Annotated in this window: 55 protein-coding genes (2 of these 55 only partly in view); 37 read left to right on the forward strand and 18 right to left on the reverse strand. The window is 60.8% G+C overall.

Translation table 11 applies throughout. From position 1 onward, the window contains the following. Positions 1-226: the 5' end (the start) of a LysR family transcriptional regulator gene (locus AACY45_RS13070; protein WP_339545863.1), read on the reverse strand. 692 nt of this gene lie to the left of the window's left edge; only the first 226 of its 918 coding nucleotides appear in the window; the start codon lies at positions 224-226; its stop codon lies beyond the left edge, outside the window. Positions 227-306: 80 nt separating this feature from the next. Between AACY45_RS13070 and AACY45_RS13075 the strand changes: the two genes are divergently transcribed. Genes AACY45_RS13075 through AACY45_RS13085 form a run of 3 tightly spaced genes read left to right on the forward strand, consistent with a single transcriptional unit; the run spans position 307 to position 4,516 of the window. Then, positions 307-1,545 carry a 3-hydroxyacyl-CoA dehydrogenase gene (locus AACY45_RS13075; RefSeq protein WP_339545864.1) on the forward strand — a complete coding sequence of 413 codons (1,239 nt, stop codon included), beginning with the start codon at positions 307-309 and terminating at the stop codon, positions 1,543-1,545. After that, the gene (locus tag AACY45_RS13080) at positions 1,542-3,317 is read left to right on the forward strand and encodes an acyl-CoA dehydrogenase C-terminal domain-containing protein (RefSeq protein ID WP_339545866.1); all 1,776 of its coding nucleotides are present in this window, start codon (positions 1,542-1,544) and stop codon (positions 3,315-3,317) included. The genes AACY45_RS13075 and AACY45_RS13080 overlap by 4 nt, the downstream gene beginning before the upstream one ends. A 35-nt stretch (positions 3,318-3,352) precedes the next feature. Beyond that, positions 3,353-4,516, forward strand: coding sequence for an iron-containing alcohol dehydrogenase (locus AACY45_RS13085; RefSeq protein WP_339545867.1), 1,164 nt, complete (start codon positions 3,353-3,355; stop codon positions 4,514-4,516). A gap of 154 nt (positions 4,517-4,670) precedes the next feature. On the opposite strand, the gene AACY45_RS13090 is transcribed toward AACY45_RS13085, so the two are convergent. Next, positions 4,671-5,549, reverse strand: a complete 879-nt coding sequence (locus AACY45_RS13090; RefSeq protein ID WP_339545868.1) for a LysR family transcriptional regulator — start codon at positions 5,547-5,549, stop codon at positions 4,671-4,673. A gap of 130 nt (positions 5,550-5,679) precedes the next feature. Between AACY45_RS13090 and AACY45_RS13095 the strand changes: the two genes are divergently transcribed. The 11 genes from AACY45_RS13095 (at position 5,680) to AACY45_RS13145 (ending at position 19,075) form a co-directional block, all read left to right on the forward strand. Next, positions 5,680-6,546 carry an alpha/beta hydrolase gene (locus AACY45_RS13095; protein WP_339545869.1) on the forward strand — a complete coding sequence of 289 codons (867 nt, stop codon included), beginning with the start codon at positions 5,680-5,682 and terminating at the stop codon, positions 6,544-6,546. 126 nt (positions 6,547-6,672) lie between these two features. Beyond that, the gene (locus tag AACY45_RS13100) at positions 6,673-8,241 is read left to right on the forward strand and encodes an ABC transporter substrate-binding protein (protein ID WP_339545870.1); all 1,569 of its coding nucleotides are present in this window, start codon (positions 6,673-6,675) and stop codon (positions 8,239-8,241) included. Between the two features lie 11 nt (positions 8,242-8,252). Continuing rightward, positions 8,253-9,194 carry an ABC transporter permease gene (locus AACY45_RS13105; protein ID WP_339545871.1) on the forward strand — a complete coding sequence of 314 codons (942 nt, stop codon included), beginning with the start codon at positions 8,253-8,255 and terminating at the stop codon, positions 9,192-9,194. Further along, positions 9,191-10,060, forward strand: coding sequence for an ABC transporter permease (locus tag AACY45_RS13110; protein WP_339545872.1), 870 nt, complete (start codon positions 9,191-9,193; stop codon positions 10,058-10,060). The genes AACY45_RS13105 and AACY45_RS13110 overlap by 4 nt, the downstream gene beginning before the upstream one ends. A 2-nt stretch (positions 10,061-10,062) precedes the next feature. Beyond that, entirely contained in the window at positions 10,063-11,694 is a 1,632-nt protein-coding gene (locus tag AACY45_RS13115) for an ABC transporter ATP-binding protein (protein WP_339545873.1), read from the forward strand. 131 nt (positions 11,695-11,825) lie between these two features. Further along, complete coding sequence (locus AACY45_RS13120) at positions 11,826-13,106, forward strand: OprD family porin (RefSeq protein ID WP_339545874.1); 1,281 nt, start codon at positions 11,826-11,828, stop codon at positions 13,104-13,106. 67 nt (positions 13,107-13,173) lie between these two features. Then, positions 13,174-14,691 (forward strand): serine hydrolase domain-containing protein, encoded by a 1,518-nt coding sequence (locus tag AACY45_RS13125; RefSeq protein ID WP_339545875.1) that lies wholly within the window; start codon positions 13,174-13,176, stop codon positions 14,689-14,691. Then, positions 14,688-16,013, forward strand: a complete 1,326-nt coding sequence (locus AACY45_RS13130; RefSeq protein WP_339545876.1) for an aminotransferase class III-fold pyridoxal phosphate-dependent enzyme — start codon at positions 14,688-14,690, stop codon at positions 16,011-16,013. The genes AACY45_RS13125 and AACY45_RS13130 overlap by 4 nt, the downstream gene beginning before the upstream one ends. Before the next feature lie 14 nt (positions 16,014-16,027). Continuing rightward, positions 16,028-17,446, forward strand: a complete 1,419-nt coding sequence (locus AACY45_RS13135; RefSeq protein WP_339545877.1) for an aldehyde dehydrogenase family protein — start codon at positions 16,028-16,030, stop codon at positions 17,444-17,446. Between the two features lie 156 nt (positions 17,447-17,602). After that, on the forward strand, positions 17,603-17,983 hold the full coding sequence (locus AACY45_RS13140; protein ID WP_339545878.1) for a hypothetical protein: 381 nt from the start codon (positions 17,603-17,605) through the stop codon (positions 17,981-17,983). 339 nt (positions 17,984-18,322) lie between these two features. Beyond that, the gene (locus AACY45_RS13145) at positions 18,323-19,075 is read left to right on the forward strand and encodes a TonB-dependent siderophore receptor (RefSeq protein WP_339545879.1); all 753 of its coding nucleotides are present in this window, start codon (positions 18,323-18,325) and stop codon (positions 19,073-19,075) included. A gap of 352 nt (positions 19,076-19,427) precedes the next feature. On the opposite strand, the gene AACY45_RS13155 is transcribed toward AACY45_RS13145, so the two are convergent. Further along, positions 19,428-19,817 carry a MerR family transcriptional regulator gene (locus AACY45_RS13155; RefSeq protein WP_339545880.1) on the reverse strand — a complete coding sequence of 130 codons (390 nt, stop codon included), beginning with the start codon at positions 19,815-19,817 and terminating at the stop codon, positions 19,428-19,430. A 74-nt stretch (positions 19,818-19,891) separates the two neighbouring features. Between AACY45_RS13155 and AACY45_RS13160 the strand changes: the two genes are divergently transcribed. Beyond that, positions 19,892-20,962 carry an SDR family oxidoreductase gene (locus tag AACY45_RS13160; protein ID WP_339545881.1) on the forward strand — a complete coding sequence of 357 codons (1,071 nt, stop codon included), beginning with the start codon at positions 19,892-19,894 and terminating at the stop codon, positions 20,960-20,962. A 163-nt stretch (positions 20,963-21,125) separates the two neighbouring features. Then, positions 21,126-22,025, forward strand: coding sequence for a DMT family transporter (locus AACY45_RS13165; protein WP_339545882.1), 900 nt, complete (start codon positions 21,126-21,128; stop codon positions 22,023-22,025). A 133-nt stretch (positions 22,026-22,158) separates the two neighbouring features. Here AACY45_RS13165 and AACY45_RS13170 read toward each other — a convergent pair whose 3' ends face one another. Beyond that, positions 22,159-22,596, reverse strand: a complete 438-nt coding sequence (locus AACY45_RS13170; protein ID WP_339545883.1) for a GNAT family N-acetyltransferase — start codon at positions 22,594-22,596, stop codon at positions 22,159-22,161. 368 nt (positions 22,597-22,964) lie between these two features. Between AACY45_RS13170 and AACY45_RS13175 the strand changes: the two genes are divergently transcribed. Next, the gene (locus AACY45_RS13175) at positions 22,965-23,681 is read left to right on the forward strand and encodes a class I SAM-dependent methyltransferase (RefSeq protein ID WP_339545884.1); all 717 of its coding nucleotides are present in this window, start codon (positions 22,965-22,967) and stop codon (positions 23,679-23,681) included. Between the two features lie 37 nt (positions 23,682-23,718). On the opposite strand, the gene pdxR is transcribed toward AACY45_RS13175, so the two are convergent. Then, positions 23,719-25,119: a MocR-like pyridoxine biosynthesis transcription factor PdxR gene (pdxR, locus tag AACY45_RS13180; protein ID WP_339545885.1), complete on the reverse strand. Its 1,401-nt coding sequence runs from the start codon at positions 25,117-25,119 to the stop codon at positions 23,719-23,721. A gap of 87 nt (positions 25,120-25,206) precedes the next feature. Here pdxR and AACY45_RS13185 point away from each other — a divergent pair, with 87 nt between their 5' ends. From AACY45_RS13185 to AACY45_RS13200, 4 genes are all read left to right on the forward strand, one after another. Then, the gene (locus AACY45_RS13185; protein ID WP_339545886.1) at positions 25,207-25,653 is read left to right on the forward strand and encodes a GNAT family N-acetyltransferase; all 447 of its coding nucleotides are present in this window, start codon (positions 25,207-25,209) and stop codon (positions 25,651-25,653) included. Then, positions 25,650-26,246, forward strand: a complete 597-nt coding sequence (locus AACY45_RS13190) for an FMN-dependent NADH-azoreductase (protein ID WP_339545887.1) — start codon at positions 25,650-25,652, stop codon at positions 26,244-26,246. The genes AACY45_RS13185 and AACY45_RS13190 overlap by 4 nt, the downstream gene beginning before the upstream one ends. A gap of 28 nt (positions 26,247-26,274) precedes the next feature. After that, the gene (locus tag AACY45_RS13195) at positions 26,275-26,706 is read left to right on the forward strand and encodes a carboxymuconolactone decarboxylase family protein (RefSeq protein ID WP_339545888.1); all 432 of its coding nucleotides are present in this window, start codon (positions 26,275-26,277) and stop codon (positions 26,704-26,706) included. Between the two features lie 237 nt (positions 26,707-26,943). Further along, on the forward strand, positions 26,944-27,447 hold the full coding sequence (locus AACY45_RS13200) for a DUF2867 domain-containing protein (protein WP_339545889.1): 504 nt from the start codon (positions 26,944-26,946) through the stop codon (positions 27,445-27,447). Between the two features lie 4 nt (positions 27,448-27,451). Here the strand turns inward: AACY45_RS13200 and AACY45_RS13205 are convergent, their stop codons facing one another. Beyond that, the gene (locus AACY45_RS13205; RefSeq protein ID WP_339545890.1) at positions 27,452-27,886 is read right to left on the reverse strand and encodes an Lrp/AsnC family transcriptional regulator; all 435 of its coding nucleotides are present in this window, start codon (positions 27,884-27,886) and stop codon (positions 27,452-27,454) included. Between the two features lie 139 nt (positions 27,887-28,025). On the opposite strand from AACY45_RS13205, the gene AACY45_RS13210 reads away from it, so the two are divergent. After that, positions 28,026-31,073 (forward strand): aminotransferase class III-fold pyridoxal phosphate-dependent enzyme, encoded by a 3,048-nt coding sequence (locus AACY45_RS13210; protein WP_339545891.1) that lies wholly within the window; start codon positions 28,026-28,028, stop codon positions 31,071-31,073. 248 nt (positions 31,074-31,321) lie between these two features. Further along, positions 31,322-31,852, forward strand: coding sequence for a glyoxalase superfamily protein (locus tag AACY45_RS13215; protein WP_339545892.1), 531 nt, complete (start codon positions 31,322-31,324; stop codon positions 31,850-31,852). 929 nt (positions 31,853-32,781) lie between these two features. On the opposite strand, the gene AACY45_RS13220 is transcribed toward AACY45_RS13215, so the two are convergent. Then, complete coding sequence (locus AACY45_RS13220) at positions 32,782-34,032, reverse strand: 2-aminoadipate transaminase (RefSeq protein WP_339545893.1); 1,251 nt, start codon at positions 34,030-34,032, stop codon at positions 32,782-32,784. Between the two features lie 370 nt (positions 34,033-34,402). Here AACY45_RS13220 and AACY45_RS13225 point away from each other — a divergent pair, with 370 nt between their 5' ends. The 4 genes from AACY45_RS13225 to AACY45_RS13240 all read left to right on the forward strand — a co-directional run bounded on the left by AACY45_RS13225 (position 34,403) and on the right by AACY45_RS13240 (position 37,336). Then, on the forward strand, positions 34,403-35,191 hold the full coding sequence (locus AACY45_RS13225) for an ABC transporter substrate-binding protein (protein WP_339545894.1): 789 nt from the start codon (positions 34,403-34,405) through the stop codon (positions 35,189-35,191). Positions 35,192-35,254: 63 nt separating this feature from the next. Further along, a complete protein-coding gene (locus tag AACY45_RS13230) occupies positions 35,255-35,902 on the forward strand; it encodes an amino acid ABC transporter permease (RefSeq protein WP_339545895.1) in 648 nt (215 codons plus the stop codon). 10 nt (positions 35,903-35,912) lie between these two features. Beyond that, entirely contained in the window at positions 35,913-36,572 is a 660-nt protein-coding gene (locus tag AACY45_RS13235) for an amino acid ABC transporter permease (protein ID WP_339545896.1), read from the forward strand. Next, positions 36,569-37,336 carry an amino acid ABC transporter ATP-binding protein gene (locus tag AACY45_RS13240; RefSeq protein WP_339545897.1) on the forward strand — a complete coding sequence of 256 codons (768 nt, stop codon included), beginning with the start codon at positions 36,569-36,571 and terminating at the stop codon, positions 37,334-37,336. The genes AACY45_RS13235 and AACY45_RS13240 overlap by 4 nt, the downstream gene beginning before the upstream one ends. A 3-nt stretch (positions 37,337-37,339) precedes the next feature. Here the strand turns inward: AACY45_RS13240 and AACY45_RS13245 are convergent, their stop codons facing one another. Together AACY45_RS13245 and AACY45_RS13250 are read right to left on the reverse strand one after the other, a co-directional pair. Then, positions 37,340-37,963: a histidine phosphatase family protein gene (locus AACY45_RS13245; protein ID WP_339545898.1), complete on the reverse strand. Its 624-nt coding sequence runs from the start codon at positions 37,961-37,963 to the stop codon at positions 37,340-37,342. Positions 37,964-38,243: 280 nt separating this feature from the next. Further along, a complete protein-coding gene (locus tag AACY45_RS13250) occupies positions 38,244-38,453 on the reverse strand; it encodes a hypothetical protein (protein WP_339545899.1) in 210 nt (69 codons plus the stop codon). 399 nt (positions 38,454-38,852) lie between these two features. Here AACY45_RS13250 and AACY45_RS13255 point away from each other — a divergent pair, with 399 nt between their 5' ends. Continuing rightward, a complete protein-coding gene (locus AACY45_RS13255; RefSeq protein WP_339545900.1) occupies positions 38,853-39,080 on the forward strand; it encodes a hypothetical protein in 228 nt (75 codons plus the stop codon). A 32-nt stretch (positions 39,081-39,112) separates the two neighbouring features. Here AACY45_RS13255 and AACY45_RS13260 read toward each other — a convergent pair whose 3' ends face one another. Both AACY45_RS13260 and AACY45_RS13265 read right to left on the reverse strand, forming a co-directional pair. Further along, complete coding sequence (locus AACY45_RS13260; RefSeq protein ID WP_339545902.1) at positions 39,113-39,313, reverse strand: hypothetical protein; 201 nt, start codon at positions 39,311-39,313, stop codon at positions 39,113-39,115. Between the two features lie 325 nt (positions 39,314-39,638). Next, on the reverse strand, positions 39,639-40,076 hold the full coding sequence (locus tag AACY45_RS13265; protein ID WP_339545903.1) for a hemerythrin domain-containing protein: 438 nt from the start codon (positions 40,074-40,076) through the stop codon (positions 39,639-39,641). 498 nt (positions 40,077-40,574) lie between these two features. Between AACY45_RS13265 and AACY45_RS13270 the strand changes: the two genes are divergently transcribed. From AACY45_RS13270 to AACY45_RS13305, 8 genes are all read left to right on the forward strand, one after another. After that, positions 40,575-40,880, forward strand: coding sequence for a hypothetical protein (locus tag AACY45_RS13270; RefSeq protein WP_339545904.1), 306 nt, complete (start codon positions 40,575-40,577; stop codon positions 40,878-40,880). Between the two features lie 180 nt (positions 40,881-41,060). After that, positions 41,061-41,240: a ribbon-helix-helix protein, CopG family gene (locus AACY45_RS13275; protein ID WP_339545905.1), complete on the forward strand. Its 180-nt coding sequence runs from the start codon at positions 41,061-41,063 to the stop codon at positions 41,238-41,240. A gap of 639 nt (positions 41,241-41,879) precedes the next feature. Beyond that, positions 41,880-42,104: a hypothetical protein gene (locus tag AACY45_RS13280; protein ID WP_339545906.1), complete on the forward strand. Its 225-nt coding sequence runs from the start codon at positions 41,880-41,882 to the stop codon at positions 42,102-42,104. Between the two features lie 104 nt (positions 42,105-42,208). Beyond that, the gene (locus tag AACY45_RS13285; protein ID WP_339545907.1) at positions 42,209-42,442 is read left to right on the forward strand and encodes a hypothetical protein; all 234 of its coding nucleotides are present in this window, start codon (positions 42,209-42,211) and stop codon (positions 42,440-42,442) included. A gap of 308 nt (positions 42,443-42,750) precedes the next feature. Further along, the gene (locus tag AACY45_RS13290; RefSeq protein ID WP_339545908.1) at positions 42,751-45,582 is read left to right on the forward strand and encodes a xanthine dehydrogenase family protein molybdopterin-binding subunit; all 2,832 of its coding nucleotides are present in this window, start codon (positions 42,751-42,753) and stop codon (positions 45,580-45,582) included. Next, entirely contained in the window at positions 45,575-46,114 is a 540-nt protein-coding gene (locus AACY45_RS13295) for a (2Fe-2S)-binding protein (protein WP_339545909.1), read from the forward strand. Before AACY45_RS13290 ends, AACY45_RS13295 begins: the two co-directional genes overlap by 8 nt. A 2-nt stretch (positions 46,115-46,116) precedes the next feature. Continuing rightward, positions 46,117-47,364 carry a c-type cytochrome gene (locus AACY45_RS13300; RefSeq protein WP_339545910.1) on the forward strand — a complete coding sequence of 416 codons (1,248 nt, stop codon included), beginning with the start codon at positions 46,117-46,119 and terminating at the stop codon, positions 47,362-47,364. 1 nt (position 47,365) lies between these two features. Further along, on the forward strand, positions 47,366-48,337 hold the full coding sequence (locus AACY45_RS13305) for an XdhC family protein (RefSeq protein WP_166591179.1): 972 nt from the start codon (positions 47,366-47,368) through the stop codon (positions 48,335-48,337). A gap of 36 nt (positions 48,338-48,373) precedes the next feature. On the opposite strand, the gene AACY45_RS13310 is transcribed toward AACY45_RS13305, so the two are convergent. The 7 genes from AACY45_RS13310 to AACY45_RS13340 form a co-directional block, all read right to left on the reverse strand. Next, entirely contained in the window at positions 48,374-48,604 is a 231-nt protein-coding gene (locus tag AACY45_RS13310; RefSeq protein WP_095168489.1) for a hypothetical protein, read from the reverse strand. Between the two features lie 235 nt (positions 48,605-48,839). Further along, the gene (locus AACY45_RS13315; RefSeq protein WP_339545911.1) at positions 48,840-50,492 is read right to left on the reverse strand and encodes an ABC-F family ATP-binding cassette domain-containing protein; all 1,653 of its coding nucleotides are present in this window, start codon (positions 50,490-50,492) and stop codon (positions 48,840-48,842) included. Positions 50,493-50,636: 144 nt separating this feature from the next. Beyond that, positions 50,637-51,674, reverse strand: a complete 1,038-nt coding sequence (locus tag AACY45_RS13320) for a DNA topoisomerase IB (protein WP_339545912.1) — start codon at positions 51,672-51,674, stop codon at positions 50,637-50,639. A 66-nt stretch (positions 51,675-51,740) separates the two neighbouring features. After that, positions 51,741-52,829: a molybdenum ABC transporter ATP-binding protein gene (gene modC, locus AACY45_RS13325; RefSeq protein WP_339545913.1), complete on the reverse strand. Its 1,089-nt coding sequence runs from the start codon at positions 52,827-52,829 to the stop codon at positions 51,741-51,743. A 3-nt stretch (positions 52,830-52,832) separates the two neighbouring features. Next, positions 52,833-53,513, reverse strand: coding sequence for a molybdate ABC transporter permease subunit (gene modB, locus AACY45_RS13330; RefSeq protein ID WP_339545914.1), 681 nt, complete (start codon positions 53,511-53,513; stop codon positions 52,833-52,835). Next, the gene (modA, locus tag AACY45_RS13335) at positions 53,514-54,281 is read right to left on the reverse strand and encodes a molybdate ABC transporter substrate-binding protein (protein WP_339545915.1); all 768 of its coding nucleotides are present in this window, start codon (positions 54,279-54,281) and stop codon (positions 53,514-53,516) included. 240 nt (positions 54,282-54,521) lie between these two features. Then, positions 54,522-55,586, reverse strand: coding sequence for an NAD(P)H-dependent flavin oxidoreductase (locus AACY45_RS13340; RefSeq protein WP_339545916.1), 1,065 nt, complete (start codon positions 55,584-55,586; stop codon positions 54,522-54,524). Between the two features lie 165 nt (positions 55,587-55,751). Here AACY45_RS13340 and AACY45_RS13345 point away from each other — a divergent pair, with 165 nt between their 5' ends. After that, positions 55,752-55,839: the 5' end (the start) of a GyrI-like domain-containing protein gene (locus tag AACY45_RS13345; protein ID WP_339545917.1), read on the forward strand. 371 nt of this gene lie beyond the right edge of the window; 88 of the gene's 459 nt are visible here — the first part of the coding sequence; the start codon lies at positions 55,752-55,754; its stop codon lies beyond the right edge, outside the window.

The raw sequence follows: 55,839 nt of genomic DNA on the forward strand, positions 1-55,839 counted from the left end.
CCAGCGCGAGCGCTCGAGGGGTCGGACACATGCGCCGACCGACGCGCACAAGCAGGGGGTCGTCCAACGTATCGCGCAAGCGCGCCAAGGCGTTGCTCACCGTGGGTTGGGTCAACGCCAGGCGTTGCGCCGCGCGTGAGACATTCTGCTCACGCAGCAACATGTCGAACACGCGCAGCAGGTTCAGATCAAAGTTTGAAATATTCATGATCAGAATATATGGCATATGAAAATGAAATTTCAAAAATACTTGAAGCCTGCTTAGGGTGACGGCTGTTCATTTTTGCCAATGAAGGAGTACCGCGCGTGAGCACCCCTTTCGATATCCAGCAGGTCGCCGTGATCGGCGCAGGTACCATGGGCCGGGGCATCGTCATCAGTCTGGCCAGCGCCGGGTTGCCAGTGCTGTGGCTGGAGAGCAATACCCAGACACAAAACTTGGGCCTGACCATGATTGAGCAAACCTGGTCGCAGCAGGTGGGTAAACACCGCATCACTCAGATGGAGGCCGACGCCAATCTCCAGCGAGTACGCCCGGTGCAAAGTTACGCGGCACTGGCCGAGGCGGACCTGGTGATCGAAGCGGTGTACGAAAGCCTGGAGCTCAAGCAGGAAATCTTCCGCGCGCTGGACGTGCACCTCAAGCCAACGGCGATTCTGGCCAGCAACACCTCGGCGCTGGACATCGACGCGATTGCGGCGGTCACTGGGCGTTCACGACAGGTGTTGGGGCTGCATTACTTCAGTCCTGCCCACGTCATGAAACTGTTGGAGATCGTTCGTGGCAAGGACACCGATAGCCAAGTGCTCGAAGTGGCTCTCAGGCTCGCCGAGCGAACCGGCAAGGTAGCGGTGGTGGCGGGCAATTGCCCCGGGTTCATCGGCAATCGCATGCTGCGCAGCTATGTGGCCGAGGCGCGAAAATTACTCCTGGAAGGCGCGTTGCCTCAACAAGTGGACTCGGTGCTGCAGCAGTTTGGTTTCGCCATGGGCCCGTTTCGCATGTATGACGTGGTCGGCATCGACCTAGAGTGGCGCGCGCGTCAACTGGCCGGGCAGGGCATGGACGCGTCCTTGGTGCAAGTCGACAACGCCTTGTGCGAACTTGGGCGCCTGGGTCAGAAAACCGGTGCGGGATACTACCGCTATGCTCCCGGCAGTCGCCAGGCCGAGCATGACCCACTGGTGGACGAATGTGTACTCAAGGTGTCTCAGGGACTGGGCTACCGCCGCCGCGAGATCGATGCGCGGGAAATTCTGGATCGCTGCCTTTTGGCACTGGTCAATGAAGGCGCGAAAATCCTCGAAGAAGGCATTGCGGCCAGCAGCCATGACATTGATGAGGTTTGGCTCAACGGTTATGGCTTTCCGGTTGAAACCGGTGGACCGATGCGCTGGGCGGATGAGCAGGGCATGAATTCCCTGCTGACTCGACTGGAACGTCTGCAAGGTCTTTTCGGCGAGCATTGGCATCCCGCCCGACTGATTCCCCGATTGATGGCCAGCGGCAAACGTTTTGCCGATGTCGTGGAGGGCCGCGTATGAACTACCAGGCACCGCTGCGCGATATGCGCTTCGTGTTGCATGAAATGTTTGATGTCACTGGGCACTGCTACCGCCTGGGGCTGGACCTGGACCGAGACACCCTTGACGGCATCCTGGAAGAGGCGGGGCGCTTCACCGCAGAGGTGATAGCCCCGCTCAACCGCAACAGCGACGAGCAAGGCTGCCAGTTGTTCGGTACTGAAGTCAGCACGCCGGATGGCTTTCGCGAGGCCTATCGTCAATACGTCGACAACGGTTGGGCGAGTATGAGCGGGCCGATAGCCTACGGGGGACAAGGCTTGCCGCAAATGGCGTCGGCCTGTGTCCACGAGATGTTAATGGCGGCGTCATTGTCGTTTCGGATCTATTCAGGGTTGACCGAAGGTGCGGTCCTGGCCGTGCGCCGACATGGCAGCGAAGCGCTCAGGCAAACCTGGCTTGGCAAGATGGTCAGTGGCGAATGGACCGGCACCATGTGCCTCACCGAACCTCAGGCCGGCACCGACCTGGCGTTGCTGCGCACCCGCGCGCAGCCTCACTCCGACGGCAGCTATCTGATCACCGGCAGCAAGATTTTCATCAGCGGCGGTGAGCACGACCTGACGGACAACATCATTCATCTGGTGCTGGCACGCTTGCCCGATGCCCCAGCTGGCGTGAAAGGCATCAGCTTGTTTCTGGTACCCAAAATCCTTACCGATGGCCGGCGCAATGCGCTGAGCTGTGGCGCGCTGGAACACAAGATGGGTATCAAGGGGGCTTCGACCTGCGTTATGAATTTCGACGGTGCCCAGGGCTGGCTGGTTGGTGAGCCGAATCAGGGCCTGTCCTGCATGTTCACCATGATGAACGATGCACGATTCCAGGTCGGGTTGCAGGGGCTGGGGATCGCTGAAGCCGCTTTCCAGGGAGGCCTGGCCTACGCCCGTGAACGCCTGCAGTCGCGCTCGCTGACCGGTGCCGTGGCGCCGGATAAAGTCGCCGACCCCATCATTGTGCATCCGGATGTGCGACGCATGCTGCTGACTCAGAAGTCCCTCACCGAAGGTTGCAGGATGCTGGGTGCATACACCGCACGACAACTGGATCTGGAGCACGGTGCGCCAGAGCCCGAGGATCGTCGCGCAGCCATTCGCCGCGCTGCGCTACTGATCCCGATGGTCAAAGGGTTCTTCACCGATGTCGGCCAGGAGGTCGCCAGCCTGGGCGTGCAAATCTATGGCGGCCATGGCTACATCCGCGAATGGGGTATGGAGCAGTTGATGCGTGACAGTCGCATCACCCAGCTCTATGAAGGCACCAATGGCATCCAGGCGCTGGACTTGGTCCGGCGCAAACTGATGGGCGATGGTGGTGCCGAATTGCACGCGCTGATTGATGAGCTCGCTCTGCACGTCGATGCTGCTGGCCTGCAAACCCCGTTGCAGGACATGGCGGGCGCAGTCAGTCAGCGCCTCGAGGAATGGCGCGCATTGGGTAAGACCATCATCGAGGCCTGCCAGCGGGACCCGCAGGAAATCGGCGCGGTCTCTGTGGAGTTCCTCGCGTATTCGGCTTACGTCCTGCTGGCCGGGCTCTGGCTGCAGGCAGCGGTTCGAGCGGGTGAAACCCTGACTAACGGCACCGGTGAAAGCGCCTTTTATCAAGCCAAGCTGCAGACCGCTGACTTCTACTGGCGGCGCGTATTACCCCGTGCAAGCGCACACCGGGAAGCATTGTTGGGTGGCGCGAACTGTTTGATGGCGATGCCCGCGAGCGACTTCAGTTGCTGATTGCAGACGTATTACAAAAAACAGGAGTCGCTGACATGCAGTCTTTCAGCTTTGCCACTACCGCGCAGATTCTCTGCGAAACCGGCGCCGCGTCGCGCCTTGCCAATCTGTGCAGTGAACGCGGTGCGCGCCGTGTATTGATAGTCACCGACCCGGGTATTGCCCGCCTGGGCATGCTTGACGATGTGTTGCCTGGTTTCACCCTCGCAAAAGTTGCCGTGGCGATCTTCAGTGACGTGACGGCGGATCCGAGCGAGGCCTGCGTGCTCGCCGCCGTGGAACGGGCACGGCATATCGGTGCCGACCTGATCGTCGGCTTCGGTGGTGGCAGTTCGATGGACGTGGCCAAACTGGTCGCGCTGCTGGCGCATCCGCAGTGCGACCAACCGATCACCGAGTTGTATGGCGTCGACAAAGCAAAGGGCCAGCGCTTGCTGCTGATTCAGGTGCCGACGACTGCCGGGACCGGCTCGGAGGTGACACCGATCGCGATCGTCACCACCGGTGACACCACCAAGATGGGCATTGTCTCGCCGTTGTTGCTGCCGGATCTCGCCGTACTCGACGCCGTCTGTACGTTAGGCCTGCCGCCAGCCGTGACGGCGGCGACGGGTATTGATGCCATGGTGCACGCGATCGAGGCCTACACCAGCAAGCTCAAGCGCAATCCGCTGTCCAGCCTCTTGGCGCGAGAGGCGTTACGGCTTTTGGCCGCCAACCTCGACCAGGCCGTGTACAACGGCAGTAACCTGGCCGCGCGCCAGGCGATGTTGCTGGGTGCCTGCCTGGCCGGCCAGGCATTTGCCAACGCACCGGTGGCGGCGGTGCATGCGCTGGCGTACCCGCTGGGCGGGCATTTTCACATTCCTCATGGGCTGGCGAATTCGCTGGTGCTGCCTCATGTGCTGCGCTTCAACCTGCCAGCCGCCGTGGCGGATTACGCCGAACTGGCGCAGCCCCTGCTGGGAGAAAGGCTACAGGCCGGTGATCACCACAGCCGCGCCGAACAATTTGTCTGTGAATTAGCGCAATTGGGATCTCGTTGCGACTTACCGACGGCGCTGCGTGATGCCGGCGTTCCCGGAGAAAGCCTCTGCCAACTGGCCAAAGATGCGATGCAACAGCAGCGCCTGCTCGTGAACAACCCGCGCGAAATCAGCGAAGCCGACGCGTTGGCCATCTATGAGGCGGCCTACTGATGACCAACGCCACATCGCGTGACAACGACAAACACTTCACATTTATCAAGTAAATACGGCAGTTTTTAGGCCAAATTAGATTCCGGCTTCCGGCACCATCTTTCGTTCCACGAACGGTCAGTAACGTCGCCTTTGGCGGGTTTTTCTTTTGGGGTCATTTCGCCACAGCCGACATCAGCAACTTGCGAATCTCCCCGGTAATCGCGCTTTTGGTGCCTTGCTCCAATATCCCTACCCGGCGTACCGCCAGGTCGCCGGGCAGCGGCAGCACCCGCAGGCTGGGGTCTTTGTGCCAGTCAAAGTTCTTCAGCAAGGGCACGATAGCCACACCGACTTGTTGGCGAACCAGGTCGGCGATGCCGATGATGGAGTTCAGTTCGAGAATTTCCAAAGGCTCGACGGATTCACTCTTGATGATCGCCTGCACCTTGCGGCCGACTGCCGTGGACCGGTCATAGCGAATAAACGGTTGGGTCCTCAACAGTTCCACCGCGTCGTCAATGCCGGCGGTTTGTGTGGCATTGGCAAGCATGACGATCGGTTCGTTGTAGAGCAGGGTCCAACTCAATCCATCGAAGTTTTGCCGTGCGGTCTCGATCAATAACGCGGCGTCGAGTTTCGCCGCATGCACCAGGTTGACCACTTCGTCGGAGCGGGCAGTCATTAAGTTGACCGATATCCTCGGGTGCAGTTTTTTCAGTTGCACCAGGCAATTGGCGAGCAGGCCCATGCCGGAGGTAATACCGCCGATGGACACTTCACCTTCCATCGCCACGCCGTCGGGGGCTTCGGCGATCATTTGCTCGTAGTCCGCCAGTAGGCGCTTGGCTTTGGGCAGCAACAACACGCCGTCGCGGCTCAGCTTGATCTGCCGCTGGCTGCGGTCGAACAGCGGTCGGCGCATCTCTTCTTCGAGTGCACGCATTTGCTGGCCGACCGCGGCATTGGTCAGTGCGACGCGGTCGGCCGCGGCGGCAAAGCTACCGTACTCGGCGACGGCGATAAAAGTCTTGAAAAAACGAATACTGCTCATGGGGGGGCCGTAGTCATGGGTATCGCTTTATCGTAAAGGTTTTGTTTACTCAGATTAAAGTTTAATTAGTTTTTCTTTTTATAGCCTGCGACCAATAATCATGGCCGAACTGACTCGGCGAACTTTCCAAATGAGCAATGTAGATAACAGCCCCGAACAAGTAGCCCTGCGTGCTGCCAAGAGCGTGTACCACCTCGGTGCTACCACCGTGTATTCACACACCGAAGACAGCCGTTTTGCCTACACCCTCTACGTGCCTGAGGCGATTGAAGACAGCACCCGGCCAGTGGACCTGGTGGTCTCGCTGCACGGCTCTACCCGGGCGATGGAGATCTATCGCAATGGTTTCGCGGAATTTGGCCGTTGGAACGATTGCGTGATTTTGTCCCCGCTGTTCCCGGTCGGTGTTCTGGGAGATAGCAATGGGGACGGATACAAGCAGTTGGTCGAGGGCGATATCCGCTACGACCAGGTCCTGCTCGACATGATTGCCGGCGTCGGTAAACGTTATGGTCGTCGCTTCGATACCTTCGCGCTGTTTGGCTATTCCGGTGGCGGTCAATTCACTCATCGATTCTGCTACTTGCACCCAGAGAAACTCTGGGCGGCGTCCATCGGTGCGCCCGGATCGGTGACCTTGCTGGATGCCGAGCAGGACTGGTGGGTAGGGGTGCGGGACTTCGCGGCGCGCTTCGGCAAACCACTGAACCTGCAAGCCTTGCAGCAACTACCGGTGCACATGGTGGTGGGAGATTCCGACCTCGAAACCTGGGAGATCACCCACCGCGAAGGCGGAAAACACTACATGGTCGGCGCCAACGCCGCCGGGCGTACACGTCCGGAACGGCTGGCTAGCTTGAAGGCCAGTTTCGAAGCCGCGGGCGTACAGGTGCACTTTGACCTGTTGCCCAACGTGGCCCACCAGGGCATCAAGGCCATGCCGGCTGCCCAGGACTTTTTCGCCAAGGTGCTGCGCCACAAGCGCAGCCTTGGCTGATACACCGCTGCTAGATGCACTCAGAACAGGCCGTACAACAATAACTAAGGATTCACTCATTCTGATGCCGGTCCTGCCTTGGCCTTCGCCACTGACCGGAATACTTCTTCAAGGAGTCGTTCTCCCGTGAATAATTACGTAAAGACCGCGCTGGTCGTCGCGATGGCGACATGCACTGTGCCCATGGCCGTAGCGCAAGACCAGGTCATCCATGTGGGTCTCAATGGCGATATCCGCAGTACCGACCCCGGCGTCAACCGCGACGACAATACCGATGCGGTCATGATGCATATCGTCGAAGGGCTGGTGGCGTATCGTGAAGACACCAGCATCGCACCGATGCTTGCCAGCGCGGTGGATGTCTCGCCGGACGGCCTGCGCTACACCTTTACCCTGCGCGATGGCGTGCACTTTCAAAATGGCCAGCTGTTAACGGCCAAGGACGTGCAATGGACCTGGCAGCGCTACCTTAATCCCAAGACCCAGTGGCGCTGCCTGGCGGAGTTCGATGGCCGTGGCGCGGCCAAGATCGTCGACGTCTCCACCCCCGACGCGAAAACCGTAGTGTTCCAGCTGGACCAGGCCAACGGCTTGTTCCTGGCCGCGATGGCCCGCCCGGATTGCACGGGCAGCGGCATTCTGCATCCGGACTCCCTGGCCGCCGATGGCAGCTGGCGCGCACCGATTGGTACCGGGCCGTTCACCTTGGGCAAATGGCAAAAGGGCCAGTACGTCGAGCTGGACCGCTTCAAGCAATACACCCCGCGGGCCGAGGCCGAGGCGGACGGGTACACCGGCAACAAGCAGGCGTTTGTCGACAAGGTGCGTTTCGAGGTGATCCCCGATTCGGCTTCGGCCAAGGCTGCGCTGCTGTCGGGGGGTGTGGACCTGCTGCCAGATGTGACGGCGATGGATGCCGCCGAGCTCAAGCAGGTCAAGAATCTGCAGATCCAGGTCAGTCCGATCATGACCATCAGTGGCCTGTTGTTCCAGACCCGTGACCCGCTGCTCAAGGACGTGCGCATTCGTCGTGCGGTGGCGCTGTCCCTGGATTACGCGCAGATGGTTGCGGCGTTGTCCGATGGTTTGTCGGTGGTCAACAACTCGGTCATCCCTACCGCCAGCCCGTACTACGACGCCACCGCGCACCAGGGTTACAGCTACAACCTCGACGAGGCCCGGCGCTTGTTGAAAGAGGCGGGTTACGGCGGCGAAAAGATCCGCATGCTGGTCAACAAGCGTTACCCGCAGATGTTCGATATGGGCTTGCTCAGCCAGGCCATGACCCAGGCGGCGGGGCTGAATATCGAGATGGAGACCCTGGAGTGGGGCACGCAGTTGGAGCGCTACCAGACCGGTAGCTACCAGATGATGTCGTTCTCTTATTCGGGGCGTTTCGACGCGGCGCAAAGCTACGAATCGGTGATCGGCGACAAGCACAAGGAACCGCGCAAAGTCTGGGACAACCCCGAGGCCCTGGCGATATTGCGTGAGGTCCAGCGCGAGGTCGATCCCGCCAAGCGCCAGCCGCTGTTCGACAAGCTGCATACCTTGATGCTCAAGGATGTGCCAATGGTGGCCATCTACAACGGTACAGCCATCGGCGCGATGGGCAAGCGCGTTGAAGGGTACCGCTCCTGGCCCGTTGCCAAGCCGCGCCTGTGGGGCGTGAAGCTGGCCGACATTTCCAAGTAAGGCGTACCACTATGTTTCGATTCATATTGCACAGGCTCGGCATGGCGGTGCCGACCCTGCTGCTGATCTCGGTGATTGTTTTTGCCTTGATCCGCCTGATTCCCGGCGACCCAGCGTTGCTGATGCTGGGCGACATGGCCGACCCACAAAGCCTCGCCGACATGCGCAGCAGCCTGGGGCTGGACCACTCGGTGCTGACCCAGTACCTGATCTGGATCAAGTCGGTGCTCAGTGGCGACCTTGGGGTGTCCATCAGCAGCCGCCAGCCGGTCTTGGAGTTGCTGGTCGAGCGTTTCAGCGTCAGCGCCACGGTGGTGCTCGTCGCGGTGTTGCTGGCGACCCTGCTCGCGGTACCGGTGGGCTTGCTCGCGGCCTGGAAGCAAAACAGCGCGATGGACCTGGGCCTGGTGGCGACGGCGACCTTGCTGTTGTCGGTGCCAAGCTTCTGGCTGGGCTTGTTGCTGCTGTATGTGTTCGGCATTCAGTTGGGCTGGTTGCCGGTGATCGGTTACGTTGGCTTCGCCAGCGACCCCATGAAGGCGGTGACCTATGTGGTGCTACCGATCATTACCCTGACCCTGGTGGAGTTCGGCGCCATTGCGCGGATGGCACGGGCCAGCACCATTGAAGTGTTGCGCCTGGAGTACATCGCCCATGCGCGGGCCAAGGGATTGTCAGAGGGCGCGGTGCTGTGGAATCACGCCCTGCGCAATGCATTTGCGCCGACCTGGACCCTGATAGGCCTGATCCTGGGCAATTTACTCGGTGGCATTGCAGTGCTGGAAACCGTGTTCACCTTGCCCGGCATCGGTCGGTTGATGGTCGATGCGATCTTCTCCCGCGACTATCCGGTGCTGCAGGGTTGCCTGCTGCTGATCACCTGCATCTACGTGTTGGTCAACCTGTTGGTGGATCTGCTGTATCCGCTGTTCGATCCAAGGGTGAAGCTATGAACCTCAAGACTCCTGCCTTGCCGAGCGGGCTGGATACCCAGCCTCGACGGAGCTGGCGTTACCCGCCGTTGAATGCCTTGATCGGCGGCAGCTTACTCGCGGTACTGGTATTGCTGGCGTTGCTGGGCGTGGTGTGGACACCTTATGACCCGCTCAAGCTGGACCTGTTGGCGCGTCTGCATGCGCCGAGCGCTGCGCACTGGCTGGGCACCGACGAGTTCGGCCGGGATGTGTTCAGCCGCTTGATCATCGGTGCTCGCACCAGCCTGTGGATCAGCCTGCTCTCGGTGAGCGTGGCGGTTATCTGCGGCACGGTGATCGGCATGCTCGCCGGTTACCTGCGCGGCTGGACCGACCGCGTGCTGATGATGCTCAACGATGCGCTGCTGGCGTTTCCCGGCATCCTCATGGCCCTGGGCATCATGGCGATCGTGGGTGCCAGCCAATACGGAATCGTGCTCGCGCTGGGCATCGCCTACACCCCCTCGGTGGTTCGGGTGGTGCGTGGCAGCGTGCTGTCGTTGCGTGAGCTGGAGTTCATCGAGGCCTCACGGGTGATCGGCAACTCCGAGTTGTACACCATGTTCCGCCACATCACCCCCAACTGCCTGGCGCCGTTGTGTGTGTTGGCCACCAGCATGTTCGGCTGGGCCTTGCTCTCGGAGAGCGCACTGAGCTTCCTTGGCCTGGGCGTGCCACCGCCGGCTGCCACCTGGGGCAGCATGCTCTCGGCAAGCCGCACTTACATCTCGACGGCACCGTGGCTGGGGATCTTCCCGGGCATCTTTATCAGCCTGACGTTGCTGGCGATCAATCTGTTCGGCGATGCCTTGCGCGATCGTCTCGACCCGCGCATGAGGAAATGAGCATGAGCGTTTCAGTGCCACTACTGGCCGTTGAAAATCTACAGATTCGTGTCGGTTCAGAGGGTCCGCTGGCCGTCGACGACTTCAGCTTCACCATGGCTCCCGGGGAAATCGTTGCACTGGTGGGCGAGTCCGGCAGTGGCAAGACCATGGCTGCACGCGCGGCCATTGGCTTGCTGCCAGCCCCGATGAACGTGTGCGGGGGGCGAATCACCTTCCAGGGCGAACCGTTGGACACCGGCAATGCCAGGGCGATGCGTGAGGTACGCGGTGCGCGGATTGGCATGGTGTTCCAGGAACCGATGGTCTCGCTCAACCCTGCGCTGACCATTGGCCGGCAGATGAGCGAGGCGCTCAAGCTGCATACCGAACTGGACGCCGCGACGATCCGCCAGCGTTGCAGCGATATGCTGCAGCGCATCGGCATCCAGGACGCCGACAAATGCCTGGCATCCTACCCGCACCAGTTTTCCGGCGGCATGCGCCAACGCATCATGCTCGCCTCGGTGATGCTGCTGCGCCCGGCGCTGTTGATTGCTGACGAGCCGACCACGGCACTCGATTGCCTGGCACAACTGGACGTGATCGAGTTGATGCTGGAGCTGACTCGCGAGCAGGGCACTGCCATTCTGTTCATCAGCCATGACCTGTCCCTGGTGGCCCGTTATGCCCACAAGGTGGTGGTGATGCGTGCGGGCAAGGCGGTGGAGCAGGGCCGTATCGAAGACATCCTGTTCGCGCCGAAGGCCGACTACACCCGGCAGTTGCTTGAAGCTCTGCCACGGCGCGGCGTGCTGGTGCCATTGCCAACTGCCGATAGCGCGTTGTTGCAGGTTCAGGATGTGTGCATCGAACATCCAGGGCCGCGCAGCTTCTGGGGGCGCAGCGTGCCCAAGCGGGTGGTGCATTCGGTGAACCTGAGCATCGCACCGGGCGAGACCCTGGCCTTGGTCGGTGGCAGTGGTTCGGGCAAGACCACCCTCGGCCGTGCCGTGGTCGGGTTGGTCACGCCATGCGCCGGGGCGATCCTGTTCCAGGGCGTGGATATCCTCAAGGCCGCCAACCGTGCGCATCGCCTGCAATGCCAGATGATTTTCCAGGACCCGTATTCATCCCTCGATCCGCGCATGACCGTGGGCCAGATCATCGCCGAACCGCTGCGCCATGAAACGGGGCTGACGGCTGCGCAAAAACGCCAACGGGTCACCGACACTCTGCTCGATGTGGGCCTGCCCGAGCAGTTCCGTGAGCGCTTTGCCCATCAACTCTCGGGTGGTCAGCGTCAGCGCGTGGCGATTGGCCGAGCGCTGGTCAGAAGGCCCAAACTGGTGATTGCCGACGAGCCGATATCGGCATTGGACATGACCATTCAAAAGCAGATTCTTGAGTTGTTCGAGCGCCTGCAACGCCAATACGGGTTCGCCTGCCTGTTCATCTCCCACGACCTGTCGGCAGTGGAGCGCATCGCCCATCGCGTGGCAGTGATGAGCCAGGGCGAGGTGGTTGAAATGGGCCCCCGTGACAGGATTTTCGACACCCCACAACACCCTTACACCCGCCGGCTGCTCGCGGCGGCCAGTCCCTTGGAGAAACGTGCGGATGGCAGTTATCGCCTTCGTGCCAGCGTGATTTAGGAACTGCAACACCCCCAGGCCTTTGCTTTGCCAACCCACCCTTCGCCAATCGCTGATTGGCGAAGCAGGCGAAGCCATGGCCGAAGAAAACAAAAACAAACCCACTCAACCTGTCTGCCAGGAACCTACACATGAATATCCGCTTCAACAAAGTTGTCGCCAGTGCCAGTGTCATGGGCGCCGGTTTCATGCCCTTGTTTGCCCAGGCTGACTTCATCGCCGACAGCAAGGCTGCGCTTGAACTGAAGAACTATTACTTCAACCGCGACTATCGCGAGTCCAGCGGCCAGAGCAAGCGCGCCGAGTGGGCACAGGGGTTCACCCTCAACGTCCAATCGGGTTTTACCGAAGGCACCGTCGGTTTTGGCCTCGACGCAGTCGGCATGTTCGGGATGAAGCTCGATTCGAGCCCGGACAACTCGGGCACCGGGCTGTTGTCCCGCTCAAGCGTCGCCGAGCCGGGCGCCCCCAGCTATGCCCGTCGTGCCCACGACAACTACTCCAAGCTCGGCGTCACCGGCAAGGCGCGCCTGGCGCAAAGCGAGCTGCGCGTGGGCTATATGGTGCCTGACCTGCCCACCCTGCAACCGAACCTCAGTCGTCTGTTCCCGCAGAGTTTCAGCGGTACCGCGCTGACCTCCAAGGACATCGACCAACTGACCCTGACCGTGGGCCAACTGGATCAGGTCAAGCAGCGCGATTCGACCAATTATGAGGACATGGGCCTCACCAGCCAGTACGGCGCCTACAAAAGCAGCGCTAAAAGCGATGAGTTCCGCTACGCCGGCGGTGAATACAAGCTGACCCCGACCACCGTCGCCACCTACCAGTACGCGCAATTGGAGAGCCTGTACCAACAGCACTACCTGGGCTTGAAAAACAGCTTCAAGTGGGGGCCCGGCACGTTCAAGACCGACATCCGCTACTTCGACGCCAGCGAGGATGCCGCAGGGCTGGCCGGCAAAGTCGATAACCGCGCGTTGAGTACGCGTGTGGGCTATGGCCTCTATGGCCACAACCTCAGTGGCGGTTACCAGGAGCAGTACGGTTCGACGCCGTTCACTTATGTCGACGGCACCAACACGTACCTCTTCACCGAGTACCAATTGGCGAACTTCTCCCAGACCGGCGAGCGCGTCTGGCACGCCCGCTATGACTATGACTTCGCCACGCTGGGCATTCCCGGCCTGCTGTTCTCGACGCGTTATGCCAAAGGCGACAACGCCAAGGTGATCGGCTTCGACGGCGAAGGGCGCGAGTGGGAGCGCGATTTCAGCCTCGGCTATGTCGTGCAGAGCGGCACGTTCAAGGACGTGTCGCTGCGTTGGCAGAACGCTAGCGCCACCAGCAACTTCGCCCGTGACACCAATGAAAACCGAGTGATCGTCGGCTACACCGTGGCGCTCTGGTAGCAGTGACGGCGTGCAGCAGGGGCAGCCTGTTGCACGCCCTGGCAATGGAAATGAGGGGATAGATCAGATGACGAGTTTGCCGTTGCGGCGGGCATCGCCCAGTCAACAACGCGTATCGGCGCGTGGCGTGAGTGATTTCATCGATGCGGTGAACGCTGCGGGCCTGGAGTTGCACAGTTTCATGCTGTACCGCGACGGTGCGGTACTGGCCGAAGCATTTTGGGCGCCGTACCGTGCCGACCGACTCCACGTCCAGCATTCGGCAACCAAGAGCTGGGTGTCCATGGCCATTGGGCTATTGGTCGATGACGGCGTGCTGTCGCTGGACGCCAAGGTGGTGGATTTTTTCGCCGCCGATTGCCCGACACCTGTCAGCGCAAACCTGGCAGCCATGACCGTGGGCGATTTGCTGACCATGCGCACCGGCCATCGCCAGGGTATTTCTGGCGGTGCCTGGCGGGGGCGCAGTGAAAGTTGGGTGAAGTTGTTCCTCAATGAGCCGGTTGAAGACCTGCCAGGGCAGCACTTTATCTACAGCAGCGCGTCGAGCTTCATGCTCTCGGCCATTGTCAGCGTGGTCAGCGGCCAAACGGCGTTCGAATTGTGCAATACACGTTTGTTCCAACCCATGGGCATGGGTCGCATCGAGTGGGACTTGGCCCCGGGCGGCTTCAACACGGGCGGCAATGGCTTGAGTTGCAGCACCGAGGACTTGCTCAAGTTCGGCGTGCTGCACTTGCAGCAAGGTAACTGGGAGGGGCAGCAGTTACTGTCCAAAGAGTGGGTGGCCGAAGCGACGCGCGGGCACGTCGACGATGTGTGGATGGGCGCCTTCGATGGCAAGCGCTACCTGGGTCGTGACGAGTCCAGCAATGGGGCCGTGACGCGTCGCGAGGGTTATGGCTACCAGTGGTGGATGACCCTGCATGGCGGTTATTACGCCTCCGGGGTGTTTGGCCAGCAGTGCATCGTGCTGCCGCAACACAACGCGGTCATTGCGTTTACCGCCGGGCTGCCATTGGGGGAAAGGCGCCTGCATAGCCTGCTGTGGGAGCACCTGTTACCGGCGTTGGGCATGCCTGGCGACAGTACGGCAGATGCCGATCTTGCCGCGCAGTTGGTCAACCAGCGGCGGCCGGCGATGACAGGCGCTTCGGTCTCGCCGCGTCAGGCGCAGTTCAGCGGTACGTTTGTGATGGAGACCAATGAAGATCAGGTCAGCGAAATACGCCTGACGTTCGGCCCCGACCATTGCGACTTTTACCTCTCCGACCCGCGGGGCACTCACTGCATCCGCGCCGGGCTGGCCGACGGTATCGAAAGCCAGACCAGCATGACCGGGCACTATTTACATCACCAATACCAGCCACAAATCACCCCGGTGGTGGCGCAGGCGCGCTGGACCGAGGAGGGCGCATTGAGCATGACCTGGCAATTTGTCGAAACCGCCTTTTGTGACCACGTCACTTGCCGCATCGAGCGCGGCACCTTGACTGTGGACCGCCGCGTCAACGTTAACGCTGGCCCGTTGCAGCGCCCGACGCTGACCGGCCACCCAACCAGCACTTTGCAGGAGTCGCTATGAACGATCTGTCCAATCCATCAGGTTCCCGGTCCGGCGCGTTCTGGGCACCGTTTACCCCGATGCGTCAGTTCCAGCAGCAACCGATGATGTTCGCCAGCGCCGACGGCATGCACTACACCACCACCGATGGGCGGCGGGTACTCGACGCGATGGCAGGGTTGTGGTGCGTCAACGCCGGTCATGGCCAGGCAAAAATCGTCGAAGCCATTCGCGAAGCGGCGGGGCGCCTGGACTTTGTCTCCTCATTCAAGATGAGCCATCCCCACGCCTTGGAGATGGCCGAGCGATTGATCGAGATCAGCCCGGTCGGTATCGAGCACGTGTTCTTCACTAACTCAGGCTCCGAGGCGGTCGACACCTCGCTGAAAATTGCCCGGGCCTATCACCAGGCCCGCGGCGACAGCCGCCGTACCAAGTTCATCGGGCGTGCCAAGGGTTACCACGGCATGGGCTTTGGCGGGCTGTCGGTGTCGGGTATTGGCCGGCAGAAGCGTGAGTTTGGCCCGCTGCTGGGGGAGGTGTCACACCTGCCGCTGCCCTATGATGCACAGATGCGTTTCAGTGCGGGGCAGCCACAGCAGGGTGCCAGTTACGCCGATGCACTGTCACAACTGCTGGATATCCAGGACCCGAGTACCGTGGCCGCCGTGATCGTTGAACCGGTGACAGGCTCCGGCGGTGTCTACCCGCCGCCCCAGGGGTACTTGCAACGCCTGCGCGATATTTGCACTCGGCACGGTGTGCTATTGATTTTTGACGAAGTGATTACCGGCTTTGGCCGTGTCGGGGCCAGCTTCGCCGCTCAAGCCTTCGGCGTGACACCGGATCTGATCACCACGGCTAAAGGCTTGACCAACGGCGCCGTACCTATGGGCGGTGTGCTGGTCAGCGGCGCAGTGTATGAAGCGTTCATGGCCGGGCCAACCAATGTCATCGAACTGATGCACGGCTACACCTATTCGGCGCATCCACTGGCGTGCGCGGCCGGGTTGGCAACCATCGAGTTGCATCGTGAATTGGGCATCAATCGACACGTCAACGCGGTCAGCGGGCTCTGGCAGTCAGCCGCGCTGGCGCTGCGGGGTGTTGGCCCGGTGCTCGACGTACGCACCATCGGTTTGCTGTGCGCCGTCGAACTCGAACCGCGCCCCGGTGCCGCCGGCGCACGCGGCAGCGAAGTGGCGCAGTGGTGCTTCGAGCACGGCGTCCTGGTGCGCGGCTCGGGCGACACCATCGTGATTTCCCCGCCGTTGGTGATCAGCCCGCAGGAGATCGCCCAGGTGTTCGACACCTTGGCGCACGCGTTGAAACTGGTTGCCTGATGGGAGTCGATGGCATGTCCGATTTGGTTGAGTTCTACATCGACGGCGCCTGGGTCAAACCCCATGGCGAAACCGTCGAAACAGTAGTGAACCCGTCCACCGAGCAGGCGGTGGCGCGCATTATCATGGGTGACGCGCAGGATGTAGACCGTGCAGTCAGTGCGGCCCGCCAGGCGTTTCCGGCGTTTGCCGCGAGTTCGCTTGAAGCGCGTATCGGCCTGCTGCAGCGCATTATCGAAGTCTACAAACGCCACAGCGAAGCGTTGATCGAAGCGGTGCACCTGGAGATGGGCGCGCCGCTGTCCCTGGCTCGCAGCGCCCATGTGCCGGCGGGGCTGGGCCATCTGACGCAGGCGCTGCAAGTGTTGCGCGAGTACCGCTTCGAACGGCGCCTGGGCAATACGCTGGTGGTGCGCGAGCCCATCGGCGTATGCGCCCTGATCACGCCCTGGAACTGGCCGCTCAATCAACTCACCTGCAAGCTCGCGCCCGCCCTCGCGGTGGGCTGCACCGTGGTCCTCAAACCGAGTGAGCGCGCGCCGCTGTCGGCGTTTATCCTCGCGCAAATCCTGCATGAGGCCGGGGTGCCGCAAGGCGTGTTCAACCTGGTCAATGGCGACGGCCCTGGCGTGGGTACCGCGCTGACACGCCATGCCGACGTGGATATGGTGTCCTTTACCGGCTCGACCCGCGCGGGCATTGCGGTAGCGAAGGCGGCGGCCGATACGGTCAAGCGTGTGTCCCAGGAACTGGGCGGCAAATCGGCGAATATCCTGCTGGACGATGCCGTCCTGCCCAGCGCGGTGCGGCACGGGGTCTTGGGATGTATCCGCAACAGTGGCCAGTCGTGCAATGCGCCGACGCGCCTGCTGGTGCCCCGCGCCCAGCAACAGGCGGTGATTGATATCGCCAGGGACGTGCTGGCGCAGGTGTGCTTCGACGACAGTAACCCGGCGTCAGCCATCGGCCCGGTGGCGAACGCCCAGCAATTCGAGGGTGTACAGGCCATGATCGCGCAGGCAATTTCCGAGGGTTCGCGGTTGGTTGCCGGAGGGCTGGGCCGGCCGCAAGGGATTGAGCGCGGCTACTACGTGCAACCGACAATATTTGCTGACGTTACCCCGGATATGCGGGTGGCACGTGAAGAAATCTTCGGTCCGGTCCTGGCGATCATGCCGTACGACAGCGAAGCCGAGGCGATAGCCATTGCCAACGACAGCCCTTATGGTTTGTCGGGTTACGTCACCTCGGCAAGTCTTGCGCGCAGCCGCGAGGTGGCCCGCCAACTGCGTACCGGGATGGTCCACATCAACGGCGCTCGTGCTGACCAGGCCGCACCGTTTGGCGGATATAAACAGTCGGGCAATGGACGTGAGTGGGGTGAGCAGGGGTTTGACGAGTACCTGGAGAGCAAGTCGTTGTTCGGGTACTGACGGTTTGGGCGTGTGCAAAGGGGGCGATGTCTTAACCTACTTGCTTGGGTTTTCCATTGTGCTGGACCATGGCTTTGCCGCGCCCGCTGCTTCAAGAGCCGATATGGTTAAATGGCAAGACCAGGCCACCGGTAGAAGGGATAGAGTCTTATGGGAATGGAAAGCAACGTCTTGGCATTCTTGAGACGCTATCGGTACTGGTTGCTGGCGTTGATGGTCACCGCCGCGCTGGTCAACGCCTTTGTGCGTTTTACCGGGGACGGGCCGAATTTCTTTGGCGCGCTGTTGGTGCACGGATGGCTTATCCAGGCAGTCTTTGCGTACTGTCGCGGCGGCTGGGTCGCGCTGGGGCCAGGTGGGCTATCCAAAGATGCGAATTCCATGGGCCGGGCCGCGTTGGCCGCAACCGCATTTGGATTTTACTGGCTGGCGTTCACCTACGATGGCTCTCTGCGTGATGACTCGGCCTATGAAAGAACAACTGCGGACTGGACGATGCCTACCCGGGAGGAATTCAGGCAAGCGCCTGAGCAATAGCAAGCTGGCGCCCAGTCGACGAACGCTGCGACGGTTCGCCCCAGTCTCAGCTTGCTGCGCACCCCCCACCTACATTAAGATGCGATTAGTTCTCAAATGCACTGAGTTATCGTGCGAAGGCTTTCCTTGTCGTCGCCAGCCACTCCTTCTGCCCCTCACGCCGATATCCGCGCGCTGTACATCGATCATCACGCCTGGTTGCTGGACTGGTTGCGCAAGCGCCTGCGCTGCCGACCTGGCCCACGACACGTTCATTCATGTCCTCGGCAAGCCGGAACGGTTGCAGGAGTTGCGTCAACCTCGCGCCTGGCGATCAGTCTTAGCTCGGTGGAGAAGTACATGGCCAGTGCCATTCGCCGTTGCTACCTGGCCACTCGCTGGAACCTCGTCGACCCGCTGAAAGTCATTCTCGGCGCACGCCTGGACTGGTACGACGCCACCTCGATCTATGACCAGACCAACGACCAGTACTACACCTCGGTCTATGCCAGCTACACCGACATCTTCCAGCCCCAGACGGAGAAGAATGGCGACGGTGACGGTGACGGAATCAAGCCGATCACCGGTGAAAACTACGAAGTGGGCATCAAGGGCGAATACTTCGGCGGCGCGCTGAATGCCAGTGCTTCGTTGTTCCAGATCGACCAGCTCAACCGTGCGGCGCAAGTGGCCGACGCCAGCCTGTGCCGGGTCATCCCCGTCGGCAGCTACGGATGTTATGAAGCCGCCGGCAAGGTCCGCAGCCAGGGCCTCGAACTGGAGATCAACGGCGCAGTGACACCCAACTGGCAAGTGGGGGCCGGCTACACCTTCGCCCAGGCCAAGTACGAAAAAGATGCGGACAAGAGCAAGGAGGGCACCCTGTTCGACAGCAACGTGTTCAGCAACTTCCATATCCAACAGGATGCCTACGCCTTGGTCGGGCTGATGACCGGCTACCAAGTCAGCAAACACCTGGACACTCAGTTGAACATCAACAACGTCTTCGACAAGAAGTACTACCAGGGCATTGCCAGCAACTCGACCTGGAGTCCTTACGACGTGTTTGGCGATCCGCGTAACGTTACGGTCACGGCGAAGTACGCGTTCTGACGAGACGCCGGGCCTTAGGGGGTCGAGGCGATGAAATCCGCATCCATGACTGGGTGCGGATTTGTTTTTTCTGCTTTAAAGAATCTTCGCTTGGGGCCGTCTACCATGGGCAGCGTTCGTGACCCGGATTGGCTGGCCAATGCGACTGTTCACGCTGGTTGAGGGGTTGGTCTTCGCTTTCGTCCGCATGCGCTATGGCGTAAGCGCATGGGACGGTGATATTGCTGATTGCCTGCCCATGTAATTGATTGCCGATGGGGAGCGCTGATTCACAGGGCGCTGAGTGTTTTGATTCCCTTACAGCATCGGCCACAAGCGGACGTTCGACACCGTCAGCTTACGGCCCGTATCGTCAAATGGAAGCGGTGTTCAACTGTTGAAGCTCAAGTTGCCTGGCAGCACTGGCTTCGAGGTTTGCACGCTCTTCATCCAGATACCGATAAATGCTTTGGAGGTTGGCGATTTTCTGTTTGATTTCTGCCATCTTCTTTTCAATTAGCTTCGCGCCGTCAGCACAATCGATCAGCTTGTTTCGCTGCGCATCCAGAATCTCGCCTATTTCCCCCAGGGCAAACCCCATGCTTTGCGCGCGCCGGATAAAGTCCAGGTCCTGCAGCGTTTGCGTTGTGTAAACGCGATAGTTGTTAGTTCCCCGCAGCGGTGAGATCAGGCCGATTTGTTCGTAGTAACGCAGCGTATGGCGGCTGGCGCCGCTGCGGGCCTCGAGTTCGCCGATTTTCATGAAAACACCGCTTGACTGTAGAGTTGGGTCGATAGTTTACGCTTGATTTCTCATCTTAAACAAGGAACAGGGAAATGAGCGTGGAGTGCTTTGTCACGGGGGGGACCGGCTTCATCGGTCAACATTTGGTGGCGAACCTGAGTGCAAAAGGTCACACGATTCGGGTGTTGATGCGTCGCCCAGAGCGACTGGCTGCACTGCGCGAGCAAGTCGATAGTTTGGGAGGGTGCGCAACCCGGGTATTTGCCGTCGCTGGCGATCTGGAGCGGGACAACCTCGGGCTGAGTCTTACTGACCGAGAAGTGCTAAGGCACGCCAAAGTCATATTCCACCTAGGCGCCCACTTCGCCTGGGGGCTTTCAGTGGAGCATGCTCGTGCGGTGAATGTGGAAGGGGCAAAGCGCGTGGCGCTGTTGGCGGCTGAGCAACAAAGCCGGTTAGTGATGATCGGCGGCTACATGCTGAAAAATCATGAACATCTGCAACGCATCGGAATTGATCCTCGTTATCCGCAGTTGACGAATTGGTCTGCCGTCTACCGACAAGTCGGTGGTTACGAGGGGAGCAAGCTGGAGGCGCATTTTGCGACCCTGGAGGTCATGTCCGCCAAGGGCGGGGAGATGACGGTTGTCCACCCGGCGACGGTGTGTGGCCACAGCCGCACGGGGCATATCCTTGACGGTCAGCCGCTGGTAGAGCTGATACGCAACCTGGTGCGGGGAAAGCTGACTGCAGTGCCCGGTACCGCCCAGCACTGGCTGCCACTGGTCACCGTGGATTACCTGGTTGAGCTGGTGGCGGTGTGTGCTTTTGACCCTGCCATGGTGGGCCAGGAACTGCTGGCGCTGGATGACCAAACGCCCAACTTGCGAGAACTCCTGGTACAGGTGGCACAACCTTTGGGCTTAAAGTCTCCCAAGCATTACATTTCACTCCGATTGCTGAAGTTGCTGCTGAGTATTCCTCCCGTCGCGCGGTTTTTGAATACAAAACCCGAAGCCTTGGACTTTATCCAGACCACTCGTTTTGATACCGTGGCGGTCGAGCAATTCGCCAACAGGCATGGAGTAGCCAAGCCGGATATACGTCAGTCTTTGCAGCACACGGCAACGTTCGTCAACTCGTATTGCATAGCCAAGGGTTAGGCGCTCTGACTGCTCCCTTGGGGTATGTTTAACTAACACTCAACCGCAGCTTATGCCCCTATAAATACTAGGGTTGGTGGGATCTTCGTATCCTCAAACTTTGCGCCGTCGATGCAGGGCGGCATTCTATCGAACGACCATTCAGCGACAGGGATCGTCATCAATGCAATCTACTTTCAGCAAAGGCGTCATGTTTGCACTCTGCGCTGCGGCACTGAACGCAACGATCGGTGTACTCAGCAAAGTACTCATGAGTAATGGTTTCACTGCGAGCAGTGTCGCTGTCATCAAGACCGTACTGGGTTGCGCGCTTCTCTCGATCTTACTGTTCTTCCTCAAGCGCCCGGCGACGTCGATCAAATGGACTCAGGCGGCTATCTGCGCATTCCTTGGCATCTTTGTGCTGTTCCATTTCGAAACGTCCGCCTATCGACACTATGCTGCGGCAGGTGTGGTGGTGGTGCTGATGGCCAGCGCCTCGATTTCCTCGATCATTCTGGGGCGCATTTTCCTCAAGGATGCCATCACCGCGAACGCTACCGTTGGCGCCGCACTGGCTATCGCCGGGATCTCGGTGATCTTCGGCGGCGACCTGCAGCAGGGCTTTACCCTGCAAGGTGCTGCGCTCGCCTCCATGGCCGGCTGCGGCTATGGGGCCTTTTCGGTTGCCATGAAGCGTATGGGGGTGTCGGGAGGGCTGCACTTCACCCGACAATTGTTGTTCTTTGGCAGCCTGTACCTGCTGATGCCGGCGGCGGCCGATGGTTTCGCGATCGGCGAGCTGTCGCCGCTGGCGATCGCCGCACTGCTGGCGCTGGCCACGCTGCCGACAATCCTGGGTTTCTTCTGCACCACCAAGGCCATCGAGTATCTCAAGCCATCCCAAGTGCAGGCGCTGGAACTGACCGAGCCACTGTTCGCCGCGCTGCTGGCGTTTGTGGTGCTCAATGAAGTACCGCGCGAAAGCCTGTACGCGGGAGCGGCACTGATTATCGTTGGCCTGTGTTTCTCCAATGAACTAATCCGCCTGGGCAGCAAAGCATCCATCCCAGCCGACAATTAACGAGCCCGTTGAAGCCGAAGAAAAAGAAAATATCTCCGGCTTCAGTAACGAAATAAACGCTGCCCGCCGCTACGCAGGCCCCCCTGTCAAGCATTGGGGGCGTTGTGAGCGAAGCGAACGGTTTGAACCCGTGTTATGCATGTTTGACTAGCCGTTTTTTTAAATGATACAGCTTAGTCCCGATGGGTCGATCCTCAAGAACACCATAAGTCTCATACCCATGTCGCTCATAGAACCGTTTAGCATCAACGGTTTTCAAGAAGGCAACCACTGCCCCTTTGTTGGCGCCAATCGTTTCTGCTTTTTCCAATAGCATAGAACCTACTTTTCTACCGCGATGAGACTCCTTAACCCAAAAGGTATCGATTTCCAAGCCGTCCCAGTAATAATGACAGCTTATTGCGCCGATGTAGTCGCCTACGTCATCGTGTGCGACCACCATGAATACTTTATCTTCCGACTCTGGCGGTAGATTTGGATATTGAACTCGAAGGTATTCTGAAAACCTATTATTCAGAACTGCTTGATCCTGTTCTGTTGGAGAATCCAACAGGTCAATCTTGATTTCCATTTTATCGCTCCGATCCTTCAGCTTTAAGGTGCCGTACGGCGATTGGCATAACAACTAATTTTGTCATGTCGCCTAACTTTCCATGTTGATGCGTCATCCCTGGATCAATCAAAAAATCGAGTCTGTAAGCGCGATATCAAGAAGGGGGGGAGGCGGCATTTTTTTTGCACATTACTGACGTATTGGCGGTGTGTCCATGGCTTGCGTTTGGCCGATTGCAGCCTGAAGCAAAAGGCTGCAACGGCCCTACAATTGCCTGTCCCGCAAGTCAATTCAACATTCCCTATAGGAATGCATTTTATAAAATTAATGAATTTTTCTTATTCGATTATCTGGCGTAGCGTGATTCAAGGACATGGAGAACCGCCTTGAAATCATCCCCTCTGAACTCAGCTGAAAAATTCGACACTTCACGGGCTAATGAGTACGCACGCCAGAGCCGTATTGCATTAGCCGGGTATGACGCCTGCCAGGATCTTGCCGCGTGCATGCTGGCGGCAAGCCTGGGCAATCTAGGCTCGGCGAAAATCCTGGTGGTTGGCGCCGGTGGTACGGCTCAGGAGATTATTGCGATGGCCGCGCTGGAGCCAACCTGGTGCTTCACTGCGGTTGACCCATCCGAGCCGATGCTGGCGGCGGCGGCCCAGCAGTTGCAGGCTAACCATCTGCTCGAACGGACCCGCCTGCATCTTGGCCATGTTGAAGACCTGGCGGCGGACGAGTCATACGATGCAGCCACCTTGATCGGGGTGCTCCATCATCTCGAGGGAGATGGGGCGAAGCGACACATCTTGCGATCCATTCGGGCTCATCTAAAGCCGGGGGCGCCGCTGATTGTCGCGGGCAATTACTCTGCGTATGCCAGCCAACCGTTATTGCTTGCCGCTTGGGGGCATCGGTGGCGACAGCATGGCGCCAGCCCGGATGAAGTGAAGGTCAAGTTAGGGAAAATCCTTCAGGGCGCTGACCCGCCTCATTCCGAGGCCGCGGTTCAACAATTGATGTTTGACGCTGGATTTGCAGACGCGACGCGTTTCTTCAGTAGTCTGTTCTGGGGTGCCTGGCTGACGCGCAAGACCCTGTAGACGGCGCGTTCAAAGACGAGGTGCAAGTTCCCATCCCCTAGATGATTTGCGCCAAGCGCTTCGCCACCGCTGTTGCCTGTTCGGCACTGCTGATGTTGGTGAAGCCCAGCACCAGGCCATGCCTGGGCCGGGCTTGCAGGTACCACTGGGACAGTGGTTCGACGGCTATACCCATGGCCCGGGCACGCTGGGCCAACTGGACATCATCACCTTCGCGAAGGCCCACCACCCAGTGCATGCCGCCGGCCTGGGGGTTGATCAGCAGGCGTTCACCCAACTGTTGTTGCAGCGCCTCCACCAGCCATTGGCGGCGGCGGGCGTAGAGGCTGCGCATTTTTTTCAGGTGTCGGGCGAAGTGACCCTCGCTGAGAAACGCGCTGACGGTTGCCTGAAGCAGATGCGGGCAGTGGTTATGCAGGCGATCGGCCTGGCGGGCGAACGCGTCGCTCTGTTCGGCTGGGACCACCAGGTAGGCCAGGCGCAGGCCGGGGAACAGCACTTTGCTGAAGGTCCCGGTGTAGAGCACGCGACCCTGTTGGTCGAGGCTCTTGAGGGCGGGCAGGGGCTTGCCCTGGTAACGGTATTCGCTGTCGTAATCGTCCTCGATGATCCAGCTGCCACGGCGCTTGGCCCAGTCCAGCAGGGCCAGGCGCCGTGGCAGTGACAGCGACACACCCAAGGGGCTCTGGTGGGTCGGCGTGACCACGGCGAAGCGGGCATCGGGGGCGCGGCTGATGCCTTGCGTGACGTCCATCCCCTGGTCATCCACGGGCACCGGCACCAACTGTGCGCCGGCTTCCAGCAGGGCGTTGCGGGCCATGAAGTAGCCGGGCTCTTCCAGCCAGCAGGTATCGCCAGGCAACATCAGGGTGTGGCGGATCAAGTCCAGGCACGCGCGATAGCCAGCGCAGACAAAAATCTGCTCCGGGCGGCAGGTGATGCCGCGGGAAATGCCCAGGTAGGTGGCGATGGCCGCGCGCAATGGGGCATGGCCGCGCGGGTCCGGGTAGACCAGGCCCTCGAGGCCGGCCTGGCGCAACTGACGACCCGCCAGTCGAGTCCAGAGCTTGCGCGGAAAGGCATCCAGCGCGGGCAGGCCCATCTGCAGGGCGAGCGGCGGTGTCCCGCTGTGGGTGGCCTGGAACGTCGGCGTAGCCGGCGGGGTGTGAAGGATGGGGGAGGAAACGGCGGCCAGGTGGGGGGTGACCACCGTGCCGGCGGCGCCACGAGCTGTCAGGTAACCCTCGCCGATCAGTAACTGATAGGCCGCTTCCACGGTGCCGCGCGCCAGGTTCAGTTCCGCCGCCAGTGCGCGGACGGCAGGCACTCGGTCTCCCGGACGCAGGCGCCCGTCGGCGATGGATTCACGAAATCGCTGATACAGCTGGCGATAGATCGGCGCTGACTGGCAGCGGTCCAGTTGGAAGGGCGGAATCATGGCCTAGTCGTTTATGCATTTTTCGGCCCTGTAGCTTAAGCCATTGGCGCCCTACAGTGAGCCCTCTCTTCACGGCGGACGACGGACATGCCTTACACCTTTCAACACCTCGACGACCAGCAGGCCTCGGCGGCCAGCTTTGCGCTGATGGGCGTCTTGCGCCCGCACCTCGTCAACCCGGAGCGCTATGTGGCGCAACTGGTTCGGCAGAGGGAGCAGGGCTACCGTTTGCTGGCCGCGAAGGAGGGTGAGCGCCTGGTCGGCCTGGCCGGTTATCGCGCGCTGGAAAACCTGCTCTACGGGCGTTTCATTTATGTCGATGATCTGGTGGTCAGCCCCGAGCTGCAGCGCGGCGGCGTGGGTGCGCAACTGTTGAGCGCGGTTCGCGAGCAGGCCCTGCAGCGCGATTGTGATTATCTGGTGCTGGACACCGGCCTGCATATGCCGTTGGCCCAACGCTTCTATTTCCGCCAGGGGCTGTTGGCCCGTGGCATGCATTTCACCCAGAGCCTGCGGGCAGGAAGTCCGGCATGAACACTGTTTTGTTGATCAATGCCAGCCCGCAAGGGCCGGTGTCCCATGCCAATCAGTTGGCACTGGAGCTAGTGGCCTCCCTGCGCAAGCGTTATCCGCAGCTCGAACGGGTGGAGCGGGACCTCGGCGCACAGCCATTGCCACCGTTGGGTATGGACTACGCCCGTGCCCTGACCGCGGCCACGCCGTTCGACTCGCCAACCTTCGACGTGTCCGAGGCATTGATCGGCGAGTTGGAACGCTGCGACATGCTGCTGATCGCCACGCCGATGCACAACTTTACCCTGCCGGCCGCGCTCAAGCTGTGGGTCGACTATGTCCTGCGCATTCACCGCACATTCCGCTCAGGCCCCGAGGGCAAGACCGGGCTGCTGGTGGGCTCCGGTGGTTTCCACCAGGGCGAGCGGGCCCGGCAAGCGGACTTTCTGACCTCGTACCTGCGCCATGTGTTGAACACCCTCGGGCTGTTCGACCTGCACTTTTCTTATCTTCAGGGCTTGGTGTTGGGTGAGGAGGCTGTCTGTGCAACGCTCGACGATAGCCGCACCCGCCTGGCACTGGAGCCGCTGTTCAACCACCTCGTTTGTGCCTGATCCGTTTTTTCTACCCAGGAGTTTCACCATGAGCCAACTCAGACTGCCATTTCCCTCCCTGTCGCCTGCGGCCTACCAGGGCCTGCTCGCCACCAACACGGCGCTGGCCGCCAGCTCCCTGGGGTTGCCGCTGCTGGAACTGGTGTACTTGCGCATCTCGCAGATCAACGGCTGCGCGTTCTGCCTGGGCAAACATGCGCAGACATTGCGCGACAGTGAGGTGGCGCAAGAGAAACTGGATTGCCTGGCAGGCTGGCGTATCAGCGAACTGTTCAACGCCCGCGAACGTGCCGCCCTGGCCTGGGCCGAGACGCTCACCTACGTCAGCGAGAAGGGCGCGCCAGACGAATTGTACGCGCCGTTGAAAGCGCACTTCAGCGATGTCGAGATTTCCGATCTGACCTTGGCCGCGGCCTTGATGAATGCCTTCAACCGGCTGGCGGTGGGGATGAAGCTCTAAGGGCAAATTCCTATTCTCAAAACCCTGGGCGAGCCTGATAATCCGCGCAACCGCGCGCATTTGTAGGAGCGGGTGCCCGCTTGTGGCTTGCTCGTGATGGACGTTAACGATGATGCGTATTGTCTGAATAAATGCGTTGTTTTTGAGTTCATCGCGAGCAAGCTCGCTCCTACAAAAACATTAGAAATCCTAATGGCGGATCAATCCGCAGTTTTCACCCAGGTTGAGGGAATATCCTTGGTTGGCACATCAGCTGTTCACACCCTGCGTCCGTTGTCCGAACTGGATTACTACGACTGCCGCTCGACCGCACTGGCGACCGACATCAACGTGCTTGAGGCCTGGAACATCATTACTGCCCAAACGGGGTGGTTCATGCGCCTGGCGTTCCGGGTCAGGGACGGGATTTCCTCGTTATTCGGCGTGAAGCGCATCGGCGGTTTTTCCGGTACCCGGCGCGAGACAGTCAGTGTGGGCGACTACCTGGATTTTTTCCGGGTGGAGCATTGTGCCCCCGACGTGCTGGTGCTGACCGAGCGTGATCGGCACCTGGATGTGATGATTTGCCTGTCGATACAAGACCGTGCGCTGACGATCACCTCATCGGTGGTTACCCATAACGCCTTCGGCCGCGCCTACATGGTGCCGGTCGGCCCAGCGCACAAGGTGATCATCACGCGCAATCTGCGGCAACTGCAGCGCACGCTGGCAGAGCGGGCATCAGCGTTCACGGACCCGTAGCGAATCACTGCCGATCAATGTCGCGCCGCAGGACCACGGCGGTGGTGATGTCTTCAACGGATTCGTGAATCGCCACGGCGTCCCTGATTCGATTGAGGTCATCGATGGTGCGCGATTCAACCTCGATCACCAGGTCGAGCTGGCCACTGACCGAGGACACCCGGCGTACCTGGGAGTTCTGGGCCAGCAGGTCCAGCAGGCCGATGGCGGGGGTGCGTTTAAGGCTGACCAGCAGGATTGCGCGAATCACGTGGGCGTCGATTTCGCCGATGTCGGCACGGTAGCCGCGGATCACGCCATTGCGTTCCAGGTTGATCACGCGCTCGCTGGTGGCACTGCGTGACAGGCCGATTCTCGCGGCCAGGGCCTTCAGGGCGATGCGCGCTTCTTTCGACAGGATCTCCAGGATTTCGCGGTCTTTGGTGTCCAGGTCGCGCATATCAATTCCTCCATTTTGCTGCCGATTTTGTGCCGGTCGATTCCGACAATATGCAGGCCAAAGCCGACCGTATACTTACTGCCTTCCGTGGTTTCGCGTGCCAAGCTATCTGAAAAAAATGGCTTGGAAAACAATTACTATGACGAATCTTTCCCATCCTGCCCCGCAGTTCTCGACAGGCGATGCCGAAAAGCTGGGCGCGCAGCTTTTCAACGTAATCGGTACGGCCACGCCTCTGGACGGTGAGCGAGATCGCAACTACCGGCTGCAGACCCAAAGCGATGCGGGGTGGATCCTGAAAGTTGTCAACGCCACCGAGCCACGGGTCGAAAGCGAGTTCCAGGCGGCCATTCTCAGCCACCTGGCCAGTCACAATCCGGAATTGACCGTGCCGTTTCTGAAGAAGAGCCTGGCCGGCGATTTCCTCGCTACGGCAGTGGCGGCCTCTGGTGAGACCCATGCGGTGCGGCTGGTCAGCTGGCTGCACGGCACGCCGCTGGCCGAGGTCGAGCGCACCTTCGAATTGATGCGCAGCCTTGGCCAATCCTTCGGTGAGATCGATCGTGCGCTGCAGGGCTTTATGCACCCCGGCGCGGTGCGCGATCTGGACTGGGATCTGCGCCACGCCGCCCGTTCGCGCGAACGCCTGCACTTCGTCAAGGACCCGGGCAAAAGGGCGATCCTGCAACGCTTCATCGAGGCCTTCGAACAACAGGTCCAGCCCCGGCTGGCGCGCCTGCGTGCCCAGGTCATTCACAATGACGGCAATGACTGGAACATCCTCGTCGATTCGGATAATCACCAGAAAGTCTCGGGCATCATCGATTTTGGCGATGCGGTCCACACGATTCTGATCGCCGAAGTGGCGATCACCTGCGCCTATTCGATTCTCGACATGCAGGACCCCATCGGCGCGGCCGCCGCCCTGGCTGCCGGGTTCCATGACAAGTACCCGCTGCATCCCGAAGAGTTGGACGTCCTGTTCAACCTGATTGCCATGCGCCTGGTGACCAGTGTGACCTTGTCGGCCTCGCGCCACGACCAGACGCAAGACAATCCCTACCTGGCCATCAGCGAAGCACCGGCCTGGCGCCTGCTGGAGCGCATGGACGCGATGAACCCGCGCCTGGCGACAGCGATCCTGCGCAAGGCCTGTGGGTTTGACGCGGTCGAAGGCGCCGGTGCGATTCGCCGCTGGGTGGCCGAGAACAGCCATTCTTTCGCGGATATCGTGCGGCCATCGGCGGCGAGCATGAACAAGGCCATTGCCCCGTTCGGCGATGCCTCCCATGTAATGACGGTCGCTTCAGCCCAGCAGCGTCCGGCAGAGGCCACCCAGTGGTGGGAGGACTTTGCGGCCGAGCACAAGGTGCCGCTGGGTATCGGACCATGGGGCGAGGAAAGAACCATCTACACCGACGCCGCGTTCGAGTCGCGCTTCATCCAAGGGCAGCGGCGCATCCTGCATGTCGGTGTCGACCTAATCATGCCGGCTGGCACGTCGCTCTATACGCCAGTTGCCGGGGTGGTGCAGAGCGTCGAGGTCGAGTGGGAGCCGCTGGGCTACGGCGGCCTGATCATGCTCAAGCACTCCCCAGAAGGCTGCCCGCCATTCCTGACCTTGTGGGGCCACATGGCCCATGAAGCGCTGACTCGCCTGAAACCCGGTGACCGGCTTGAAGCGGGTGCGCTGGTCGGGTACATGGGGGCGGATCAGGAAAATGGCGGGTGGATTCCCCACGTGCATTTCCAGATGTCCACGGACACCGGGCTCAAGGCGAGCGAGTTCATCGGAGTCGGTGAGCGGGCGTATCGTGAGGTCTGGGCCGATGTGTTCCCCGACACCTCGACGCTGGCCGGGATCCCGCCAGAAACCTACAGCCAGGATGGACGCAGCAAGGCCGAGATTGTCGCCAAGCGCAAGGAGCTGTTGCTGCCCAATCTGTCGATTTCCTATTCGGACCCGATCAAGTTCGTGCGCGGTGATGGGGTCTGGTTGATCGATAACTTCGGCCGGGCCTATCTGGATTGCTTCAACAACGTGTGCCACCTCGGTCATTCCCATCCGGATGTGGTGCAAGCCCTGTCGCGCCAGGCTGGACGCCTGAACACCAACACCCGCTACCTGCACGACAACATTGTCGAATATGCAGAGCGCCTCACCGCGACCTTGCCGGAAGGCTTGGCGGTGGCGTCCTTCGGTTGTTCTGGCAGTGAGGCCAACAGCCTCATGTTGCGCATGGCGCGCAACCACACCGGGCGCAACGATGCCATCGTGCTGGATTGGGCGTACCACGGCACCACCCAGGAGCTGATTGATCTGAGCCCCTACAAGTACAAGCGCAAGGCCGGTAAAGGTCGGGCCGAGCATGTGTTTGAGGCAACCGTGCCAGATGCTTACCGTGCGCCGGACGATTGGGCGTTCGAGGCGTTGGGCAAGCGTTTTGCGCAAAGCGTGGCCGAGCAGATTGACTGCATGCGCAAGCAGGGCAGGGCCCCGGCGTTCTTCTTGGCGGAGTCGATTCCCAGTGTCGCCGGGCAATTGTTCTTCCCGGAAAACTACCTCAAGGAAGTCTATGCCATGGTCCGCGCTGAGGGCGGTCTGTGCCTGGCGGACGAGGTCCAGGTCGGCTTTGGTCGTGTCGGCAGCCACTGGTGGGCGTTTGAAACCCAGGGTGTGGTGCCCGATGCGGTGACCATGGGCAAACCCATTGGCAACGGCCATCCGATGTCGGCGGTGGTGACCACCCGGGAGATCGCCGACAGCTTCAACAACGGCATGGAGTACTTCAATACCTTTGCCGGCAGTCCGGTGTCTTGTGCGGTCGGGCTAGCGGTGCTGGAGGTGATTGAGCGCGATAACCTCAAGCTCAATGCGCTGACCATGGGTAACTATCTGCTCGACGGCTTCCGCAAATTGCAGCAGCGCTACGAGGTGATCGGCGACGTGCGCGGCCAGGGCCTGTTCCTTGGGATAGAACTGGTCACCGACCGCAAGACCAAGGTGCCCGCCACGCACATGGCCAAGCGGGTGGCCGACGGTGCCCGGGAGCGAGGCATTCTGATCGGTACCGAAGGTCCATATGACAACGTGCTGAAAATGCGTCCTTCGATGATTTTCAGCCAGGCCAACGCGGACTTCCTGCTGGACGTGCTGGACGACAGTTTCAGGGCGGCACTTAAGTAATCCCCGCAAGCAGGGCGTGCGACAACCAGGGTGTCGCACGCTGTCTGCGCTTGCCGCAAGGGCCGAGGTGATCAAGCGGTTGGCGCCTTAAGAGTGGTTGTGTACTATCGGCAGCTGGCCGCTGCTGCCCGCCGCTCGCTCCCATCGGGAAAGGTGAAAGCAGGTTTTTTTCAAACTCTCCTGTATCACTCTTGATAGTCGAGGTTTGGCAACGCGAGCACCAGAATGCTTCGACTCCGGGAGTCATAATGCTGTCTATCCTCAAAGCCAAGCTGATGGCCAAGCACCTGCGTGCTTCGCTCGAGCAACGCAACCAAGCAGTGTCCCACTCCACCGCACTTGAACTGGTCGCCCAGCAACTGGGCTACAAAGACTGGAACACTGCGTCGGCAATGCTGCCAGAAGAAAATCCCCAGCCCGCGGTGACCTTCGACAAAGCCATTCCTATCTTGCGGATGTTCGACGAAGCCAAGGCGCGGGAGTTTTATCTGGACTTTCTAGGGTTCAGCGTCGAATTCGAACACCGCTTCGAAGCGGATCTGCCGCTGTACCTGGGCATCAGTCGCAACGGCCTGCACCTGCACCTGTCCGAACACCACGGCGACGCGAGCCCCGGGGCAACGATATTCGTTCCGATGCACAACATCGAAATGCTGCGCGATGAGTTGCAGGGCAAACGCTACGGTTACGGACGTCCGGAGATCGTCGAGCAAGGCTGGGGCAAGGTCCTGGAAGTGTACGACCCGTTCGGCAACCGGATTCGTTTCTGCCAAAGCTGATGGGGTGATGGGGTGATGGGGTGATGGGGTGATGGGGTGATGGGCACGGCGCTGTAGCCAGGGCCCAGTTCTACACAACTTTGTAGTGGCCTGTGGCGAGGAGCTTGCTCCCGTGGCGGCCTCTGGGCCGACCGTGGTGTTGGATTAGACCGAGTACATATCCATTTCTTCGGGAACGGCCACCTAGGGTTCCGCTCTTACGGCGGCTCACTTTTGAAGAGCGCAAAAGTAAGCAAAACGCTCTTGCCCCACCACTTGGTGCCTCGCTAAGGCTCGGCATGCCCGTACTCCGACATTGATTTGGGGGGCCGCCGCACTGGGCCATCCCTGGCCCAGTGCGGCTAAACCGGCGTCCTGCCGGTTTACCCCCCAAATCAATATCGGATTCCGGCCAGCGTGGTTAACGGGGCGCCTAAGATCAAAAACACAGCGAGGCGGCCTTAGAGCCGACCTGATCGTTGGAGCATGCGCGGTGTAGCTTCTACTTCCTAAGACGCTGACGAAGTCAGTGAACTTTTGATCTGGCTCTGGCTCTGGCTTTTGATCCTGGGCGCCCCGTTAACCACGCTGGCCGAACGCAGGCTTGAAGCCGTGGGTAACCCGGCAGGACGCCGGGTTAGCCGCCCCGCGCCATGGATGGCGCGTGGCGGCGGCCCACGGATTCAAGCCGGAGTGAGGGAGCACCGAGCCCAGGCGAGGTGCCGAGTGGTGGGGCAAGAGCGTTTTGCTTACTTTTGCGCTCTTCAAAAGTGAGCCGCTGTAAGAGCGGAACCCTAGGTGGCCGTTACCGACGAAATGGATATGTACTCGGTCTAATCCAACATCCTGGTCGCACCACAGTTGTGTAGATACCTATGCAGGGCCCAGGCACCTACCCGAATCCACGCCCGTGGTCAGGTAGGTGCCTGGGCCTTGCCGGCCAGCGCGTTTCAGCGAATGGCCGCCAGGCAACGCTCGAAAGTATCCAGGCCCGCTTCCAGGACGTGCGGCTCGATCGTCAGGGGTGGCAGCAGGCGGATGATGTGCCGGGATTTTCCACTGGGCATCAACAACAGCCCCTGCTGTCTGGCGCTTTCCAGTAGCTGCGCCAGTACCGCGGTCGCGGGTGCGCCTTCGGGCGTGAGCAGCTCAATGCCGCGCATGGCACCCACACCGGTCAATTTGCCGAGATAAGGTGACAGCTGGTTTTGCTGCCAGGCCTGATAGCGGCTGACGATGGCCTGTTCCTGGGATTCACCCCAGGCTGCAAGGTTGGCATCAGTCATCTCGTCCAGGGTGGCCAGCGCCGCTGCGCACGCAATCGGGTTGCCGGAGTAAGTGCCGCCCAGACCGCCTTTGGGCAAGGTGTCGAGCAGGGCTTTTTTGCCGACCACCGCACCCAGCGGCAGACCACCGGCAATGCTTTTGCCCAGCAGGATCAGATCCGGTTCGATGCCCAGTCGGGTGAAGGCAAAACGTTGCCCGGTACGCCCGAATCCAGACTGGATTTCATCGACGATGAGCACAATGCCGTGGTCATCGCAAAACCTGCGCAGTGCCTGTGCGAATGGTGGGTCGAGCGCCAGGAACCCGCCTTCACCTTGCACCGGTTCGAGAATGAAACAGGCCACTTCATTGACGTCGATTTCGACGCTGAACAACCGATCCAGGGCCTTGAGGGCTTCCTCGGTCGTGACCCCGTTGTCTTTACTGGGGTAGGGCAGGTGATAAACCGGGCCCGGCAAGGTGCCGACCCGCTGCTTGTAGGGCGCGACCTTGCCGTTAAGGTTCAGGGTGGCCAAGGTCCGTCCATGAAAGCCGCCATCAAAGGCAATGACCGCCGTACGACCGGTCGCCGCACGGGCGATTTTCAGGGCGTTTTCTGCCGCTTCCGCGCCGCTGTTGGTCAACATGCCGCTGACCTCATACGACACCGGGATGAACCTGGCCAGGCGCGCCATGAATTGCTTGTAAGGTTCGTGGGGGGCAGCATTAAAGGCGTAGTGGGTCAGCCGGCTGGCTTGCGTACACACTGCTTCGACAATTCGTGGGTGGCAATGACCCAGGTTGAGCACGCCGATGCCACCGACAAAGTCGATGTAGCGCTTGCCGTCCGTGTCCCAGACATGGGCATTGAGACCGTGGCTCAAGGTGACGGGGTGGACAATGGCGATGGACTCGCTGATGGATGACGCGGTCATTGTGTAGTCCCTGGCTTCATGGATTTTTTCCTATGAAAGCGAGGATCGTCGGGTCACCACAAGCGAAAAGAAATGCCCCGGTCATTCCATAAACTCTTGAAGTGTTCCCGCCGCGGTTCTTTCAGTCTGGCGTGATCCCGCGGCTACACCCCATTCAGCCGCCAAGGGGCTGTGCCATGGCGCGCGACGCAGAGGTTTGCAGCGAGCTTTTTGCGGTTCTCCCGGCATAGTGTCGGCCAACTCCGGCAATGTGTCAGGCAGGCTGACACCTTGCTTGGTGCATTCCAAAATTGCCTATGCAAAACTTTTCGTGAAGGCTGGGTGAACAACCCCTGAAAAATAAATAATAACTCTTCGAAGGTGCCAACCGATGCTAACCAGAAAGCTCAAAGGCTTGATTGTCGCTTCCACCGTGGCGGCCGCGGCGCTACTTTCCACCTCCGCTGTTCTGGCTGACGATCTGCAGAAGATCCAGGAGGCCAAAGAGATCCGGATCGCCATGAGCGGTCAGTACTCTCCCTTCAGTTTTGCCAATGAACAGAACCAGATCGTCGGATTCGACGCCTCCATCAGCGAGGCCCTGGCTGAGCGCATGGGGGTCAAGGTGACGATCGTCACGACCCCATTCGACGGGATCATCGCCGGTCTCCTGGCGAAGAAATACGACGCGATCATCGCCTCCATGACCATTACCCCGGAACGCCAGAAGGCCGTGGATTTTGTCGGACCCTACTACCATGCGGGCCGCACGATCGTGGTCAAGGAAGACTCGCCCATCCAGAGCCTGGATGAACTCAAGGATGTGACCGTCGGCGTCACGCTCGGCGATGCCCATGACAAGTGGGCCCGGGCGCGCGGCAACCTCAAGGTCAGGACCTATAAGGGGCTGCCGGAAATGCTGGTCGACCTGGAGGCCGGGCGAATCAACGCGCTGGTGATGGACAGCGTTCCAGTGCTGGTCGCCGTCAAGGAAACCGGGCAGAAGGTGCGCATCATTACCCCGCCCGAGAGCGACGGTAGCATTGAAGGCATGGGCATTGCGCTGCGCAAGAACAACCCTGAGCTCAAGGCGACGATGCAGAAGGCCCTGCAAGACATGCTCGCCGACGGTACCTACGAAAAGATCTCGATGAAGTGGATTGGCAACGATATCCGCTGATTCATCGCACGTCTGGCTCGACCTGGGGTCGGGCCAGTCAATCCGACTGTTCTGAGGGTTCCCATGGATCTGACACTCATACAGCGCACATTCCCGTTTTTCCTCGAAGCGGCGTGGATTACCGTGCAAATCTCGGTACTGGCTTTGCTCCTGGGTCTGTTGGTGGCGTTCGTGCTGGTGGCTGCGCGGTTGTCCACGGTGTTCCTGTTCCGGTGCCTGGCGAGAATCTACGTCAGTGTTTTTCGCGGTACGCCGTGCCTGGTTCAATTGTTCATCATCTACTTCGGCGGGCCGCGGATCGGCCTTGAGCTGGAGCCGTTCGCCGCCGGGGTGATCGGCCTGGGCCTGAACATCGCGGCCTACATGTCTGAATCCATTCGCGGCGCCATCAGCAACGTCGATCCGGGGCAGGAAGAGGCGGCACGTTCCATTGGTTTCGGGCGTCGCCAGACGTTATGGCTGGTCACGCTGCCCCAGGCTGCCAAGTTGATGATTCGGCCGCTGGGGGTTAACGCCGTGGCTCTGATCAAAGGCTCGGCCTTGGTTTCAACCATCTCGGTGGTTGAGCTTTCCTATACCGCGCAGCGCTTTATCAGCTCGACCTACAAACCCTTTGAAATTTTCATGGTGTCTGCGCTGCTGTACATCGTGATGGTCTACTCGGTTCGATTTGTCGTCGACTATCTCGATAATCGTTTCGCGGCAAGGTGAGAACATACCCATGCAAGGTCTGGATCTAAGCATAGTTACACCTTATTCCGAGTTGCTGGCGACGGGGCTGTGGTGGACGGTCGTGATGTTTGTCAGTTCCAGCCTCTTGAGTTTGCTGGCGGGGATCGCCTTTGCGCTGATCGTGCTGTATGCGCCCAAACTCATGGCGCTGCCGGTGCGTTTTATGACCTGGTTGCTGATGGGCACGCCACTGCTGCTGCAGCTATACGTGATTTATTACGGCCTGGTGCAGGTCGGGATCGACATTCCCGCACTGGGGGCGGGCATCATCGGTCTTAGCCTGCACTTCGCGGTCTACAACGCCGACGTGATTCGCGCCGGCGTGGTGTCAGTGGACCCTGGGCAGATCGAAGGCGCCCGCTCCATTGGCCTGAGCCGTGGCCAGACCCAGCGTTACGTCATCGTGCCGCAAGCGCTGCGCAGCACCATTGCTCCTCTGGGCAACAACCTGATTGTCCTGCTCAAGGACACGTCTCTGGTTTCCATCATCGGTATTGCCGAGTTGGTGTATAGCGCCCAATTGGCCGTGAGTGAAACCTACAGCCCGTTTGAGTTCTATCTGACAGTTGCGGTTATTTACTATGCAGCCAATCTTGTTCTGGAAGTCGGCCTGCATCTTCTCGAAAAAAAGGTAGAGATGTCACGATGATCAGCGAAAAAATCATGGTTGAGGTCAAGGGCGCACGTAAGGCCTACGGCGCACTCGAAGTACTCAAGGGCATCGATCTTTCGGTCTCGCGCGGACAAATCGTTGCCATCATCGGCCCCAGCGGTTCGGGTAAAAGCACGCTGTTGCGGTCAATCAACCAACTGGAAGTGCTTAACGATGGCGAGATCTGGCTGGAGGGTGAACACGTCAACCGGCCATTGAAAGGTCGTGCCTATGAGCAGCATATCAATGCGGTCCGTCAGCAGATGGGCATGGTGTTCCAGCACTTCAATCTGTTTCCGCACCTGACCGTGTTTGAAAACATTGCCCTTGGCCCGATCAAGCTCAAGGGCCTTTCGAAAAAAGCCTCCCGTGAACTGGCCATGGAATACTTGTCAAAAGTGGGGTTGGCCAACAAGTTCGATGAGTATCCCTCGCGCTTGTCGGGCGGCCAGAAGCAGCGCGTGGCGATTGCCCGGGCGCTGGCGATGCAGCCCAAAGTGATGTTGTTCGATGAGGCGACCTCGGCGCTGGACCCCGAGTTGGTGGAGGAGGTCAACCAGGTCATGAAGCAGCTCGCTGCGGAGCACATGACCATGTTGATCGTCACCCACGAAATGCGCTTTGCCGGCGAAGTGGCAGACCGGATTGTGTTTATGGACGGTGGGGTGGTGGTGGAGGAGGGGGCACCGCAGGATATCCTGCAAAACCCCGTTCACGAGCGGACTCGGTCATTCCTGAAAAAGCATCTGCACGACCGATAGTTTTTAGGTGGGCAGGTGTTGCATCGCGCTCGACCAGCGTTGTCCATCAAAGGTGAAGCAAAGCGCTTCACCATTAACGATAGGGTTGATCTGGTCGAACTCACGAAACGAGCCCATGGCCGCTGCATCAATTTGCTGGGGCGCCAGCAGGATCAACCAGCGCACAACCTGCATGAACTGCCCGTGGCCGAACACCAGCACCGAGCCGCTGTTGCCCTGCAGTTGGCGCAGCGCTGCTTGCGCGCGCAGCACCAGGTCTCGGAATGACTCTGTCCCGGGCCCGTGGGTGTGATCCGGATCGCCAGCACGCCAATACGCGTCTACCCATGGACGTCTTTGCGCCGCCGTTGTATTCCGGCAGCTTTCGGGCGAGAGGTAGGTGAACTCCTCGACCGGCCACACCTCGATCTGGGCCTCCGGAAACTTCCTGAGGGTAGGGGCCGCGGTATCCTGGGCTCGGGTAAACGGTGACATCAGGATCAAGTCCGGTGCCGCCGGCAAGGTCTCGGCAATGGCTTGGGCCTGGGCTCTGCCGCGCGCAGTGAGGGGGATCAGGGCCGGGTCCGACGATGAGCCGCCGGCATTGGCGGCGCTCTCGCCATGTCTTATCCACGTTACCGTCAACACCAGGTGCTACCTCTCACTGAGTAATCCATCCAGGAACGATAAATCCCCCTGCAGTGCTTTGTAACCTTTAATGGTCTCGATACCGGGCGACGCGAACAGATTAAAAGGTGTCCAAATGCCTTACCGAACAGCAAGGGACGCATTCATGCACGGTGTGCGGGCGGCCTGGGTTACCTGGAAGACTCGAAGCACGCTCCCGACATTGGCGCTCGGGATGGGGGCGTTGTGGTTGTTGAAGTACTTCACCGGGGAGTGGCGCCTGTGCCGGGCAGGCAGCGGGTCACTCGGGTGTCATCAGTACGGCCAGCGTCAGTTTGATGAACTCCTCGTTGTGGTCGATGGTGTCCAGGGCGCTACGCACGTGGTCGGCGACATCGGGTGAGCCGCGCAGCTCCACCCAGTTCGACAGTTCCAGAATGGCCGCTTCGAGGGCGAGCTGGTTTTCGTTGAGCTTGGAGAGCAGGGAAGGCAGCAGGTCGGAATTGGGCATGGCGAATCCTCCGTGGTGGTTTCAGCGTAGCAGCCACATCAGCGGGAGGAGGCCGGACGCGTGGGCGTCGGCAGGGGCGCAGCGCAATTTCTTGCGCTGCGCGGATTGTGTAGGAGGCGGCTTGCCGACGCAGCGGCCAAGGCCCCGTTGCGCGGTTGAGCGCAGAGGGAGGAGATTTTTTGTCGAGAGTGATGGCGGATTGATATTGCTGTCGGCATACTCTCGGGCGGCACATTAGGGTGCCGTCACGCCGCCCGGACATGGATGTGTTCTCTTGATAAAACAAAAATTCTTCGCTGCATTGATCTTGATGGCAGCCACGGCGTACACGGTGTTCAATCTGTTCAACATGCTGACTTTCGGCTAGTCGCGACCGGCACCGTCAATTGGGTGGAACCTATGAAAGATGATCTGAGGAACCAGGCGCTGACCCATTGGCGCAGACTGTTCCTGATGCCGCAAAGCCTCATCAACGCCGAAGATCGTTACAACAAGCTGTTGCGCGCGGCCGACCATATGGAGCGCACGCAACTGATCAGCAGTGACGAGTGGCGCGCGCTTGTCCAGCAGGCGGGCACTGCTTTTGCCAGCACCGCGCAATGCATGGGAGGTTCGGTTCAGGAGTGAAAGGGGCCGGGACAGAGGCTGACGCCTGCGCGTCAGTAGCTGGCGGCCTGGCCGAGTGTGTTGTCCTGTACGCCAGCCATCAGGTGCAGCGGCATCGGCGGTTGCTCATCCGTGCAGGGCAATTCCAGATTACCCACTACCTGGGGCGCGCGCTCACTCAGTCGGGTCGACTCTTGTTCCTGTTCCTTGGCCATTTTCGCGTGGTTCGCTGCGATTTCATGAAGAGTTGACACGTTACATCTCCGGTGACTGACCAAGCGTTTCGCTGGTGTCCTTAAACGTTAGATTGAATTAGCCCGGTGCGTCAGAATTTCGTCGTGGCGCGGCGCTAGTGCGGGCCTGTGCAATCCCTAAGCCAGACAGTATAGGGGGAACCCCATGACTTATCGCTACGCGACGAATGGTGGGGGAGTTGCGTTAAACAAATGTGACGGAGCACTGACAATCTTGGGACCGATTTGCACACTGAGGAGCGCACTGGCCCAGCGCTGATGGCTGGACCAATACGGCCGTTATCGGTTATGCGGCGATCTTGCCGTTGCTGAGGTCTTTTTTGTACTACGCCTTCATGGCTTCCATCTGTTTACCCAGCTCTTCCAGGGTGGCCTTGCCCAAGAGCTTTTTCGCCTGGGGAAACATCTCGGTTTCTTCTTCCTCGATGTGATGCTCCAGCAGCTCCTTCACCACCTTGGCTCGACCGGCGAACGCCGGGGTGGTGGGGTCGGTCAGCCTGAGGTCGGGCAACACCAGGGAATCGACCGTGCGGTGTTCTTCCTTGGCCTCGTAGTACATCTCATCTTGCTCCTTACCCCCGGCTTTTTTGAATGCCGGGTACAGGATCTCCTCTTCCAGGCGGGTGTGGATGGCGATCTCCATCTCCAGCTTGGCCACCAGGTCGGTGCGTTTTTTCACGGCGCGGTCGGTCGACTCACTGAGTTGGGTCAGAATGGCTTTGACGCGCTCGTGGTCAGCTTGCAACAGGTCAATGGCGTTCATGCAGGTCACCTCTTTGGTCACGGGGGCATTACGGTTCGGTCTATGCCTAACGCAGGAAACACCCAATAGACGTTGCAGGGCCTGTGCCAGCGGGGCGATGTAATACGCCAAGTAAAATCAAAGGCTTATGGGCTGGTTGGGCGGAGAGTGCCATGCAGGTTGCACGGAACGGTGGGTTGCGCCATGCCAATAGCCCATCTGGCCAGCAGCAACCGGCGAGCGTTAATTTTCGACAAGCTGATAGCCAGTGAAAGGGCGCAGACCATGAACGCCGCAGGTGTGGTGCGCGCCAGGGCGCCGGTGAACAATGCGCCGACGCTGGTTTTGACCTCGACTTCGGGCACCCCGTCATACCCACACTTCTCATCGCCTTGCGCTGATTGAGTCGTGCCTGAGTGCTCTACATTTGTCATGTGGCCGGCAAGTTAGCAGGTGGTAATTAACAGGGAAGTCGCGCTACTGTTGGCAACTAGCGGGTGGTTGAATCTGGAGTGTTAGATGTACATAAGATCCAATGTGTATCACCTGTTCATGCAGCAATACCCGGATGCGCATTTTGTGACGGTTTACCATGAAAACGGCCGAGTTTCGGAAATGGCTTCGGGTAAGTGCCAGGGAAAAGTCGAGGTGGTTTTTGTCGGGACCTACGAAGTCAATGGCGGGCTGGTGGTCGAAAGCCGCATCACTGAAGACGCTTGGGGCCTGCCGGAAACGCTCTACAGCGCGGGGCCGATGCATTACTACACCATGGGGGCCGACCGCGCGATGACCCACGCCAACAGTCCGATCTGTACCAAGCGTTGAGCTTGCCGTGCGCGCCTGAGGTCCGGTACTGAAAATCTGCTTCGCGCAAAAAAGTGGGCATTGCCTGGAGATTGGACTAAGGTCCATGGGGCTCAAGAATATTGTATTTATCATTTAAACCAGGAACTGGAATTCCGCTCGCAACCTCGACCCGGCTGCGCAGGTCACAAGGATCGTAAAATGCCCAATAGAACTGCACGCCTGACTATATTGATAAACCAGCAGACCAAAAAAGAACTTGAGGATCTTGCTGCGCTCTCTGACTTGACCACTTCGCAAATCATTCGCAAGCTCATAAAAGACTATCTGGAAGATGCCGATTGCCCGCCGGTGCTATCTCCCAAACACCTTATCCAGTAGGTCGTTGGGTTAGGCGCCGTCCCGGGTGGAGGCACAGCCGTGGTTGCGGCACTGCCCATAATCGATTGTCCGGGAGAGTTTTGGCAGTCGGGAATTAACCTTTTTACGTAAAAAAAGTGTGGTTATTTAAGCACTTAGCTAAAATTTATTTCATTTTTTACATGTAAATATCTTGTTACAAGTCATCGGGTCGGGTTACTATCGCCCTGCGTTCACCACCACGGTTTATGCATTTTTAAGCCCCAAGTTTCCATCAGCTACTTGGGCTTTTTTTTGCCTGGAGTTTGACCATCCCACCTGATGGCAGATATTCCCAGCCACCATAAGGCCAGGACAAAAGGTTATTAGACCGTCCCCCGGGCCTCTGCTAAAAAAGTAATTGCACGAGGGCCGCACCCCAAGAAGCGGGTTGGCTCACGACGTGCACCGCATCTCCATTTGCTCAAATGGAAATCGCCCAACATTGAGCTGGGCAACGATCAATGAGTCCGATGCCACCCTTCGGGTCAATTGCTGCGCCTCTGGCCAACTGCTCGCGCAACGCGCAAAGGGCTCATTGATCACTTTCCCTGCTGCCGCCCATCCTCAGCCAACACTCCCGTTAGAATGACCGCACTTGAACAGGTGAGTGGGTCACTGATGCGCAGAGAAATTGGTTATTGGCACCGGGAAGGGCGCGAGCTGTTCTATTACCTGGAATTCGAACCGCAGACCGCGGCGTTTTTCCTTACCTGCGAACACCGGCCCAAAGGCGGCGACATGAGCGTCAGGCGCGTCCCCCTGAGCGAAGCCCGGGGCGAGCGTTACTACGAGGATGCCTTGTTGATCATCAAGGAAGAGCTATTCAGGGATTACCGGATCTGAGCGCCGTGCCCGGTGTATCGAGCCGCGATCAAGTCGGGCGATTAAGGTGCTACAGTTTTCCCGTGCACCTTTACCAGTCGTACCCAGAGACGGAGGCCATTGTCATGTTACTCAACAAGCCGGAACAGGAACTGCGCCGCGACCTGCAAGGCATTGCATCGGACCTGCGGTGGTCGGCGGTGGACATCAAGGCCATTGCCGAGCGACTGCAGCAGGCAGGCAACCCGGTGGACGCGCAGGCGTTGCTGAGGATGTGCGAGGTGTTCGAAAAAACCGAGGCGCGGCTCGTCAGCTACGCCAATGAAGTCAAGGCTCACAAAATCAATCTGAGCACCTGAGCTGCATCACCACAGCGTCTGCCAGGACCCACCCGCGAAAACCCCAAGAGCCCCGCGCTCTTTCAGTCATCCCCCAGCAGAAGCAGTCGTCCGACTGCTTCTGCCCATGCCTCGTGCCCAGATAAATTTCAGCTTCCAACTACTATTACTTTTGCCCAGGCCGGACAAATTCGATAAAGTTAACCATTAGGTCAACTTTTTTGGTTTGTCGGCCCTTCGCATCGCCAGGAAGGGTTTCTGAATGACCTGAATTTTCCAGAACACCATAACGACATGGACGGATTTCATAACCGTCCAGAGGATGATCCATGTCCAACCGTGATATATCCCGGCGCTCCTTCCTGCAGGGCGGGTTGATCGCTGGCGTCAGCGTGACGCTGACACCGCTCAGCTCCCAGGCGCTGGCGGCCTTGATGGAAAACAGCGTGACCGTGCCGTCCGAGCAATGGCTTGGCAGCAACGGTAAGGCCCGCATGCGCAACGACTCGCTGTCCAAGGTCTGCGGCAGCAAGGTGTTTGCCCGCGACATCCGTGCCAAGGACATGCCGGGCTGGCCCCAGCAGCAGGGTCACGCGATGCTGCTCAAGACCATTCGTGCCGATCGTATCTATGAAGGGTTCGACCTGGCGCTGCTGGGTGCCGACCTGCAACCGGATCGCATCGTCACCGCCCAGGACCTGGAGCAGGACGGCATTGCCTTCCCGGAAGACCACGCTCCCGATCCGCTGCTGCCGACCGGCAAGGTACCGATGTTTATCGGCCACCCGGTGGCGATCCTGATCTGGAACGACTTCGAGCGTTTCCGCCAGGCCAAGAACAAGCTCAAGTTCAACGACAAGGCGATCCGCTACGGTGCCCAGGCGCCGCTCTATACCCGCGACCCCTATGGCAGCTTCCGCTACGTGCGGGTGGGGGGGGCGACCTCGGCCGACGAAGACGAGTTCGCCAGCCTCAAGGACTCGATCCTGTTCCCGATGATTCGCGAACGCCGCCCGGTATGGAATGCCCAGCCCAACGTGCACGGCAACCTGACCGAGCGCGGGCTGTTTTACGCCGACCGCATGCAGCAGCAACTGCAAACGCCGCCGGAGGGTTGGTTGGTCTTTGACGAGCGCTACAAGACGCCGTCCATCGAGCCTGCAGCCCTGGAGCCGGACAACGGCAACGGTTGGTACGACCCGGCGACCAAGACCCTGCATTTTGTGGTCGCGACCCAGTGCCCGCTGGAAACCGCCTCGGACACCGCGAAGATGATCGCGCCGTCGCGTTTCGGCCTCGACGCGCTGAACATGCACCCTGGCTACACCGTGGGTTATGGCTCCAAGGACCACAACATCTTTGTCTACTACGCGGCCCTGGCGGCGTTGTACGGCAACGGTGTACCGGTGCGCCTGGCGAACGACCGCTACGAGCAGTTCCAGAGCGGGATCAAGCGCCACCCGTTCGACATCCGCTACCAACTGGCGGTCGACAAGCAGGATCACAGCTTCAAGATTTTCCGCGCCGACATGACCGTCGACGGCGGTGGCCGGATCAACTACAGCCCTTCGGTCGCGGCAGTGGGCGCCACCGCGGCGCAGTCGATCTACTACATGCCGCAGAACGACCTGCAAGTGACCGCCTACCACTCGCGCGGCGTTGAAGCCGGCTCCATGCGCGGCTACGGCACCCTGCAGAGCATGGCCGCGACCGAAATGATGGTCGACGAAATCGCCGATCGCCTGGGCATCGATGCCATCGACTTGCGCAAGAAAAACGTGTTGCTGTCGGGCATGAAAAACACCCAGGGCGCAGTGCCGGCCGGGGCCTTGCGCCTGCACGAGATCCTCGAGAAGGCCGCCGGTTTCGAGCTGTGGAAAAACCGCAAGGCCTTGAAACAGACCGAAGACGCCAAGGACCCCGACAACTGGTACGGGATCGGCTTCGCCATTTGCCAGAAAGACTTCGGCACCGGTTCGGAAGCGCCGATGGCGAGCATCGAGTTCACCGCACAGGGGCACATCACCCTGCGCCACATCGGCATCGAGATCGGCACCGGGATGTCCACGTCCCAGGCCCTGGTGGTCGCCGATTTCCTCGGCAGCCCGGCCAGCGAAGTCAAGACCGGCGAAACCGAGTGGGACGAACTGCAACTGACCAGCAGCGGCAACCCCTACATCATGAGCCAGGCCGAACAGGACAGCGTGCTGCGCAACCCGCGCTGGGTCGGCAAGATTGCCTCGGCGTCGTCGGCCACCAACTCGGCCTACTACTTCAGTCACGCCACCCGCGAGGCGGCGCGCGTGCTGTTCAACCACGGCCTGTGGCCAGCCGCCGTGGAAATCTGGCGCCAGGGTCCGTTTGGCGGCCAGGCCAACCCCTACGTGGTACGCCGAGAAGACGCCCATTGGGTGGATGGCAAGCTGACGGCCAACGGCATGGAACCGCTGCCATTGGCCGTGTTGGCCAAGCGTGCCCATGAACGCGGGCTGGTGACCGGCGCCACGGTGCATGGTTTCAACCGCTGGAGCTGGGCCGAGGCGGAGTACAACATCAACGGCGTGCGCGAGCGCCTGCCGCTCGACGCGCTGGCCGTGAAGTACGGCGATGGCGCGCCGCAGGCGATTAAGGCGCAGATGAGCAGCGCTGGTTTCCACCTGCTCGACCGCCAGAACGTGGCGTACCCGGCCACGCAACTGAACAACGCCGCGGTGACTTACTACAGCCCGGTGGCGACCATCGTCGAGCTGAAAGTCAACAAGGGTTCGGGTGAGGTGCAAGTGCTCAACCACCACTCCTGGCTGGAGTGCGGCCGGGTGCTGGTGCCGGAACTGGTCAAGGGCCAGCTTGAGGGCGGAATCGCCATGGGCATCGGCCACGCGTTGCTGGAGGAAATGCCGTTGTACGAAGGCGGGCCAGGGGAGGGTGACTGGAACTTCAACCGTTACCGTCTGCCGCGGGCCAAGGATGTCGCGGTGTGGAAACAGACCTCGGAAATCCTGCCACCGTTGTCGCCCAGCGACCCGTCCAAGGGGATCGCCGAGGTGGTGATGATCCCGGTGGTGGGCGCCATCGCCAACGCCGTGGCCCACGCCATCGGCAAACGGGTCCGTGACCTGCCTATCACTCCAGCGCGCATCAAGGAGGCCCTCAATGGCTAACCGTCCGCTCCAAATGACCCTCAATGGTCAAACCGTCGGTCCCGTCGAGGTCCCTGATGATCTGCCGATGATCGACTACCTGCACGAATACCGAAACCTCACCGGCTCGCGCCTGGGCTGCGGCCAGGGCATCTGCCATGCCTGCGTGGTGATCGTCGACAATCCCGACGGCACCAGCGAGGAGGTGCGCACCTGCATCACCGGCGCACATTACTTCGAAGGCAAGAAGATCCGCACCATCGAGGGGCATGCGACCCGAGACGAGGCTGGCAAGGTGACTGAGCTGAACCCGATCCAGCAGCGCTTCGTCGACGAATTTGCGTTTCAGTGCAGCTACTGCGCGCCGGGGTTCGTCAACGCCGCCACCGTGCTGGTGGAAAAGCTGCAGCGCCAGCCGATCAAGCAAAGCCAGCTGGAAGCGGTGATCGAGGACAGCCTCGGTCACCACATCTGCCGTTGCACCGGCTACGTGCGCTATTACAGCGCCACGCGCCACGTGCTCAACGATCTTGGCCTGGTCAAGGAGGGTTGAGCATGAATCGACTACTTAGCGGCGTCGCCAGTGCCGTGGGCCTGGCGGTTGCGCTGCTGGCCAGCCCAGCGGTCCTGGCGGCGGACCCACAGCAGGTCAAGCAGGGCGAATACCTGGCGCGAGCGGCCGACTGCATGGCCTGCCATACCGCGCCCGGTGGCGCGCCGTATGCCGGTGGCCTGCCGATCGTCTCGCCGTTCGGCACCATTTATGGCACCAACATCACCCCGGACAAGGAGCACGGCATCGGCCTGTACAGCGATGACGAGTTCTTCGCCGCCTTGACCGAAGGCAAGCGGCGCGACGGCGCCAACCTGTACCCGGCCATGCCGTACACGTCCTACCACCTGATGCCCCGTGCCGATTCCGACGCGATCCACGCGTACCTGAAGACGATCGCGCCGATCAATCGCGCGGCACCGGTCACCCGCCTGAGCTTCCCGTTCAACGTGCGCCTGGGCCTGATGGGCTGGAACATGCTCTACGGCAAGGACGTCAAGCTGGAACCGGCCGAAGGCAAGGGCCAGGAGTGGAAACGCGGCCAGTACATGGTCGATGTGCTTGGCCACTGTGGCGAGTGCCACACGCCACGCGGCCTGCCCGGCGCCATGCAGCAGGACAAACGCATGACCGGCGGCCTGCTCAACGGCTACCTGGCGCCTAGCCTGCTGGCCGACGACCTGGCGGCTCGCGGCTGGAATCATCAGGACCTGAGCTCGTTCCTCAAGCATGGCATGAGCGCCCAGGGCACGATGTTCAACGAGATGTTCCCGGTGTTCCACAACAGCACCCAACACCTCAGCGACCCGGACCTGGCGGCCATGGCCACCTTCCTGCTGGGCGAGCAACCACCGCAACCCAAGGTGCTTAGCGAGGTCACGCCGGACCAGCTCACTGCCAGCGCCCAGCGCGGTCGCCAGGACTACCTGAACGTCTGCGCCGGTTGCCATGGCAGCAATGGTGAAGGCAAGCCGCACATCGCCGTGGCGATGCAAGGCAACACCACCCTGCGCCTGGAAGATCCGCGCAACCTGCTGCGGGTGATCGATGACGGGATTGGCGAGCAGCAGTTTTCCGGTTTCGAGCGCATGCAGCCGATGCCGGGTTTTGCCGACAAGTTGAGCACGCAGCAATCCACCGACCTGATCAACTACCTGCGTCAGGCCTGGGGCGGGCAACCGACTGACCTGCTGATCAGCCAGATCGAACAACTGAAGGCAGAGGCTCCCGCGGAGCACAAGGCGCACTGACATGCAGCATCTTGACCTGCAAGTGATACGGCGCGCGCTGGCTTGGTCCAGCGCGGGCCAGCGTGTGTGGTTGTGCAGTGTGCTCAGCACCTACGGTTCGGCGCCTCGTGCGCCGGGCTCGATGCTGGCGGTCAACGACAGCGGGCACTGGATCGGCTCGTTGTCCGGTGGCTGCGTCGAGGACGACTTTCTCGAGCGCATGGCCGAAGGCCTGTTTGCCGAGGCCGTGACGGTGGTGCGCTACGGCGAGGGCGATGACCCGCGTTCCCAGGTCAAACTGCCCTGCGGCGGATTGCTGGATGTGCTGGTGGAAAGGTTGGAGCCCGATTGCGAGGTCCAGGCTCACTTGCGCGAACTGGAGTCCGCGCTATTGGGCCAGCGCCGGCTGATCCGTGAAGTCGACCTGCAAAGCGGTGCCCGCGGCCTGTTGGTCGACCGCGAGCACGGGCCACGCATCGAACGGGAAATCGATCGGGTGCGGTTGCGTGTCGGGGCGGCTCAACGGCTGTTGCTCGCCGGCTACTCCAGCGTTGCGCAGGCGTGCGCCGAGTTTGGGGTCGGCCTGGGGTTTGAGGTGATCCTCTGTGATCCCCGTGAGGAAGTGCTGGAGGGCGTAGTGCTGGAGCATGTGGAGATTCGCCGCCAGTTGCCCTCGGTGTTCATTGCCGAAGGCGGTTGCCACAGCGACACGGCGGTGGTCGCCTTGACCCATGATCCGCGTATCGACGACCTGGCCATGATGGAAGCCGTACGCACCGATGCGTTTTACATCGGGGTCATGGGCTCCCTGCAAACCTCGCAGAAACGCTTTGAGCGCTTGCGCCGGATCGGTGGTCTGGGGGAGGCCGAGCTGGCGCGGATACACGCGCCCATCGGCCTGAACCTGGGCAGCAAGACGCCGGCGGAGATCGCCTTGGCGGTGCTGGCCGACATTCTGCGAATTCGCAGCGGTATCGCCCGGAATCAGCTCTGATTACCGGTGCTGCACACGGCCCTCAAAGCGCTCGGCTCAGCGGAAGCGTGGCAGGGGCCGGTCCAGCGGTTTGAGCGAGGTCAGCGCGTTCTGGATCAGCGGCGCGTCCTTCTCGATGTCTTGCAGGCGGTCGCGGATTTTCATCGCCGTGGGATGGCCGTCATGTTTGTCGACCCAGTCGGCGATTTCCTTGCATGCCGCCGTCAGGCGGGTTTGGCGCGAGTCGAGCAATGTCAGCAGGGTGGTGATGGACTCTTTTTCGGACATGGAAAACACCTCCATTAGTGGAGAGGGATGGCATAGGTCAACAAAAAAACACCTGTAGGAGCGAGCCTGCTCGCGATGGACGTCAACGATGACGCGCAGTGTCTGATCCACCGCGTTGTCATCGTGTTCATCGCTCCAAGTATAGACCCCGCCCTGGAACTGGATTGTTGCCCACATCAACTATAGATCCCGCTGCAAAACCTGCAAAAACACCACGTGCTGTTCGTCGCCTGATTCAACCCGGCAGCGCCTGGCCGGCGTCTTGCAGCAGCCAGCCGTGTGCGGTCCATTGCAGGTGATGGGTGGGTTGCAGGGCCTGGAGAAACACGGGGTCATGGGAGGCGGCGATGAGCGCCCCGACGAAACCGCGCAACGCCTGTTCCAGGGCCTGCACGGAATCCAGGTCGAGGTGATTGGTGGGTTCGTCGAGCAGCAGCAACTGCGCAGGCGTGTTGCCCCACGAGGCAATCGCCAACGCTGCCTTGAGGCGCTCGCCACCGCTGAGCTGGCCCGTGGGCACGTGCACTCGCCGCGCATCCAGCTGCAAGTGAGCCAGGCGGCTACGCACCGCCCCCTCGGACAGCGGGGTGTTCAGCAGATTCAACTGCTCGACCACCGAGCGCTCGGGGTCCAGTAGCCCCAGGTGTTGATCCAGGTAGGCACTGGGTACGTGGGTCTGGCATTGGCCGCTGACGGCGGCGCAGTGCCCGGCGAGCATTTTCAGCAGGGTCGATTTACCGCAACCGTTGGGGCCACTGAGCGCCACCCGCACCGGCCCCACCAGTGTCAGGTCGAGCCGACTGCCCGGCGTTTGCCGCAGTAGCCACGGCAACTGCGCAGCCACCAGGGTGACGATTTGTCGGCTGTTGGGCACCGCGGTGCCGGGCAAGGGGATCAGCACTGGCTCATCGGGGATGACCCGTGCATGAGCCTCGCGGACTTGCGCATTGAGTTCGTTTTTGCAGGCCTGATGGGCATGCCGCACGTGGCCCATGATCTCGCTCGCGCGGCCTTTCAGGGTGGCCCGTTCGAAGCGTGAGACGTTGGCGGTCTGTGCCTGCTTGCGCGACCCGGCGGCGTGCTGGGTGATGGTGTCGTGTTCGCGCTGCAGGCGTTGCAGTTCGCGGCGGCGCTGGCTGCGACTGTGCTCCAGTGCCGCGTGGGCCGCCGCTTGCACCACCGAGCGCTGTTGCAGGTAGGCCGCGTAGTTGCCACCGAACACCTGCACCCCCAAGGGCGACAGTTCGACGATGCGTTGCACGCTGTCGAGCAGGCGCCGGTCGTGACTGACCAGGATCAGGCCACCGCGCCAGGCGGCCAGTTGCGCCATCAACCAGTGTCGACCCGAAGCGTCCAGGTGATTGCTTGGCTCATCCAGCACCAGTAACCCGGCCTGGCTGATAAAGGCGCCGATCAGGGCGATCCGCGCACGTTGACCACCACTGAGGGCGGTCATCGGCTGCTGCGCCGTGAGCCCGGCAAGTCCGGCCTGGGCCAGCATGGATGCGAAGCGCTCCGCCAGGTCCCAGCGTTCGGCAACGTCCTCCAGGTCCTGGGCGCGAGCATGACCGGCGGCCAGGCGGGCGAGCGCATCGAGGGTGCTGGCGACGCCTGCCGCTTGGGCGACAGTCTGGCCGTCGACGCACGGGGGGTCCTGCGCCACATAGGCGACGCTGGCGTGGCAGTTCAGGGTTCCGGCGCTGGGTTGCAGGTGGCCGGCAATCAACCGGGCGAGCACCGATTTGCCGCTGCCGTTACGGCCAACGATGGCTGTGGGACGCTGGTCGAGGCGCAAATCCAGGGTGTCGAACAGGCGGTCGCCATCGGCAAACTGGTAGCTGAGTTGGTTCAGGGTAACGAGTGCAGGCAGACGCGTGACGTGAGTCATGGCACCTCCAAAAAATGTCGAAAAAGGCCAACAAGTGCCCGAGGCGGCTTGTTGCGCATACATTTTTGAAAGGCTTAGTGGTTCACGGCGAAAGATCGTCCTGCTGTAGGAAAGGCGGCCAGCCTAGCGTAGATCGGCAAGCCCTTACAAGCCCTGTGGCTTTTGCGCGAGGGTTTGCAGGAACATCATCAGGCCGACTTCTTCGCGGCTCAGGCGCTTGCGTTGGCGTGGCTTGGGCAGTTGCGCCAGGGTGCCCAGCAGGAAGCTGTCGAGCACGGCCGGGTGGATGTAGCACTTGCGGCACACGGCAGGGGTGTTGCCCAGTTCCTTGGCGATGCGCTTGACCATCTCGACGACGTGCTGCCTGGCGTCGGTCGCCGACTCCCAGGGCAACTCGCGCAGCGCTGACAGGGCCAGGCTGCTGCCGGCCCAGGTGCGGTAGTCCTTGGCGGTGAAGTCGCCCGCCGTCACTTCATGCAGGTAGGCGTTGATGTCCGAGGAGGTCACGGTGTGCCGTTGCCCGTCTTCGTCCAGGTACTGGAACAGGTCTTGCCCGGGGATTTCCAGGCAGCGCTTGATGATCCGTGCCAGGCGCCGGTCCTTGACGGTGATCTGGTGTTCGATGCCGCTCTTGCCGCGAAACTGGAAGGCGATGGCGCTGCCGTTCAGCGACACGTGCCGGGTGCGCAAAGTGGTCAGGCCGTAGGAGCGGTTCTGACGGGCGTATTGGCTGTTGCCGACGCGGATCAGGGTGCTGTCGAGCAGGCTGATGACCGTGGCCATGACCTTGTCGCGGCCATGGCCGGGGCTTGCCAGTTGCTTCTCCAGATGGCGGCGCAGCGTGGGCAGTGCCAGGCCGAACGCCAGCAGGCGCGAATACTTGTCGCCATCGCGCACTTCACGCCAGCGCGGGTGATAGCGGTATTGCTTGCGTCCCCGGGCATCGCGGCCGGTGGCCTGCAAATGGCCCTGGGGGTCGGCACAGATCCACACGTCGGTGTAGGCGGGGGGCACGGCGAGGGCGTCGAGGCGTTTGACTTGCACAGGGTCGGTAATGCGCTGACCCGCCACATCGAGATAACAGAACGTGCCGCGCAGGGTTTTGCGGCGGATCCCCGGCTGTGTGTCATCGACATAGTGCAGGTCCGGTGGCAGCGAGTCGGCTGGGCTGAGGTCCGGCATGGCGCTGGGTCCTTGGGCGGGCGGGTATAGCCATTGACCGCAGGCGTCGGCGGTCGTGCCAACGGTTTACGCCAGCACCGCCACAGCCTTGATCTGCGCCCACAGCGCCTGGCCTGGATGCAGTTGCAGATGGTCCCGGGAAAAGCGCGTGATGCGCGCCAGCAGCGGCGTACCGGCGGCGTCCAGGCGCACCAGCACATGGGCGGCGTTGTCGGCGGCAATTTCGCTGACCACCGTCACCGGCAGGCGATTGAGGATGCTGCTCTGTTCGCCGGCGTGCAGACTCAGGCTGACATCGCGGGCCTGGACCTTGAAGCGCAATGGCTTGCCCAGGGCCAGCGGCAGATGGGCCACGCGCACGCTCAATTGGCTGTTGGGCAGTTGCAGGGTCAGCAGTTGGTAGTCGAGGTTGTAGTCGCTGACCTGGCCGTCGATCACCACGCCGGCATCGTCGCCCAGGGCCAGCGGCAGATCGAGCCGCGCCAGGGTTTCGCCCACCGGGCCACTGGCCAGGGCCTTGCCGGCGCTGAGCAGGACGATATGGTCGGCCAGGCGCGCGACTTCGTCCTGGGAATGACTGACGTACAGCACCGGGATGTCCAGTTCGTCGTGCAGCCGTTCGAGGTACGGCAGGATCTCGCTTTTGCGCTGGGAATCCAGGGCCGCCAGGGGTTCGTCCATCAGCAGCAACCGCGGGCTGGTGAGCAACGCCCGTGCGATGCCGACGCGTTGGCGCTCACCGCCGGAGAGGTGTTGCGGATGGCGATCGAGCAGGTGGCCGATCCCCAGCAACTGCGTGGCGTGGGCCATGTCGACCCGGCGTTGCGAGCGGGGAATGCGCCGCCAGCCGAATTCCAGGTTGGCCAGCACCGACAGGTGGGGAAACAGGCTGGCTTCCTGGAACACGTAACCCAGCGCCCGCTTGTGGGGTGGCACAAACCGTTTGTGGTGGCTGTCCTGCCAGACCTCGTCGTTGATCTGCACAAAACCCTGTTCGGCGCGCTCCAGCCCGGCGATGCAACGCAGGCAGGTGGTCTTGCCGGAGCCCGAGTGGCCATACAGCGCGGTGACGCCGCGTCCGGGCAGATCGAGGTCGACATCCAGGGAAAAATCCGGGTAGTGCAGTTGCAGGCGCACGTGAATGGCGTTGTTCATCGGTCAGCTCCAGCCGGTTTTGGTCGTGCGACTGGAGTACAGCGCCAGCAACACCAGGAACGAGAACACCAGCATCGCCCCGGCGAGCCAGTGGGCCTGGGCATATTCCATGGCCTCGACGTGGTCGTAGATCTGCACCGACACTACCCGGGTCTTGTCCGGGATATTGCCGCCGATCATCAGTACCACGCCGAACTCACCCACGGTGTGGGCAAAACCGAGAATCGCCGCGGTGATGAAACCAGGGCGGGCCAGGGGCAGGATCACACTGAAAAAAGTGTCCCAGGGGTTGGCGCGCAAGGTCGCGGCCACTTCCAGGGGGCGGGTGCCGATGGCCGAAAAGGCGTTCTGCAGGGGCTGGACCACGAAGGGCATGGAGTAGATCACCGAGCCGATTACCAGGCCGGTAAAGCTGAAGGTCAGGGTGCCCAGGCCCAGGGCCTGGGTGAACTGGCCGAGAAAACCGTTGGGTCCCAGGCTCAGCAGCAGGTAGAAACCGATGACCGTGGGGGGCAGCACCAGGGGCAGGGCGACGATCGCCCCGACCGGGCCGCGCAACCAGGAGCGGGTGCGCGACAGCCATAACGCGATGGGAGTGCCGATGATCAGCAAAATCACGGTCGTCAGGGACGCCAGTTTGAAGGTCAGCCAGATGGCGGCGAAATCGGCACTCGATAGGGTCATTTAGCGCTGGTAACCATAGGACATGATGACGGCCGCAGCTTTGGGGCCCTTGAGGTAGTCAACCAGGGCCTTGGCGGCCGGGTTGTCCTTGCCTTTGTTGAGGATCACCGCGTCCTGCTTGATCGGATCATGCATGTCGGCCGGAACGATCCACGCCGAACCGCCGGTGACTTTGCCGTCCTTGTAGATCTGCGACAAGGCGACAAAGCCGATTTGTGCATTGCCGGTGGAAACGAACTGGTAGGCCTGGGTGATGTTCTGGCCTTCGACGATTTTGGCCTTGACCTTGTCGGTCAGGCCCAGCTTGGCCAAGACCTGGGTCGCGGCCAGGCCGTAGGGCGCGGCTTTCGGGTTGGCGATGGACAGGTGCTGGTACTGGTTGTCGGCGAGCACTTGGCCCTTGGCGTCGACGTAACCCTCTTTGGCTGACCACAGCGCCAAGGTGCCGATGGCGTAGGTGAAACGCGAGTCCTTGACGATGTCGCCTTCACTTTCGAGTTTTTGCGGGGTGCTATCGTCCGCCGACAGGAACACCTCGAACGGCGCGCCGTTCTTGATCTGGGTGTAGAACTGGCCCGTGGCACCATAAGCGGCCACCAGCTTGTGTCCGGTGTCTTTCTCGAAGTCGGCGGCAATTGCCTGGATCGGCGCCGTGAAGTTGGCCGCCACCGCCACTTGAACTTCATCGGCGTGCGCCGAACCCAGGGCCAACAAGGCGATTAGGGGCGCCAGGCAAGTCGGTGCGAAACGTGAGACACGAACAGTCATGAAGCGGCTCCGAGAGGGGGTGAAACGCTGTATAGCGGAATATATAGCGAATCAACGATGAACGGAACACTCCAAGGCTGGACACCTGAGAAATGGTATACAACGCTCTTGCCGCGCCTTTGTAGCAGTTGCCGCAGGCTGCGCTGGGTTGCGCAGCGACCCCCAGCGGTATTGCCAAGTCGAATGAACGTCCTGCGCCGTTGACGCCGCCTCGCGTTGCTCGACAGCTGCTACGGGACCCTATCGGCGGGTTATCAGGGCCAGCGCTCCGTCCGCCAAGCGCCGGGTCAGTTCGCCCGTGGGCAGTTCGATGCCCAAGTGCACGGCTTGGCCGGCCCACAGGTTGCTGAAGTCCGCTTCGCCCTTGGCGCGCAGCGGCAACAAAGCGCCCCCGGCCAGCGGGAAGGCCGGGGCTTGCGGGCAGATCGGGCCGAGCTCGCGCATGACCCGATTGATAATGCCCCGGGCCGGGCGCCCGGTGAAAATGTTGGTGATTGCGGTGTCGCTGTCCTTGGCGGTCCGCAGGGCGCGGTAGTGCGAGGCGATGACCTTGGCTTGTGGAGTGAACAGGTAGGCGGTGCCCAGTTGCACGGCCGAGGCGCCGAGGGCGAACGCCGCAGCAATCCCGCGGGCATCACCAATGCCTCCGGCGGCGATCACCGGTACGCTGACCGCGTCGACCACCTGCGGCACCAGGGCCAAGGTGCCGATCTGGCTGCTCAGGTCATCGCTGAGGAACATGCCACGATGGCCGCCGGCCTCGTAGCCCATGGCGATGATCGCGTCGCAGCCATGCTGTTGCAGCCAGATGGCTTCCTCCACCGTGGTGGCCGATGACAACACCTTGGCGCCCGTGGCCTTGACCCGATCAAGCAGGGATTTTTCCGGCAGGCCGAAGTGAAAACTCACCACTTTGGGGTGAAACTCCTCGACCACCGCACACGCGGCAGCGTCGAAGGGTGCGCGGTTGGAGACCGGAGTCGGCGCCTCGAAATCGACGCCGAGTTCGCGGTAGTAGGGTTCCAGCAGTTGTTTCCATTGCCGCGCGCGTATCTCGTCGGCAACGGGCGGTTGATGACAGAAGAAGTTCACATTGAATGGGCGCTGGCTGTGCTGGCCGATGAGGGTGAGTTCTTCGCGCAACTGCTCGACACTCAGCATCGCTGCCGGCATCGAGCCCAGGCCGCCGGCGTTGCTGGCCTCGATCACCATGGCCGAGCCGGTCGCGCCGGCCATGGGGGCCTGGATGATCGGCAACTCGATGCCGAACAGGTCAAGAATGCGGGTGTCTGGCCATTGGCTCATCAGCAGTGCGCTCCGGTTGAACATCGGGTGAGGGGCCTTGGCAGCATCGACTGCCAGCCATTGGCGGTCTTTGGGTCGAAGCTGTCGCCGGGGGCGAAAATCATAAACTTCTCCTGTAACGTTGGTAATGAATTTTTTAACAACGAGTTCAAGGAGGGAATGCTCATGAGCATCAAACAGCTGGAAGTGTTGCCGTTTCGCGTGTCGGGGTTGCGCGTGCGCACGCTCAACGCGGCTGAGCAACAGACGGCAA

The sequence above is a fragment of the Pseudomonas sp. RA_35y_Pfl2_P32 genome (assembly GCF_963970735.1).
Lineage (GTDB): Bacteria > Pseudomonadota > Gammaproteobacteria > Pseudomonadales > Pseudomonadaceae > Aquipseudomonas.

Coding starts and splice junctions, on each gene's coding strand:
- modA (WP_339545915.1), bottom strand. CDS start 54,281: ATGACTGTTCGTGTCTCACGTTTCGCACCGACTTGCCTGGCGCCCCTA.
- AACY45_RS13120 (WP_339545874.1), top strand. CDS start 11,826: ATGAATATCCGCTTCAACAAAGTTGTCGCCAGTGCCAGTGTCATGGGC.
- AACY45_RS13255 (WP_339545900.1), top strand. CDS start 38,853: ATGAAAGATGATCTGAGGAACCAGGCGCTGACCCATTGGCGCAGACTG.
- modB (WP_339545914.1), bottom strand. CDS start 53,513: ATGACCCTATCGAGTGCCGATTTCGCCGCCATCTGGCTGACCTTCAAA.
- AACY45_RS13170 (WP_339545883.1), bottom strand. CDS start 22,596: ATGGAAATCAAGATTGACCTGTTGGATTCTCCAACAGAACAGGATCAA.
- AACY45_RS13140 (WP_339545878.1), top strand. CDS start 17,603: ATGGAAAGCAACGTCTTGGCATTCTTGAGACGCTATCGGTACTGGTTG.
- AACY45_RS13115 (WP_339545873.1), top strand. CDS start 10,063: ATGAGCGTTTCAGTGCCACTACTGGCCGTTGAAAATCTACAGATTCGT.
- AACY45_RS13090 (WP_339545868.1), bottom strand. CDS start 5,549: ATGAGCAGTATTCGTTTTTTCAAGACTTTTATCGCCGTCGCCGAGTAC.
- AACY45_RS13205 (WP_339545890.1), bottom strand. CDS start 27,886: ATGCGCGACCTGGACACCAAAGACCGCGAAATCCTGGAGATCCTGTCG.
- AACY45_RS13080 (WP_339545866.1), top strand. CDS start 1,542: ATGAACTACCAGGCACCGCTGCGCGATATGCGCTTCGTGTTGCATGAA.
- AACY45_RS13315 (WP_339545911.1), bottom strand. CDS start 50,492: ATGACTCACGTCACGCGTCTGCCTGCACTCGTTACCCTGAACCAACTC.
- AACY45_RS13215 (WP_339545892.1), top strand. CDS start 31,322: ATGCTGTCTATCCTCAAAGCCAAGCTGATGGCCAAGCACCTGCGTGCT.
- AACY45_RS13290 (WP_339545908.1), top strand. CDS start 42,751: ATGTCCAACCGTGATATATCCCGGCGCTCCTTCCTGCAGGGCGGGTTG.
- AACY45_RS13130 (WP_339545876.1), top strand. CDS start 14,688: ATGAACGATCTGTCCAATCCATCAGGTTCCCGGTCCGGCGCGTTCTGG.
- AACY45_RS13320 (WP_339545912.1), bottom strand. CDS start 51,674: ATGCCGGACCTCAGCCCAGCCGACTCGCTGCCACCGGACCTGCACTAT.
- AACY45_RS13265 (WP_339545903.1), bottom strand. CDS start 40,076: ATGAACGCCATTGACCTGTTGCAAGCTGACCACGAGCGCGTCAAAGCC.
- pdxR (WP_339545885.1), bottom strand. CDS start 25,119: ATGATTCCGCCCTTCCAACTGGACCGCTGCCAGTCAGCGCCGATCTAT.
- AACY45_RS13250 (WP_339545899.1), bottom strand. CDS start 38,453: ATGCCCAATTCCGACCTGCTGCCTTCCCTGCTCTCCAAGCTCAACGAA.
- AACY45_RS13160 (WP_339545881.1), top strand. CDS start 19,892: ATGAGCGTGGAGTGCTTTGTCACGGGGGGGACCGGCTTCATCGGTCAA.
- AACY45_RS13125 (WP_339545875.1), top strand. CDS start 13,174: ATGACGAGTTTGCCGTTGCGGCGGGCATCGCCCAGTCAACAACGCGTA.
- AACY45_RS13105 (WP_339545871.1), top strand. CDS start 8,253: ATGTTTCGATTCATATTGCACAGGCTCGGCATGGCGGTGCCGACCCTG.
- AACY45_RS13095 (WP_339545869.1), top strand. CDS start 5,680: ATGAGCAATGTAGATAACAGCCCCGAACAAGTAGCCCTGCGTGCTGCC.
- AACY45_RS13185 (WP_339545886.1), top strand. CDS start 25,207: ATGCCTTACACCTTTCAACACCTCGACGACCAGCAGGCCTCGGCGGCC.
- AACY45_RS13225 (WP_339545894.1), top strand. CDS start 34,403: ATGCTAACCAGAAAGCTCAAAGGCTTGATTGTCGCTTCCACCGTGGCG.
- AACY45_RS13295 (WP_339545909.1), top strand. CDS start 45,575: ATGGCTAACCGTCCGCTCCAAATGACCCTCAATGGTCAAACCGTCGGT.
- AACY45_RS13220 (WP_339545893.1), bottom strand. CDS start 34,032: ATGACCGCGTCATCCATCAGCGAGTCCATCGCCATTGTCCACCCCGTC.
- AACY45_RS13300 (WP_339545910.1), top strand. CDS start 46,117: ATGAATCGACTACTTAGCGGCGTCGCCAGTGCCGTGGGCCTGGCGGTT.
- AACY45_RS13340 (WP_339545916.1), bottom strand. CDS start 55,586: ATGAGCCAATGGCCAGACACCCGCATTCTTGACCTGTTCGGCATCGAG.
- AACY45_RS13240 (WP_339545897.1), top strand. CDS start 36,569: ATGATCAGCGAAAAAATCATGGTTGAGGTCAAGGGCGCACGTAAGGCC.
- AACY45_RS13135 (WP_339545877.1), top strand. CDS start 16,028: ATGTCCGATTTGGTTGAGTTCTACATCGACGGCGCCTGGGTCAAACCC.
- AACY45_RS13285 (WP_339545907.1), top strand. CDS start 42,209: ATGTTACTCAACAAGCCGGAACAGGAACTGCGCCGCGACCTGCAAGGC.
- AACY45_RS13110 (WP_339545872.1), top strand. CDS start 9,191: ATGAACCTCAAGACTCCTGCCTTGCCGAGCGGGCTGGATACCCAGCCT.
- modC (WP_339545913.1), bottom strand. CDS start 52,829: ATGAACAACGCCATTCACGTGCGCCTGCAACTGCACTACCCGGATTTT.
- AACY45_RS13270 (WP_339545904.1), top strand. CDS start 40,575: ATGTACATAAGATCCAATGTGTATCACCTGTTCATGCAGCAATACCCG.
- AACY45_RS13235 (WP_339545896.1), top strand. CDS start 35,913: ATGCAAGGTCTGGATCTAAGCATAGTTACACCTTATTCCGAGTTGCTG.
- AACY45_RS13155 (WP_339545880.1), bottom strand. CDS start 19,817: ATGAAAATCGGCGAACTCGAGGCCCGCAGCGGCGCCAGCCGCCATACG.
- AACY45_RS13280 (WP_339545906.1), top strand. CDS start 41,880: ATGCGCAGAGAAATTGGTTATTGGCACCGGGAAGGGCGCGAGCTGTTC.
- AACY45_RS13230 (WP_339545895.1), top strand. CDS start 35,255: ATGGATCTGACACTCATACAGCGCACATTCCCGTTTTTCCTCGAAGCG.
- AACY45_RS13190 (WP_339545887.1), top strand. CDS start 25,650: ATGAACACTGTTTTGTTGATCAATGCCAGCCCGCAAGGGCCGGTGTCC.
- AACY45_RS13210 (WP_339545891.1), top strand. CDS start 28,026: ATGACGAATCTTTCCCATCCTGCCCCGCAGTTCTCGACAGGCGATGCC.
- AACY45_RS13275 (WP_339545905.1), top strand. CDS start 41,061: ATGCCCAATAGAACTGCACGCCTGACTATATTGATAAACCAGCAGACC.
- AACY45_RS13305 (WP_166591179.1), top strand. CDS start 47,366: ATGCAGCATCTTGACCTGCAAGTGATACGGCGCGCGCTGGCTTGGTCC.
- AACY45_RS13310 (WP_095168489.1), bottom strand. CDS start 48,604: ATGTCCGAAAAAGAGTCCATCACCACCCTGCTGACATTGCTCGACTCG.
- AACY45_RS13085 (WP_339545867.1), top strand. CDS start 3,353: ATGCAGTCTTTCAGCTTTGCCACTACCGCGCAGATTCTCTGCGAAACC.
- AACY45_RS13145 (WP_339545879.1), top strand. CDS start 18,323: ATGGCCAGTGCCATTCGCCGTTGCTACCTGGCCACTCGCTGGAACCTC.
- AACY45_RS13195 (WP_339545888.1), top strand. CDS start 26,275: ATGAGCCAACTCAGACTGCCATTTCCCTCCCTGTCGCCTGCGGCCTAC.
- AACY45_RS13165 (WP_339545882.1), top strand. CDS start 21,126: ATGCAATCTACTTTCAGCAAAGGCGTCATGTTTGCACTCTGCGCTGCG.